At 66.0% G+C, this 55,395-nt stretch carries 57 protein-coding genes and 1 tRNA gene (2 of these 58 cut by a window edge); 25 read left to right on the top strand and 33 right to left on the bottom strand.

From position 1 onward, the window contains the following. From ACYQ0R_RS15425 to ACYQ0R_RS15415, 3 genes are all read left to right on the top strand, one after another. On the top strand, positions 1-1,422 hold the 3' portion of the coding sequence (locus ACYQ0R_RS15425; RefSeq protein ID WP_459825528.1) for a single-stranded DNA binding protein. Its footprint begins 69 nt before the window's first position; the window shows 1,422 of its 1,491 coding nt (coding positions 70-1,491); its start codon lies off the left edge, out of view; the stop codon is at positions 1,420-1,422. A gap of 225 nt (positions 1,423-1,647) precedes the next feature. Further along, entirely contained in the window at positions 1,648-2,079 is a 432-nt protein-coding gene (locus tag ACYQ0R_RS15420) for a histone (RefSeq protein WP_459825526.1), read from the top strand. Beyond that, positions 2,080-3,084, top strand: coding sequence for a histone deacetylase family protein (locus tag ACYQ0R_RS15415; protein WP_459825524.1), 1,005 nt, complete (start codon positions 2,080-2,082; stop codon positions 3,082-3,084). It begins immediately after the preceding gene. A 33-nt stretch (positions 3,085-3,117) separates the two neighbouring features. Here the strand turns inward: ACYQ0R_RS15415 and ACYQ0R_RS15410 are convergent, their stop codons facing one another. Then, positions 3,118-3,603, bottom strand: coding sequence for a dihydrofolate reductase (locus tag ACYQ0R_RS15410; protein ID WP_459825523.1), 486 nt, complete (start codon positions 3,601-3,603; stop codon positions 3,118-3,120). A 104-nt stretch (positions 3,604-3,707) separates the two neighbouring features. Between ACYQ0R_RS15410 and ACYQ0R_RS15405 the strand changes: the two genes are divergently transcribed. Continuing rightward, positions 3,708-3,968 (top strand): hypothetical protein, encoded by a 261-nt coding sequence (locus ACYQ0R_RS15405; RefSeq protein ID WP_459825521.1) that lies wholly within the window; start codon positions 3,708-3,710, stop codon positions 3,966-3,968. Positions 3,969-4,023: 55 nt separating this feature from the next. Here ACYQ0R_RS15405 and ACYQ0R_RS15400 read toward each other — a convergent pair whose 3' ends face one another. The 8 genes from ACYQ0R_RS15400 to ACYQ0R_RS15365 all read right to left on the bottom strand — a co-directional run bounded on the left by ACYQ0R_RS15400 (position 4,024) and on the right by ACYQ0R_RS15365 (position 12,477). Beyond that, positions 4,024-5,046 carry an ornithine cyclodeaminase family protein gene (locus tag ACYQ0R_RS15400; RefSeq protein WP_459825519.1) on the bottom strand — a complete coding sequence of 341 codons (1,023 nt, stop codon included), beginning with the start codon at positions 5,044-5,046 and terminating at the stop codon, positions 4,024-4,026. 156 nt (positions 5,047-5,202) lie between these two features. Next, complete coding sequence (thsB, locus tag ACYQ0R_RS15395) at positions 5,203-6,858, bottom strand: thermosome subunit beta (RefSeq protein WP_459825801.1); 1,656 nt, start codon at positions 6,856-6,858, stop codon at positions 5,203-5,205. A gap of 256 nt (positions 6,859-7,114) precedes the next feature. Next, positions 7,115-8,188 carry a methionine synthase gene (locus ACYQ0R_RS15390; protein WP_459825517.1) on the bottom strand — a complete coding sequence of 358 codons (1,074 nt, stop codon included), beginning with the start codon at positions 8,186-8,188 and terminating at the stop codon, positions 7,115-7,117. After that, positions 8,188-9,189, bottom strand: coding sequence for a 5-methyltetrahydropteroyltriglutamate--homocysteine methyltransferase (locus ACYQ0R_RS15385; RefSeq protein ID WP_459825515.1), 1,002 nt, complete (start codon positions 9,187-9,189; stop codon positions 8,188-8,190). Before ACYQ0R_RS15385 ends, ACYQ0R_RS15390 begins: the two co-directional genes overlap by 1 nt. Before the next feature lie 130 nt (positions 9,190-9,319). Beyond that, positions 9,320-9,673 (bottom strand): DsrE family protein, encoded by a 354-nt coding sequence (locus ACYQ0R_RS15380; protein ID WP_459825514.1) that lies wholly within the window; start codon positions 9,671-9,673, stop codon positions 9,320-9,322. Positions 9,674-9,723: 50 nt separating this feature from the next. After that, positions 9,724-10,323 carry a HemK2/MTQ2 family protein methyltransferase gene (locus ACYQ0R_RS15375; protein WP_459825512.1) on the bottom strand — a complete coding sequence of 200 codons (600 nt, stop codon included), beginning with the start codon at positions 10,321-10,323 and terminating at the stop codon, positions 9,724-9,726. Continuing rightward, a complete protein-coding gene (locus ACYQ0R_RS15370; protein ID WP_459825510.1) occupies positions 10,320-11,522 on the bottom strand; it encodes a mechanosensitive ion channel family protein in 1,203 nt (400 codons plus the stop codon). The genes ACYQ0R_RS15375 and ACYQ0R_RS15370 overlap by 4 nt, the downstream gene beginning before the upstream one ends. Before the next feature lies 1 nt (position 11,523). Next, complete coding sequence (locus ACYQ0R_RS15365; RefSeq protein WP_459825508.1) at positions 11,524-12,477, bottom strand: 16S ribosomal RNA methyltransferase A; 954 nt, start codon at positions 12,475-12,477, stop codon at positions 11,524-11,526. A 109-nt stretch (positions 12,478-12,586) separates the two neighbouring features. Between ACYQ0R_RS15365 and mptA the strand changes: the two genes are divergently transcribed. After that, positions 12,587-13,513: a GTP cyclohydrolase MptA gene (mptA, locus tag ACYQ0R_RS15360; RefSeq protein WP_459825506.1), complete on the top strand. Its 927-nt coding sequence runs from the start codon at positions 12,587-12,589 to the stop codon at positions 13,511-13,513. A gap of 179 nt (positions 13,514-13,692) precedes the next feature. On the opposite strand, the gene ACYQ0R_RS15355 is transcribed toward mptA, so the two are convergent. The 5 genes from ACYQ0R_RS15355 to ACYQ0R_RS15335 form a co-directional block, all read right to left on the bottom strand. After that, positions 13,693-13,776, bottom strand: a tRNA-Ser gene (locus tag ACYQ0R_RS15355). Positions 13,777-13,853: 77 nt separating this feature from the next. Beyond that, positions 13,854-14,261 carry a DUF2267 domain-containing protein gene (locus ACYQ0R_RS15350; RefSeq protein WP_459825505.1) on the bottom strand — a complete coding sequence of 136 codons (408 nt, stop codon included), beginning with the start codon at positions 14,259-14,261 and terminating at the stop codon, positions 13,854-13,856. 108 nt (positions 14,262-14,369) lie between these two features. After that, positions 14,370-15,176, bottom strand: a complete 807-nt coding sequence (locus ACYQ0R_RS15345) for a TrmB family transcriptional regulator (protein ID WP_459825503.1) — start codon at positions 15,174-15,176, stop codon at positions 14,370-14,372. 109 nt (positions 15,177-15,285) lie between these two features. Next, positions 15,286-17,004, bottom strand: a complete 1,719-nt coding sequence (locus tag ACYQ0R_RS15340) for a DUF255 domain-containing protein (protein WP_459825501.1) — start codon at positions 17,002-17,004, stop codon at positions 15,286-15,288. 120 nt (positions 17,005-17,124) lie between these two features. Next, the gene (locus tag ACYQ0R_RS15335) at positions 17,125-17,349 is read right to left on the bottom strand and encodes a DUF8028 family protein (protein ID WP_459825499.1); all 225 of its coding nucleotides are present in this window, start codon (positions 17,347-17,349) and stop codon (positions 17,125-17,127) included. Between the two features lie 216 nt (positions 17,350-17,565). Between ACYQ0R_RS15335 and ACYQ0R_RS15330 the strand changes: the two genes are divergently transcribed. The 4 genes from ACYQ0R_RS15330 (at position 17,566) to ACYQ0R_RS15315 (ending at position 22,960) form a co-directional block, all read left to right on the top strand. After that, positions 17,566-18,615: an asparaginase gene (locus ACYQ0R_RS15330; RefSeq protein ID WP_459825497.1), complete on the top strand. Its 1,050-nt coding sequence runs from the start codon at positions 17,566-17,568 to the stop codon at positions 18,613-18,615. 114 nt (positions 18,616-18,729) lie between these two features. Continuing rightward, positions 18,730-19,938, top strand: coding sequence for a hypothetical protein (locus ACYQ0R_RS15325; RefSeq protein WP_459825495.1), 1,209 nt, complete (start codon positions 18,730-18,732; stop codon positions 19,936-19,938). Positions 19,939-20,102: 164 nt separating this feature from the next. Beyond that, on the top strand, positions 20,103-20,534 hold the full coding sequence (locus ACYQ0R_RS15320) for a universal stress protein (protein ID WP_459825493.1): 432 nt from the start codon (positions 20,103-20,105) through the stop codon (positions 20,532-20,534). 650 nt (positions 20,535-21,184) lie between these two features. Next, a complete protein-coding gene (locus ACYQ0R_RS15315; protein ID WP_459825491.1) occupies positions 21,185-22,960 on the top strand; it encodes an L-lactate permease in 1,776 nt (591 codons plus the stop codon). 111 nt (positions 22,961-23,071) lie between these two features. Here the strand turns inward: ACYQ0R_RS15315 and ACYQ0R_RS15310 are convergent, their stop codons facing one another. Then, complete coding sequence (locus tag ACYQ0R_RS15310; RefSeq protein ID WP_459825489.1) at positions 23,072-23,683, bottom strand: ArsR family transcriptional regulator; 612 nt, start codon at positions 23,681-23,683, stop codon at positions 23,072-23,074. A gap of 303 nt (positions 23,684-23,986) precedes the next feature. Here ACYQ0R_RS15310 and ACYQ0R_RS15305 point away from each other — a divergent pair, with 303 nt between their 5' ends. Further along, positions 23,987-25,765, top strand: coding sequence for an L-lactate permease (locus tag ACYQ0R_RS15305; RefSeq protein ID WP_459825487.1), 1,779 nt, complete (start codon positions 23,987-23,989; stop codon positions 25,763-25,765). A gap of 73 nt (positions 25,766-25,838) precedes the next feature. Here ACYQ0R_RS15305 and ACYQ0R_RS15300 read toward each other — a convergent pair whose 3' ends face one another. Further along, complete coding sequence (locus ACYQ0R_RS15300) at positions 25,839-27,575, bottom strand: L-lactate permease (protein ID WP_459825485.1); 1,737 nt, start codon at positions 27,573-27,575, stop codon at positions 25,839-25,841. Positions 27,576-27,825: 250 nt separating this feature from the next. Further along, a complete protein-coding gene (npdG, locus tag ACYQ0R_RS15295) occupies positions 27,826-28,494 on the bottom strand; it encodes an NADPH-dependent F420 reductase (RefSeq protein WP_459825483.1) in 669 nt (222 codons plus the stop codon). 120 nt (positions 28,495-28,614) lie between these two features. Here npdG and ACYQ0R_RS15290 point away from each other — a divergent pair, with 120 nt between their 5' ends. The 4 genes from ACYQ0R_RS15290 to ACYQ0R_RS15275 all read left to right on the top strand — a co-directional run bounded on the left by ACYQ0R_RS15290 (position 28,615) and on the right by ACYQ0R_RS15275 (position 29,868). Then, complete coding sequence (locus ACYQ0R_RS15290) at positions 28,615-28,872, top strand: hypothetical protein (protein ID WP_459825481.1); 258 nt, start codon at positions 28,615-28,617, stop codon at positions 28,870-28,872. A 130-nt stretch (positions 28,873-29,002) separates the two neighbouring features. Then, positions 29,003-29,182, top strand: coding sequence for an HVO_0416 family zinc finger protein (locus ACYQ0R_RS15285; protein WP_459825479.1), 180 nt, complete (start codon positions 29,003-29,005; stop codon positions 29,180-29,182). 93 nt (positions 29,183-29,275) lie between these two features. After that, complete coding sequence (locus ACYQ0R_RS15280) at positions 29,276-29,434, top strand: DUF7563 family protein (protein ID WP_459825477.1); 159 nt, start codon at positions 29,276-29,278, stop codon at positions 29,432-29,434. Positions 29,435-29,745: 311 nt separating this feature from the next. Beyond that, positions 29,746-29,868: a hypothetical protein gene (locus tag ACYQ0R_RS15275; RefSeq protein ID WP_459825475.1), complete on the top strand. Its 123-nt coding sequence runs from the start codon at positions 29,746-29,748 to the stop codon at positions 29,866-29,868. A gap of 71 nt (positions 29,869-29,939) precedes the next feature. Here the strand turns inward: ACYQ0R_RS15275 and ACYQ0R_RS15270 are convergent, their stop codons facing one another. Together ACYQ0R_RS15270 and ACYQ0R_RS15265 are read right to left on the bottom strand one after the other, a co-directional pair. Next, entirely contained in the window at positions 29,940-31,052 is a 1,113-nt protein-coding gene (locus tag ACYQ0R_RS15270) for an IS630 family transposase (RefSeq protein WP_459822340.1), read from the bottom strand. Between the two features lie 98 nt (positions 31,053-31,150). After that, positions 31,151-31,312: a hypothetical protein gene (locus ACYQ0R_RS15265; RefSeq protein WP_459825473.1), complete on the bottom strand. Its 162-nt coding sequence runs from the start codon at positions 31,310-31,312 to the stop codon at positions 31,151-31,153. Positions 31,313-31,584: 272 nt separating this feature from the next. On the opposite strand from ACYQ0R_RS15265, the gene ACYQ0R_RS15260 reads away from it, so the two are divergent. Beyond that, positions 31,585-32,034 (top strand): DUF2062 domain-containing protein, encoded by a 450-nt coding sequence (locus tag ACYQ0R_RS15260; RefSeq protein ID WP_459825471.1) that lies wholly within the window; start codon positions 31,585-31,587, stop codon positions 32,032-32,034. Between the two features lie 132 nt (positions 32,035-32,166). On the opposite strand, the gene ACYQ0R_RS15255 is transcribed toward ACYQ0R_RS15260, so the two are convergent. After that, a complete protein-coding gene (locus ACYQ0R_RS15255) occupies positions 32,167-32,970 on the bottom strand; it encodes a bacteriorhodopsin (protein WP_459825469.1) in 804 nt (267 codons plus the stop codon). 369 nt (positions 32,971-33,339) lie between these two features. After that, positions 33,340-34,857, bottom strand: coding sequence for a phytoene desaturase family protein (locus ACYQ0R_RS15250; protein WP_459825467.1), 1,518 nt, complete (start codon positions 34,855-34,857; stop codon positions 33,340-33,342). A gap of 151 nt (positions 34,858-35,008) precedes the next feature. Here ACYQ0R_RS15250 and ACYQ0R_RS15245 point away from each other — a divergent pair, with 151 nt between their 5' ends. Then, entirely contained in the window at positions 35,009-35,761 is a 753-nt protein-coding gene (locus ACYQ0R_RS15245; RefSeq protein WP_459825465.1) for a helix-turn-helix domain-containing protein, read from the top strand. A gap of 108 nt (positions 35,762-35,869) precedes the next feature. On the opposite strand, the gene ACYQ0R_RS15240 is transcribed toward ACYQ0R_RS15245, so the two are convergent. After that, the gene (locus ACYQ0R_RS15240; RefSeq protein WP_459825463.1) at positions 35,870-36,910 is read right to left on the bottom strand and encodes a Brp/Blh family beta-carotene 15,15'-dioxygenase; all 1,041 of its coding nucleotides are present in this window, start codon (positions 36,908-36,910) and stop codon (positions 35,870-35,872) included. Between the two features lie 185 nt (positions 36,911-37,095). Between ACYQ0R_RS15240 and ACYQ0R_RS15235 the strand changes: the two genes are divergently transcribed. After that, positions 37,096-39,084: a bacterio-opsin activator domain-containing protein gene (locus tag ACYQ0R_RS15235; RefSeq protein WP_459825461.1), complete on the top strand. Its 1,989-nt coding sequence runs from the start codon at positions 37,096-37,098 to the stop codon at positions 39,082-39,084. A gap of 731 nt (positions 39,085-39,815) precedes the next feature. On the opposite strand, the gene ACYQ0R_RS15230 is transcribed toward ACYQ0R_RS15235, so the two are convergent. Together ACYQ0R_RS15230 and ACYQ0R_RS15225 are read right to left on the bottom strand one after the other, a co-directional pair. Continuing rightward, positions 39,816-40,961, bottom strand: coding sequence for an ISH3 family transposase (locus ACYQ0R_RS15230; protein WP_459825150.1), 1,146 nt, complete (start codon positions 40,959-40,961; stop codon positions 39,816-39,818). Between the two features lie 108 nt (positions 40,962-41,069). Beyond that, positions 41,070-41,399: a hypothetical protein gene (locus tag ACYQ0R_RS15225; protein WP_459825459.1), complete on the bottom strand. Its 330-nt coding sequence runs from the start codon at positions 41,397-41,399 to the stop codon at positions 41,070-41,072. Positions 41,400-41,476: 77 nt separating this feature from the next. Between ACYQ0R_RS15225 and ACYQ0R_RS15220 the strand changes: the two genes are divergently transcribed. Then, the gene (locus tag ACYQ0R_RS15220; RefSeq protein ID WP_459825457.1) at positions 41,477-41,722 is read left to right on the top strand and encodes a DUF8107 family protein; all 246 of its coding nucleotides are present in this window, start codon (positions 41,477-41,479) and stop codon (positions 41,720-41,722) included. A 60-nt stretch (positions 41,723-41,782) separates the two neighbouring features. Here ACYQ0R_RS15220 and metX read toward each other — a convergent pair whose 3' ends face one another. The 6 genes from metX to ACYQ0R_RS15190 all read right to left on the bottom strand — a co-directional run bounded on the left by metX (position 41,783) and on the right by ACYQ0R_RS15190 (position 46,774). Beyond that, positions 41,783-43,105, bottom strand: coding sequence for a homoserine O-acetyltransferase MetX (gene metX / locus ACYQ0R_RS15215; protein WP_459825455.1), 1,323 nt, complete (start codon positions 43,103-43,105; stop codon positions 41,783-41,785). After that, entirely contained in the window at positions 43,102-44,403 is a 1,302-nt protein-coding gene (locus tag ACYQ0R_RS15210) for an O-acetylhomoserine aminocarboxypropyltransferase/cysteine synthase family protein (RefSeq protein WP_459825453.1), read from the bottom strand. The genes metX and ACYQ0R_RS15210 overlap by 4 nt, the downstream gene beginning before the upstream one ends. 112 nt (positions 44,404-44,515) lie before the next feature. Beyond that, positions 44,516-44,797 carry a hypothetical protein gene (locus ACYQ0R_RS15205; RefSeq protein WP_459825451.1) on the bottom strand — a complete coding sequence of 94 codons (282 nt, stop codon included), beginning with the start codon at positions 44,795-44,797 and terminating at the stop codon, positions 44,516-44,518. Between the two features lie 72 nt (positions 44,798-44,869). Next, on the bottom strand, positions 44,870-45,223 hold the full coding sequence (locus tag ACYQ0R_RS15200) for a fluoride efflux transporter FluC (RefSeq protein WP_459825449.1): 354 nt from the start codon (positions 45,221-45,223) through the stop codon (positions 44,870-44,872). Beyond that, positions 45,220-45,570: a fluoride efflux transporter FluC gene (locus ACYQ0R_RS15195; protein WP_459825447.1), complete on the bottom strand. Its 351-nt coding sequence runs from the start codon at positions 45,568-45,570 to the stop codon at positions 45,220-45,222. The genes ACYQ0R_RS15200 and ACYQ0R_RS15195 overlap by 4 nt, the downstream gene beginning before the upstream one ends. Positions 45,571-45,580: 10 nt before the next feature. Continuing rightward, positions 45,581-46,774, bottom strand: coding sequence for an ATP-binding protein (locus ACYQ0R_RS15190; protein WP_459825445.1), 1,194 nt, complete (start codon positions 46,772-46,774; stop codon positions 45,581-45,583). A gap of 96 nt (positions 46,775-46,870) precedes the next feature. Between ACYQ0R_RS15190 and ACYQ0R_RS15185 the strand changes: the two genes are divergently transcribed. Continuing rightward, positions 46,871-47,368, top strand: a complete 498-nt coding sequence (locus ACYQ0R_RS15185) for a DUF7382 domain-containing protein (RefSeq protein WP_459825443.1) — start codon at positions 46,871-46,873, stop codon at positions 47,366-47,368. A gap of 9 nt (positions 47,369-47,377) precedes the next feature. Here the strand turns inward: ACYQ0R_RS15185 and ACYQ0R_RS15180 are convergent, their stop codons facing one another. Beyond that, positions 47,378-48,184 carry a protein-L-isoaspartate O-methyltransferase family protein gene (locus ACYQ0R_RS15180; RefSeq protein WP_459825441.1) on the bottom strand — a complete coding sequence of 269 codons (807 nt, stop codon included), beginning with the start codon at positions 48,182-48,184 and terminating at the stop codon, positions 47,378-47,380. A 97-nt stretch (positions 48,185-48,281) separates the two neighbouring features. Continuing rightward, positions 48,282-48,914 (bottom strand): protein-L-isoaspartate(D-aspartate) O-methyltransferase, encoded by a 633-nt coding sequence (locus ACYQ0R_RS15175; RefSeq protein ID WP_459825439.1) that lies wholly within the window; start codon positions 48,912-48,914, stop codon positions 48,282-48,284. Between the two features lie 301 nt (positions 48,915-49,215). Between ACYQ0R_RS15175 and ACYQ0R_RS15170 the strand changes: the two genes are divergently transcribed. The 6 genes from ACYQ0R_RS15170 to rpsJ all read left to right on the top strand — a co-directional run bounded on the left by ACYQ0R_RS15170 (position 49,216) and on the right by rpsJ (position 55,159). Beyond that, a complete protein-coding gene (locus ACYQ0R_RS15170; RefSeq protein WP_459825438.1) occupies positions 49,216-51,405 on the top strand; it encodes an elongation factor EF-2 in 2,190 nt (729 codons plus the stop codon). Positions 51,406-51,552: 147 nt separating this feature from the next. Next, the gene (locus tag ACYQ0R_RS15165) at positions 51,553-51,714 is read left to right on the top strand and encodes a hypothetical protein (RefSeq protein ID WP_459825436.1); all 162 of its coding nucleotides are present in this window, start codon (positions 51,553-51,555) and stop codon (positions 51,712-51,714) included. Further along, positions 51,711-52,328, top strand: coding sequence for an amino acid-binding protein (locus ACYQ0R_RS15160; protein WP_459825434.1), 618 nt, complete (start codon positions 51,711-51,713; stop codon positions 52,326-52,328). The genes ACYQ0R_RS15165 and ACYQ0R_RS15160 overlap by 4 nt, the downstream gene beginning before the upstream one ends. Then, positions 52,325-53,293: a homoserine dehydrogenase gene (locus tag ACYQ0R_RS15155; protein ID WP_459825432.1), complete on the top strand. Its 969-nt coding sequence runs from the start codon at positions 52,325-52,327 to the stop codon at positions 53,291-53,293. Before ACYQ0R_RS15160 ends, ACYQ0R_RS15155 begins: the two co-directional genes overlap by 4 nt. 288 nt (positions 53,294-53,581) lie before the next feature. After that, on the top strand, positions 53,582-54,847 hold the full coding sequence (tuf, locus tag ACYQ0R_RS15150) for a translation elongation factor EF-1 subunit alpha (RefSeq protein WP_459825430.1): 1,266 nt from the start codon (positions 53,582-53,584) through the stop codon (positions 54,845-54,847). A gap of 3 nt (positions 54,848-54,850) precedes the next feature. After that, positions 54,851-55,159, top strand: coding sequence for a 30S ribosomal protein S10 (gene rpsJ, locus ACYQ0R_RS15145; RefSeq protein WP_004048854.1), 309 nt, complete (start codon positions 54,851-54,853; stop codon positions 55,157-55,159). A 107-nt stretch (positions 55,160-55,266) separates the two neighbouring features. Here rpsJ and ACYQ0R_RS15140 read toward each other — a convergent pair whose 3' ends face one another. Then, positions 55,267-55,395, bottom strand: partial view of a rhomboid family intramembrane serine protease gene (locus ACYQ0R_RS15140; RefSeq protein WP_459825427.1) — the final stretch only. It continues 432 nt past the right edge of the window; the window shows 129 of its 561 coding nt (coding positions 433-561); the start codon falls outside the window, past its right edge; the stop codon is at positions 55,267-55,269.

Raw genomic sequence — 55,395 nt, 5'->3', positions numbered from 1 at the left:
GTCGAGGATAAAGTCGAGCAGATGGGCGGGCTCGCGGACGAGGAGACGGCCGCGATGCTGATCGCCCACGAGTTGAGAGACGAGGAGGCGGACACGATCGCCGACATCGAGCCCGGGATGAACGAGGTGAAGTTCCTCGGGAAGGTGACGTCGATCGGCGACGTGCGCACGTTCGACCGCGACGGCGAGGACGCCGACGAGGGACGCGTCTGCAACGTCGATGTCGCGGACGCCTCCGGGTCGGTCCGCGTCGCGCTGTGGGACGAGATGGCCGACGCCGCCGAGGAGCAACTGGAGGTTGGACAGGTGCTTCGGGTGATGGGCCGTCCGAAGGAGGGATACAGCGGACTGGAGGTGAGCGCCGACAAGGTCGAACCGGACGAGGACGCCGAAGTCGACGTCCAGGTGCTCGACACGTACCGCGTCGAGGACCTCTCGCTCGGCGCGTCCGACGTCGATCTCGTCGGACAGGTGCTCGATACGGACTCCGTCCGCACGTTCTCTCGCGACGACGGCAGCGAGGGCCGAGTCGCCAACCTCACGGTCGGTGACGAGACGGGACGCGTTCGGATCACCCTTTGGGACGAGCAGGCCGACCTCGCCGAGGAGTTCGACGCCGGCGAGGTCGTCGAGGTCGGCGACGGCTACGTTCGCGAGCGCGACGGTGATCTCGAGCTACACGTCGGCGACCGTGGCACCGTCGAGCGCGTCGACGAGGACGTCAAGTACGTTCCCGAGACCACGGATATCGGAGCGCTCGAGATCGGCGAGACGGTCGACATCGGCGGCGGCGTCATCGAGACGGATCCGAAGCGGACGTTCGACCGCGACGACGGCTCCGAGGGACAAGTTCGGAACGTCCGGATCAAAGACGAGACGGGCGAGATCCGGGTCGCGCTGTGGGGAGAGAAGGCCGACGCGGAGATCGATCTGGCCGACCACGTCGTCTGTACCGACGTCCAGATTCAGGACGGCTGGCAGGACGATCTCGAGGCGTCGGCGAACTGGCGCTCGACCGTCACGGTGCTCGACGGCGACACGGACCGGAGCGTCACCGGTGACTCCGCGGCCGCCGGTCCCGCGTCCGACGGCTCGGCGGCCGACGACGCCACGACCGGCGGGAGCGACGCGACCGGACTGAACGCGTTCGGCTCCGACGACGGGGAGTCGGATGGCGCCGCCACGGGCGGTGCGGTCGGTGGAGCCACGGCCGCGGCGACGGAGCCGTCGACGGAGAGTGGTGGGACGACCGACGATGTCGAGTTCACCGGCACGGTCGTGCAGGTCGGCGAGCCGGTCGTGCTCGACGACGGACGACGAACCAAAAGCGTCGAGACGGATGCGAACCTCAGGCTCGGCGAGGAAGTGACGGTGCGCGGACCGGAGCGCGACGGGACCATTCACGCGGACGACGTGTTCTGACCGTTCGGACGACACGGCCCGACGCAGCGAGAGACGATGTCGGGAGATGCTTTCGAGAGACGATGTCGGGGGAATGCTTTCGAGGGACGATGTCGGGGGAATGCTTTCGAGAGTGGTCATGAGCGTGATCACCGAGGAGGGCGGAGGACCGTCGACGCCGTCGCTCGCCACCGGAGACGCCGCCTAACGGAAAGCGTTATACGCTGGACGGCCGCGAGTGTGTGTATGAGTGTCGAGTTGCCGTTCGCGCCGGTCGACCAGATCATCCGCCGGAACGCGGGGGACCTTCGGGTGAGCGCCGACGCGGCCGAAGAGCTGGCCGAGCGGATCCAGTCACACGGTGCCGAGCTGGCGATCGACGCCGCGGAGCGGGCGACGGCGGACGGGAGAAAGACGCTGATGGCGTCGGATTTCGGCGTCGAACAGGTGATCGATCGCGAGGAGCTGACGCTGCCGGTCGCGCCGGTCGACCGCATCGCGCGGCTCCGGATCGACGACCGATACCGGGTCGGCGTCGACGCGCGCATCGCGTTGGCCGACATCCTCGAGGATTACGCCGACAACGTCGCAAGCGCCGCGGCGACGCTCGCCCGACACGCCGATCGCAGAACCGTACAGGCGGAGGACATCGAGACGTACTTCGCCCTGTTCGAGTAGATGCGCTTCGGCTACAGCGAGGAGTGTCTCGCACACGACACCGGCGAGCGCCATCCGGAGAGCGCCGACCGGCTTCGTGCGATCCGACAGGGACTCACGAAGCGGCACGGCGTCGAATACGTCGATGCGGATCCGGCGAGCCGCGCGGCGGTGACCGCCGTTCACGACGACGGCTACGTCGACGAGTTCGAGGCGTTCTGTGCGGACGGCGGCGGAAGCTGGGACCCCGACACCGTCGCGGTCGAGGAGACCTGGGACGCCGCGCTCGCATCGGCCGGACTCGCGCAGTGGGCGTCGAAAACGGCACTTTCGGGCTCGAACGGCCGGAAGACTCCCTTCGCGCTCGGCCGTCCGCCAGGACATCACGCCGTCACGGACGACGCCATGGGGTTCTGTTTTTTTAACAACGCCGCGGTCGCCGCACAGACCGTTCTCGACGAGGGGGCCGCCGATCGGGTTGCGATCTTCGACTGGGACGTGCATCACGGCAACGGCACGCAGGACGTGTTCTACGACCGATCGGAGGTGTTCTACGCGTCCATCCACGAGGACGGTCTCTATCCGGATACGGGAGCGCTCTCCGAGATCGGGGCGGAGGATGGCGAGGGAACGACGCTAAACGCGCCGATCGACGCGGGAGCCGACGACGCCGACTACCTCCACGTGATAGACGAGGCGCTCGCACCCGCGCTCGACCGGTTCGATCCCGGGCTGCTCATCGTCTCCGCCGGCTTCGACGCTCACCGACACGACCCGATCTCGCGGATGCGGGTCTCCTCGGAGGGGTACGCGCTGATGACCGACCGGATCCGGTCTATCGGCGAGCGGATCGACGCGAGCGTCGCGTACGTCCTCGAGGGTGGATACGGTCTCGATACGCTCGCCGAGGGCGTCGGGATGGTTCACGAGACGTACGACGGTCGGGAGCCGACCGAGCCCGACGAGGAGCCGGACGACGCGACGGAGGCGGTCGTCGAGGAGCTTCGCGGGCTGTTGGCGCTGTAGCCGACCGTTCCGCAACGGAGCCAACGAGTGCGACTACTCTCCGATTCGAACCCACTCCTGAAGCGTGAATCGGTCGTACGACGTCGTCTCGGCGACCGTCCACCGCGATTCGTCGAACGCCGGGTAGCGGGTGTCACCCTCGTAGCTTCCGTCGACGTGACTGAGAATCATCCGGTCCAGATGCGGGAGGAACAGCTCGTATATCGCCCCTCCGCCGAGCACGTAGACGGCTCCGTCGGGCGCGAGGCGTTGCGCTTCCGCGAGCGCGGAGTCGGCATCGGACACGACGACCGCAGTCGGCTCGGGGACGGAGTCGACGCTCCGGCTGACGACGATCTGGCGAGCGCCGGGCAGGTCTCCCCGCATCGCTTCGAACGTTCGCCGGCCGAGTATCACCGGGGCGTCCGTGACCCGCTCACGGTACTGTGCGATGTCCTCCGGGATCGGTGGCCACGGAACGTCGCCGTCGTCGCCGATCACGCGATTCTCCGCGAGCGCCGCCACGCTGACGAGTTGCACGCCACTCAGTCGGGCGGCACGAAACAAATAGCTGTCTCGGCTGGGCGTCCGGGACCGACGCCGATGGGATCGGATTTATGTCCCTTGGCGACGGACATGATACTATGGGAGACAAAACCATCGACACGGTACGGACGACGCTTCGCGGACGAGTGATTCGCGCGTACGGCCGAGCGCGGTACGCGGCGATCGGGGGAGCGATCGGCGGCGGACTCGGCGGACTCGTCAGTCGAAACGCGGCCAGCACCGGTGCGGGTCTCGGTGCACTCGTCGGCGCGATCGTTGGCGAGACGCGAACCGACGTCGACTCGATCGTGACCGATCTGTTGGAACGCGGGGGTGACGAGCCGGAGCCCGAAGAGTAGTCGCCGGCAACAATTCAGCAGCAATCAAGGCGGATACCCGGGGTTTGATCCCGAGTCAGTTGCCCAAGCCGAGCAGGTCGAACGGGGTGCCGTTGTCGTTGTCGTCCGCGTACTGGAACACCACGCGAGCGGCCGCGACGTCCTGTATGGCGAGCCCGGTCGAGTCGAAGACCGTGACGCCGGAGACGCCGTCTGCACCCTCGCGGCCGCCATGGGTCCCACCACGTCCCGGTCGGCTTCCGACGACGATCTCGCCGATCTCCGCGTGGATGTCGTCGTCGGTCAGCGTCCCGGCGGCGTACGGGACGTTGATCTCTCCGGAGTGGGTACACTGTGTGTGATCGTCGATGACGATCGTCGCATCGAGGAGGAGCTCGTCCGCAAGCTCGTGTTTTCCCTCGGCGTCCGCGCCCATCGCGTTGACGTGGGTGTGCCCGGCCACGTCGTCGGGACCGACGACCGGATCCTCGACGGGCGTCACCGTCGAGAGCACGTCGCAGTGACCCGCCTCCGAGATGGAGCTCGCCCGAACGTCGAATCGGTCCTCGAACGCACCGATGAAGCGGGCGACACGCTCCTCGTCGACATCGCTCACGACGACCTCCTCGATCGGGCGGACCGCCGCGATCGCTTCGAGTTGGCTGTACGACTGGACGCCTGCGCCGACGATCCCGAGGGAGTCGGCGTCCGGCACCGCGAGGTGGTCCGTCGCGACGGCGGCGGCCGCTCCGGTTCGTTTCAGCGTCAGCGTCGTTCCGTCCATGATCGCCAGCGGAAACGCCGTCTCCGGATCGGAGTAGATCATCGTTCCCATCACGGTCGGTAGCCCGTGAGCCTCGGGGTTGTCGGCATGAGAGTTAACCCACTTGACTCCTGCCGCCTCCCAGTCGTCGGCGTGCATATAGGCGGGCATCGACCGGAAGTCGCCGTCGTACTGCGGGAGGTCGATGTACGACTTCGCCGGCATCTGCGCGTCGCCACGCTCGTACGCCGCGAACGCGCGCTCGACCGCGACGATGACGCGATCCATCTGCGCGTTCTCGTCGACGTCGTCGCCGTCCAGAAGCAGCGTCTGCATGTCGTAAACTTCGCCGCAGAGGTATTTAAGGCCACATGAGACGCGTCGCTCTCGGTGTGGTCTCGGAAAAACGTCGATACGTGGATTCGGGAGCGGTCGGACGGCGATACGCGCGGTCGGCGGGACGTGATGGATGCGGCTGGGCTGGCGCCGATCTTACATCATGCCGCCCATGCCGCCGCCCATACCGCCCATGCCGCCGGCACCGCCGGGCGCGCCGCCCTCGTCGTCGTCACCGGAGGTCGACAGGTCGCCCGCGGCGATGATGTCGTCGATCTTCAAGACGAGGTTCGCGGCCTCGGCTGCGGAGGCGATCGCCTGCTCTTTGGCGTGGGCCGTTTCGACGACGCCCGTCTCGAACGTGTCCTCGACCTCGCCGGTGAACACGTTGAGTCCGGCGTTCTCGTCGCCCGCCTCGTGTGCCGCGCGGAGATCGACGAGGAGGTCGATCGAGTCGAGACCGGCGTTCTCGGCGAGCACGCGCGGGATCAGCTCCAGCGCGTCGGCGAACGCCTCGACCGCGAGCTGCTCGCGGCCGGAGACGGAGTCGGCGTAGTCGCGGAGCCGCCGGGCGAGCTCGACCTCGATCGCGCCGCCGCCGGGGAGCGTGCGCCCGTCGGAGACGGTCGTTGCGACGACGTCGATCGCGTCGTTGACGCCGCGCTCGAGCTCGTCGACGACGTGGTCCGTGGAGCCGTACAGCAGAAGGGTGACGCCGTGAGCGTCCGGCCCCTCGACGTAGAACAGCTCCTCGTCGTCGTCGCGGGTGACCGACCCGGTCGCGACGTCGGCTTCGGTCAGCGAGTCGAGGTCGGTGACGACGGCCGCATCGAGCACGTTCTTCAGGAACTTGATATCGGACTTCTTCGTCCGGCGCACCGCGAGGATCCCCTCCTTTGCGAGGTAGTGTTGGGCGAGGTCGTCGATCCCTTTCTGACAGAAGACGACGTTAGCACCGCTGTCGGCGATCTGGTCGACCTTCTCGCGCAGCTGCTGTTCCTCCTTGTCGAGGAACTCCTGGAGCTGGTCGGGCGACTCGATGTTGACCGCGGTGTCGACGTCGGCCTCCTCGACCTCGATCGGGTCGTTGAGGAGGAGGACGTTCGCGTCATCGAACTCCGTCGGCATGTCGTCGTGGACGGGGTCCTTGTCGATCACCGCGCCGGAGAGCAGATCGGACTCGCCGGCTGCGCGGCCGGTCCGCGTCTCGATGTTGAGATTCGCCAGGTCGACGACGTGGGAACCGTCGTCGGCTTCCACGGTGACGCCCTGGATCGCGCGGACGACGAGGTCGGCGAGCGCCTCCTTCTCGAGCTCCGCGCCCTTGCCCGTCATCGACGTCTCGGCGACGCTTTTCAGCGTCTCCGTATCCTCGGGATCGACCTCGTGGGCGATCTCGTCGATCTCGTCGCGGGCGTGTTCGCTCGCGAGGTGGAACCCCTTGATAACCGCAGTCGGGTGGATATCCTGCTCGAGGAGGTCCTCGGCGTTTTTGAGGAGTTCGCCCGCGACCGCGACCGCGCTCGTGGTCCCGTCGCCGGCCTCGTCCTCCTGGGTCTCGGCGACTTCCACGATCATCTCGGCGGTCGGGTTGTCGATGTCCATCTCCTGTAGGATGGTGACGCCGTCGTTCGTGATGGTTACGTCGCCCATCGAGTCGACGAGCATCTTGTCCATCCCCTTCGGTCCGAGCGTCGAGCGCACGGCCTCGGCGACGCCGCGCGCCGCTGAAATGTTGTACTCCTGCGCGTCACGGTCCTTGACGCGCTGGGCGTCATCGCCCATGATGATCATCGGCTGACCCTGCTGCATTCGCTGGCTCATACAACGCGTGATTGATTGTGATTCTATATAAACCCTTTGTTGGAAGGCGACCAGTGCACGACGGATATCGTGGGTTGTCGATCGCGAAAAACGCCGGACTGCGTACGATACTCCTCGGAAATGTGGGTATCGTTAGCACACGTCTTCGGGTGGGCGATACGGCGGAATCACTCCCTGTTTATAAGTATTCGTCTTCCCGTCGACGAACCGGCGCCGTCGGGCGTCGGGGGCGACGCCGCCCGCCTCAGTGATCGGCGAGCGGGTCGTCGAGATCGATCTCGCCGGCGTCGATCGCGGCTTCGACCTCGCGGGCGGCCGTCACCATGTTTTCGGTCTTGCCGTAGGCGATCTCGCGGGGCAGAAGCTTCAGCCCGCAGTCGGGCGACACCGTGAGCTTCTCCGGCGGCACGATACGCAGTCCCTGGAGAATGTTTCGTTTGATCGCCTCGACGCTCTCGATTTCGGCGGTGTGTGCGTCGGTGACGCCGAGCGCGAGGTCCGGCTCGAACTCGGGCTCCTCGAACACCGGGACCTGCTCGTAGTCGCCGTTACACAGCTCGACGTCGAACTCGTCGATCGGGTAGTCGTTGATCTCCGGGTAGATACGCGAGTAGTCGCCGTAACAGACGTGTAGCCCGATTCTGACCTCGTCGGGAATGCCGGAGACGATGCGTTCGAGCGCCTCGCCGACGATCGCGTGGTCCTCGGGTGTCGTCGCCAGCGCCGGCTCGTCGATCTGGATGTAGCGTGCACCCGCCTCGACGAGCTTCTCGACCTCCTCGTTCACCAGGTCCGCGAGGTCGTACACGAGCGCCTCGGTGTCGGGGTACGCCTCGTTGAACGCCCAGAAGCCGAGCGTGTACGGTCCGGTGATCGGCACCTTCACCGGCTTCTCCGCGACGTTCGACGTGAACTCGAACTCGTCGACGAGCCATGGCTCGTCGTAGGCGACCTCCTCGACGACGGACGGTTTATCGAAGTAGTTGTGCCCCCACACTTTCACGGGGCCGTTGAACTCGTAGCCGTCGATCCGCTCGGCGAAGAACTCCACCATCTCGTTGCGGCGCATCTCGCCGTCGACGACCGTGTCGAGCCCGGCGCGCTCGTGTTCGTTCGTGATCAGTCGACAGGCGTCGTCGTGCGCCTCCACGAGGTCGCTCTCGTCGAACTTCGAGTCGGGGTCGTCGACGAGCTCGTCGGCGCGGTTCAGCCACTTCGGTTTCGGATACGAGCCGACGACGGTCGTGAGCAGGAACGCGTCGTTCGGGTGGTCGTGCGGGCGGAACTGTTCGCGGTTCGCGTCGGGGTTTCGGACCATTACTCGAGCACCTCGGTGGCCGCGGCGAGCGCGGCAAGTTTCGCTTTGTACTTGTTCTCCGGCAGGTAGAACAGCTCCGTGTTCGAGGTGAGATACGTCGTATCGAACGCCTCGACGGGCACCTGCGACTCGAACCACTCGACGCGCTCGGCGATCGTCTCCGGCTCCTCGACGAGCGTGTTCTGCCCGTCAACGAGCCCGAGCGCAACGGAGTCGGTCGAGCCGTACTCCTGTACGTTGTAGACGGTCGCGTCGCGGTCGCCGGCGACTAGGTCGAACCCGAGCGCGTCGGCACCCGTCTCGTCGACGAGATGCGCGTACAGCTTCTCGCCGATCGCACCCCAGTAGGTGTGGACGACGACGTCGGCCTCCGTCGCCTCGCTCACCGTCCGGATCGCGTCGGTCGCGATCGACTCCTCGCCCTCGACGGGCGGGGCCTCCACGAGCGACGGCTCCAGGAGAAACAGCGTCTCGTGGTCGGGAAACGCCTCGAGTTCGCCGGCGAGAAACTCCGCGACGGCCGCCAGAAACGCCGCCTCGTCGCCGTAGTGGTCGTCGGTCGCGAGGTCGGCAAGCGAGTACGGGCCCGGCAGCGTGGCCTGCAGCGGCGCGTCCCGGGAAAGCACGTCGGCGGCGGCCGCCAGCTCGGTCGCGACGTCGCCGTCGGCGGTCAGCTCGCCGGTCACCTGCGGGTCGCGGTAGAAGTTGTTGTTGTCGTAGTAGCGCACGATCCCGCCGGTGTCGACGTTGTCGTGGACGGCGAGCGGGTGGGCGATCATGTCGTCCCAGCGCCCCTGCCCCTCGACGACGCGGTCGAGGCCGGCGTCCAGCTGGTCGTCGACGTGCTCGGCGCGCACCTCGTCGTACGTCGCCTCGATCTCCCCGCCCTCGTCGCCGCTCAGCAGGTCACCTTTCTGGTGGCCTTTCAGGTCCGAGAGCGTCTCCTTTGCCCAGTCCGGAAGCGGATACAGCCCCGGCGTGGTCGCGACTCGTTCAGTCATCATCTCTCGTTGGATATGCCGTTGTATAATATTTGCGAACCTGTTTGATGCATTGTAGTTATACGTCACGTTCCGGCGGAGCTCCGTCGAACGATATTCCCTCGGACGTCCGGCGAATTTCCGTCTGACGCTACCCGATCGTCAGCACCTGATCCGAGGTCGTGACGACCTCGAGCAGGTCGCTCATCGTCGAGATCGGACAGACCTCGCTCCCCTCGCTTTGCCGCATCTCCAGACAGGTGCCACACGCGAGCAGCTCGCCGCCCTCGGCGTCGAACGCCTCCATTCGGTCCCGAACGTCGAACTGTTCGTCGGTGATCTCCTCGGCCTCGACCCCCTCGCCGAGCAGGAACACGGAGACGTCGATCCCCTCCTCCAGCGCCGTGAGTCCGAGACGGAACGCGTTCCACGCCCGCTCCGGATCGCTGGTTTCGAGCACGATACCGAGCGACTCGACGTCATCCCCCGCGACTGACTCCGACATTATTGTATTATACTCCCAATACCGGTATAACGCTGTCGGTACGACCGAGCTCAGTGCGAGGAGCTTCCGACGGTCTCCCCGCTGCGCCACAGCCGCAGAACGGACAGCGTCTCGAAGGGAAACGACTCCTCGACGGCAACCTCGTGGGTGAACCCGGCCGACGCGACCAGCTCGAGAACCTCGTCGTAGCCGGCAAGCGAGGAGACGAGCAGGAAGACGTCGCCGTCGGGCGCGAGCACCCGCCCCACGTCCGCGAGAAACGGCTCGATCAGCGCGCGTCCGGACTCCCCGCCCGAGAGCGCGTGTTCCATCCAGTCGTCCCACTCGTTGTCCGGGGCGGTCGGGAGATACGGCGGGTTGAAACAGATCGTGTCGAACGCGTCCGCGCGGAACGGATCGAGCAGGTCGGCGACGACGCCTTCCACCCCTCGGTCGGTCGCCTCGCGGACGGCGTGTGGATTGCGGTCGCTGCCGACCACGCGGAGCTCGCGCGTCTCGCGGACCTGCTGGGCGACCCATCCGGACCCCGTACCGACCTCCAGCACCCGGCCGTGTGCGCCCTCGACGGTCGCCTCCGCGAGCAGCCCGGAGTCCTCCGCCGGCTGATACACATCGACGTCGAGCCCGCGCCGCTCGGCGAGATCGGTCATCGTGCGCCTCCGTCGGTCGCGCCGCTGCTTCCCTCGTTCGGCTCACCGGACGCGCTCTCGACGTTCGCTCCGCGGGTGCCCGCTGCCTCCCGGCCGATCGTGGAGTCGAGCTGGACGCCGAACTCCTCTTTCCGCGCCGACAGCGTCTGCTGTGGGAACGGGATCGTGATCCCCTCCTCCTCGAACCGGGATTTGATCGCGCTCATCGCCGCAGTCTGAGTGCGCCACCGTTTTCGCATGCTCGGGTCCGTGATCCAGTAGCGCACGCCAAGCACGACCGCGGAGTCCGCGAACCGCTTCGTTACCACGTTCGGGGCGGGCATGCGGGAGATTTCGTCGACATCGCCGATCGTCTCGGTGATAATCGCTCTCGCGTGGTCCACGTCGGTGTCGTAGTCCACGCCGATGTCGATCTCGATTCGAAGCCGGTTGCGCTGTGACCGGTCTATCACCGCCGTCGAGCGCACCTCGTCGTTCGGGATCGTCACGACCTCGCCGTCGAACGAGCGCATCCGCGTGTTGATGATCGATATCTCCGTCACCGTCCCGTCGTACTCGCCGATCGTCACCCAGTCGCCCACCTCGAACGGACGAGAGAACATCAACACGAACCCCGCCAGCGCCGCGCCGAGCGTCTGTCTCGCGGCCATACCGACGACGATACCGAGGAACCCGGCACCGACGAGGAGGCTCCCCACGTTGTCGGTGAACAGCCCGATCGTGACGAGCACGACGAGCGTGTACACGGTGAGCTGGATCGTGCGGCGTAACATCTCCTCTTGGTGTTCCGACACCGACGCGCTCTCGGCCGCCAGCTCACGAACGACGCCGCCGAGGAAGTCGGTGAGCGCGTACGCGCTCGCTATCAACACGATCGCGAGTACGATGTTCGACAGGTGGTCCGCGATCTCCGCGGCCGCGAGCGCGCCAAGCAGCGCCTCGCCGAGCCCCCACACCGCAAGGACGGTGAGCACGCCGACCGCTGTCGTCGCGGCGACCGTCGAGGAGAGGAGGAGCCGTCGCTTCGAGGAGAGCTCGACGTCACCTTCCTTTATACGGCCGACGAGAAGCCGAACCCCGACGACGACGGCGATCACGCCGACCGTGATCGCGATCCGCTGCACGTTGCCGCTCGCGAGCCGCTCGATGTCGGCGACGAGCTCGGCGATGCCCACGAGCGAGAACGCGACCCCCGTCATCTCACGGCTCCGTGTGCTCCCCGCCGTCCCCCACAGGGGCAGTCGATACGCCGTGCTCGCGTGCCGACTCCGCCAACGCGGCGAACGCTGCCGGCTCCAACGTGCCGGGGCGTCGGCGAAGCAGCTCCTCGTCGGTCGCGTCGACGACCGCCTCGGGAGCGTCGAGCCCCGAGATGTGTGCCGTGTTCCGGATCGCGTTCCGGACGGTCTTGCGTCGCTGGGTGAAAAGCGCCTTCACGAACCGAAGGAAAAACGCCTCGTCGCCGACGACGTAGTCGGGGTCTCTCGGCGTACACCGGACGATCGCACTCTCGACGGCTGGCTGTGGGTCGAACGCCTCCTTCGGCACCGTCTCGACGAGCTCCACGTTCGCGTAGTGACCGGCGGAGACGGAGAGACGTCCGTACTCGCTCGTTCCGGGCTCCGCGACCATGCGCTCGGCAAACTCCTTTTGAAACATCAACACGAGCGGCGTCCGCTCGGGAAGCAGTCGAAAGGCGATCTCCGAGGAGACGCCGTACGGGAGGTTAGCGACGCAGGCGGTGAACTCGGGGAGATCGACCTCGAGCGCATCTCCCTCGATCACCTCGAGCGCCCCCGACTCGATCGCGGCGGCGAACTCCTCGCGGAGGAACGCCGCGAACGTCCGGTCCCGCTCGACCACGCTCACGCGGCCCGATGGCGACTCGGATCCGGCACCAACCGCCGCGAGCAGCCGGTCGGTGAGCGCCCCCGCCCCGCCGCCGATCTCGAGGAGATGCGAGCGGTCGGCGTCGTCGGGGAGATACGTCGGGATCCGGTCGAGCACGCGGTCGTCGACGAGGAAATGCTGGTCGTGGTCCGGCTCAGCTCGAGTTCCGGCCCGACGGGCGAGTCCGTCGGGATCACGGCTCCCGTACGCTCCCGTTCCGTCGCCGCCTCGTGAGTCGGCGTCGTCCGGCGCTCGATCGGTCATTGGTCGCGATACAGGTCGATTCGGGGTAAATGTCCCGTTTCCCCCCGACGCTCCCGGCCGGACCGCCTCTTTCGAAAGCACTAATCTCGCGCTACCCCATGAACTGACAATGAGTCACCAGCTGCCCGACGTGCAGGCGTCGCCGCCCGACGTCTCCGTCGGACTCTCGCAAGTCGGGGTCACCGGCGTGGAGAAGCTCGTCAAGCTTGCGCGCGGAACGAAGCGACCGATCGTCCTCATGGCCGAGTTCGAGGTGTTCGTGGATCTGCCGAGCGGCCGAAAGGGGATCGACATGTCAAGAAACCTCGCGACGATAGACGAGATCCTGGAGGAGATCACCCGCGAGGAGGCGTACCGCGTCGAGGACGTCTGCGGGGACGCCGCCGAGCGACTGCTGGAGAAACACGACTACACGACCACCGCGGAGGTGTCGATGACGGCGGAGCTCGTCACTCGGGAGAAGACGCCGGCGTCCGGGTTGGAGACGCAGAGCACGGCGGATATCATCGCCAGTGCAACCGCGACGGAGGAGGGAACCCGCGAGGAGATCGGCGCGGAGGTGACCGGAATGACGGTTTGTCCCTGCTCGCAGGGGATGAGCGAATCCCGGGCACGCGATAAACTCCACGAGCTCGGCGTCGACGAGGAGACGACGGAGGCGTTCCTCGACGCCGTCCCGCAGCCGGGCCACTCACAGCGCGGCCACGCCACGCTGACGATCACCACGGACGGCCATCCCGACGTCGACCTCCGCGACCTGATCGACGTCGCCCGCGACTCGATGAGCGCCCGGATCTACAACATGGCGAAACGGCCCGACGAGGACCACATGACCTACGAGGCGCACGCGGATGCGAAGTTCGTCGAGGACTGTGTGCGAGCCCTCGCCGAGGGTGCAGTCGAGGAGTTCGATCACCTCCCCGACACCGCGGTCGTGCGTATGAAACAGTCGAACGACGAGTCGATCCACCAACACAACGCTCACGCCGAACGCGAGGTCACGATGGGTGATCTCCGCGACGAGCTCGACGTGTAGCGACCGAACCCCATGAGCGTCCAGGGACTCTGCAGCATCTGTCAACGCGCGCCCGTCGACCACCAGTGTCCCCGGTGTGGCTCGTCGGTCTGTGCGGATCACTACGAAACACGGGTCGGTGCGTGCGTGAACTGCACTCGCGGCGTCGAGTGATGGTCCGCGTTCACGCGGCCGAGTGACGGTGGGAGTGGGATTCGAACCCACGAGGCCTTTCGGCCACCTGCTTTCCAGGCAGGCACCTTCGTCCGCTCGGTCATCCCACCACGATCGGTTCACCCTCCAGTCTCACATCGGACCGACACGCGCGTCTCGCTGCCGGTTCCGGAAGTTTCTCCACGTTTCAGTCGTCCGCGTCGACCAGTTCGAACAGCTTCCCCCAGCTCTCATCGGTGTCGCTTTCGGGGAGCATATCGCGCAGCTGTTGGAAGTCCGACTCCGGGACCTGCTCGTTGACGAGGTAGACGACGACCCGGGCGTGATGCGCAGCGTCCGCCGGATCGGCACCCTCGATCTCGCTCACCCGCTCGACGAACTCCGGCCAGTCGAACCGCTGTCCGTGTTCGTGGACTGCACCGGTGAGATACCACTTGATCTCGATGGGGAGCGACGCGGCGAGGTCTTCCGCGTTACCCTCCGGGATTCGCTGACCCAGCGTCATGAGCGTCGCACGGATCGCTCGCACCGTCTCTCCGGTCCCGGGCATCTCCAGCCGATGCTGTGCCTGGCCGGTGAACTCATCGAAGTTCATGCGTGAGCGTACGTCATGGAGTCACGTCAATCAACAGGGTAGTTCTCACCGCATGGAAACGGGAGTCCGGACGGACGGGAAAGCGTTTCCGGCGAGTGGGAACGTCGTTCAGCCGAACGTCAGCGGCTCCGCTTCCGCCCACCGGGGCTCGAACCGCTCGGTGACGTCGGCGGCGAACTCCACGTCCTTCAGGTCGATCATCGCGAACGGCTCGTCGCCAGACAGCGGATGGGGCACCTCGATACACACCTCGACGCCGTCGAACACGTTGAACGTCCCGTTGACGTCGGAGACGGTCCGAACCTCGAACCCATCGTGGTCGGCCAGCTCGGCCGAGTATCGCCGTCCCACGCTGCGCGGCAGCGCGTCGACGGCCTCGGGCGACAACAACACCCGGATCTCGACGCCGCGGTCGAGCGCAGTCTCCAGCTCCGCGGTCACCGCCTCGCCCACCGTCCCGAGGTCGAATCCGGTCGCCGGCGCGCCGGCGACGACGATCATTCGTCGCTCCGCGGCCGCGATCCGTTCGAGCAACAGGTCCGTCGTCTCCTCGGGACCGACCGCCGCGGTCCAGAAGCCGCTTTCGACCGGCTCCCCGGCCTCGAGTTCGGTCGAGAGCTCCTCGACGACCGTCTCGTACTGCTCCGCCTGTGCCTCCAGCTCCTGTTTTTTCTCCGCGAGAAGCCGGTCAAGCGCGGCGTCGGGCTCGACTGCGACGTACTTTTTTGGTCGGCTCGCCGCCTGACTGCGGACGAGGCTGTGTTGTTCCAAGCTGTTGAGCACGTCGTAGATCCGTCCCATCGGCACCTCGCTGGCGCGCGAGAGATCCTTGGCAGTCGTCGGCCCGGTCCGCAACAGCGCCCGATATGCGCGCGCCTCGTACTCTGAGAGGCCGAGGTCTCGAAGTGAACTCATACGGGAGGATCGGTCGGTGGGGATATAAACACACCGACAGTTTACACGTGGCGTCCGTGGTCGAATCGCCGCGACGCGGCCCACGGGCTCCGTCCACCGCGTATAACCATCAGGTATCCCCCACGTACTGGATCGTCGACGACACGCGATCCATCAACTCCTCGGGCGTTGTTGCCGGCTCCGACACCGCGTCGGGCTCGGATGCCTTTGTGTCCCCCGTCGACCACGCTGACGCCGACTCTCCGACGACGACTGCGGTCCCCGCCTCGACGTGTCGCGGGGCGGGGGCGTCCTCCCGATGTGCGTTCGGCACGACGACCTTCTCGTGGTCGGCGATCCGCCACGCCGCGCGATGGAGGTCGCTTCCGGGCTCGGTGCCGACGACGACGGTCGTGGGCCCGCGCAGCAGGCGTCCGGCGAGCGAGCCGTAGCTTGCGACCTGGACGCTCAGCCGTTCGGTCGCTCCCGCGAACGCCTCGGCGGTTTCGCGAGCGATCCGCCGGTACCGCTCCTCGCCGGTGAGCGCCGCGAGGTCGACGAGCGCGCTCGCCATCTCGACGTTGCCGTCGAGCGGACGAAACGGGCGGTCGAGCAGCCCCGCTCCGGAGCGCGGTCCGTCGACGAACGAGCCGTCGACGTGAAGCTCGTCGATCGCCCTGTCGGCGACCGTGCGGGCGACCGACGCTCCCTCGCCGAGCACGCCGGCCGCACGAGCGAACGCCGAGACGACCCTGGCGGCGTCGACCAGCAGATCCGTTTCGCCCGTCTCGTCACCGGCGCGGTAGCGGGTGACTGCGCCGGTCTCGGCGTCGATGAGGTCCCGTTCGAGCGTCTCAAGGATCCGGCGTGCGTACTCGCCAGCGCGGTCGTCGTCGGTGTACGCATAGAGCGTCAACAGCGCGTCGGCCGCGAGCGCGTTGCCGCCGGCGTACACGGTGAGATCGCGGCGTGGTGACTCCAGATCCGCACGCTCATCGGCCGGAGCTGCGTAGTACGCTCGTCCGAGCCCGGGACCGACGCTGCCGCCGACGCCGAATCCGGTCCAGAGATCGCCGGTGAGAAAGTTCAACGCCGCCGCCGCAGGCTCGCGATACGCTTCCTCACCGGTGTACAGATACGCGTTCGCGAACGCGCGCGTCACCGCCGCGTTCGTATCGATCGGCTTCTCGTAGGCGATGTCGCTCCAGTCGCGGGTGCCGGCGAACCTGAAAAATCCCCCGTCGACGTCGTCCGTGAGGTGGTCGCGAACCGCGTCGAGCGTTCGAAGCGCGCGGTCGCGGTCGCGTTTCAGCGCGAACTCCACGGTCCGGGGGAGGGGGAACTTCGCGTCCGTACCCCATCCAGCGTGTTCCGCGTCGTATTTCGCCTCGAGCTGTCCGGCGAGATGGCTCTCGATCGCCTCCGTGAGCTCGCCGCTGGGCGGGAGGTCGGCGTCGAGCGCCCGAGGCACTCGGCCGGCCGCCCGTCCCTTCTCGTCCCACATCTCACGGACCGACTCGAGCACTTGTCGCATCCCGTCGACGCCGAGGAACCCCGCCCCGGTGAGTAGCTCGCCGTCCGGCGTCAGGAAGGCGGTCGTCGGGAATCCGCCCATGTTGTACCGCTCCCGCACCCGGGGATGTCGGTCGACGTCGACGCGGACGGGGACGAACCACTCGTTGACGTTAGCGGCGATCCGCGGCTCCGCGTACGTCGTTGCATCCATCTCGTGACATCCCTCACACCACGTCGCCGACAGCGAGAGCAACACCGGTCGGTCCGCCTCGTCGGCTGCAGCGAACGCCTCGTGGCCCCAGTCGCGCCACTCGACGTGCGTCCGGTCGGTCATACTCGCGGTGGGACCGGCGGGAGGGTAAGCGCTTCGAGACCGGTCCGAGCGGAACCGGCTCCCGGTGGAGGAGGGTGGAAGGCGGTGAGACGCGGTGGAGGGCGGTCCGACCGTCCGCGCTCACCGCTTGTAGTCGTGACCGATCGCCAACGCGAGCGCGTTCGCGAACAGCAGGCTCACGAACAGATACCCGTGCACGCCGTCCAGTCCGGCGTATAGGAGGATCGGATACGTGAACGGGATGGCGATGGCTGCCCAGAACGCGGCTGCTCGCACGGTGCCGGTCATCCAGCCGGCGAGATGGCGGCCGGATCCGATTCGTTTGAACGGAGCGGGGGTGGACATGGGACACCCAGTCGTACGAGCGAGACCCACATATACCCCGCCGAGGGTTCGGGGTATTTCATTCAGTTAATTCCTCTCGCGGACGTTTTAAATCGTTCTCAGATGGGTCGAGATCATTTATACTGGCTTCTCATTCTTTTTCACCACGATCGTCGAAGCCGTCACCGACGAGCCGCGAGTTGTACACTTACGTCCGTCGGGACGGATGGGGCACGTATGTCGAACGACAACGGGAAGACGACCGGCTCGACGTCGACGCGAGCATCGAACGACGCGACCGATCCGCACGTCGTCGTCGCCGCCTGTGGTGGGACGATCGCCTCGGAACCCGGCGACGAGGGTGCGGCTCCGGCGAAAACCGGCGACGACCTCGTCGCTGCAGTCCCCGAACTCGAGGAGTATGCGTCCGTCTCGACGCGCGAGATCTGCCGTCAGCCGGGGTTCGACGTCAGATGGCGGGACGTGTTCGCGACCGCAGCCACCCTCCGCGAGGCGGTCGGCGATGGAGCGGACGGCGTCGTCGTCACTCACGGCACCGACACCCTCGCGGACACCGCGTTCGCGCTCGATCTCCTGACGGACCTTCCCGTGCCGGTCGTCGTCACGGGAGCCCAGCGTCGCCTCGACGAGCCATCGAGTGACGTGGCGGCGAACCTGGCGCTCGCCGTTCGGGCCGCTGCCGACGATCGGTTTACCGCCGGCGTCCACGTCGCGTTCGACGACGAGCTCCACGGCGCGCGCGACGCGGTGAAGACGCACTCGAACGCGCTTTCGACGTTCCAGTCGCCGGGAGCGGGACCCGTCGCGACGTTCACCCGGTCGGGAACGCGACTGCTCCGCAACCCCAGTCGCGCCGTCGCGGTCGATCCGCTCGGCGTTCCGGACACCGACGCCGTGCCGGAGGTACCCGTGATCCACTCCGGGACGGGCGTCGGCTCCGAGAGCGTCGAGGCAGCCGTCGACCGCGGCGTCGGTGGCGTCGTGATCGAGGGGACCGGACTCGGCAACACGACGGAGGCGCTCGGCGACGCGATCGCCGAGGTCGTCGCGGACCGCCCGGTCGTCGTCGCCAGTCGCACACACGCCGGTCCCACCGAACCCGTTTACGGGACGCCCGGCGGCGCGGTCACGCTGGACGCTCACGGCGTCGTCTTCGCCGACGAGCTCCCCGCCGCAAAGGCCCGCGTCGCGCTGGCGCTGGGGCTCGCCGCCGGAGCCGACCGTGACGAAGTTCCCGAGCTGGTCAGAGCCCCGGGACGGGTCTGACGCCCAAAGCGGACGATCTGCTCAGCCCATCCGCACGAAGCGGCCAGCCGGATCGGACAAATCCGCGTTTGTCCCTACGGGAACTCCTTATGTACCGCCGTCGTACAGTGGGGTATGAGCAACCTCACGCGGCGGCGAGCCCTCGGCGGGCTCGGATCGGTTGGCGTCCTCGCGCTGGCCGGCTGTGCAGCGCCGACGACCGATACGGACTCCGGAGAGAACGATCGAGACGACGACTCCGGCGACCGGGACGACGACGAGAACGGACCCGACGGGCCGGACGAGGACCCGATCGTCGAGATCCAGCGCGTCGCCGTCGATCGGACGGGGGCCGCGTGGGATTACCGGGAACGACCCGGGTTCTGTGCGTTCGTAACCGATGCGCGGGACGCGGCGTGGCTGTTCGACGAGGAGGACACGGAGGCGACCGCGTTCGTCGAGGACACCGATTTCGAGTCGTCCGTGCTCGTGTACGTCGAGTCGGTCGGCCCGAACACCTGCTACAGAGAACTCGAGGTGACCGACGTAGGAGTCGAGAACGGGACGGTCGTCGCGAGCGCGACCGCGGTCGACGCCAGCGACGACGACACCGACGTCTGTGCGCCGAGCCTGACGTATCCCGGCGCGCTGATCCGGGTGACCGTGGATCCCCTCCCGCACGCCGCCCGGGTCACGGTCACGGACGGATGGGAGAACACCGCCGACGTGACGCCGGACGACGGGATCCTCGACCCCGACTCGCTTCCGGGGTTCGTTCGACCCGAGGGGGAGCCGGCGACGGTGCCCGGTCCGCTCGACTGTGAGGAGGACGCGTTCGAGCGGCACTACGCGGGGTACGGCGACGACGTCTCGTGGGGCGCCGGGACGGGAATCGACGGGCACCCCGGGCTGGAGCTCCGCGTCGTCGACCCGGACGCCGACGGCGACCCGGCCGACGGCGATCCGGCCGACGACGGGCGTACGGAGTCGACGACGTTCGCCCGCGGCGACGAGCTTCGCGTGGAGCTGACGAACGTCGCGACGACGACGCTCGGGATCGGAAACCACGGAAAGTACAACCTCGAGCTGTACACGGAGGCGGGATGGTCCGACGTGCGCGGGTTCGACACGGACGGTCCGCCCGTCGCGTACACCGACGAGCTGCTTCCGATCCACCCCGGGGAGACCGTCTCTTGGACGCTCACGCTGACCGAGGAGGGGATCGTCGAGGGACACCAACACGAGGACCGCCTCCGCGTCTGTCCCGACCTCCAACCCGGGCGCTACCGGTTCGTGTTCTGGGGTAGCGACGACGTCGCGGTCGCGTTCGATCACGATGGGTGATCGTTCGGGTCGCGTTCAACTACGAGACGACGACTATCCGAGTTGCTCGCGACCGTGCGGAGCGCGTCCGTTCGGTGCTGGCACATATCACGCCGTGTCAGGCGCGAAACCGCAGCGCGAGCGTCCCCGGAACGCCTAACCTGTAGGCCCGACAACGACGGTCCATGGCCGACCTCATGGCTCATCCCGTCGTTCCGGTTGCCGGCGAGGAGGACGCAAAACGGACGTACGACGCCATCGAACCCTACCTCAACCCGGGGTCGACGCTCGTGTTGATCAACGTGATCGAGAAAGCTGGCGGCGGCATCGACAAGGCGAGCGTCGCACAGCGAGAGGACGTTGCCGAGGCGGCGTTCGCCGCGTTTCGAGCGCGGGCGGCACAGGACGGCGTCTCCGTCGACACGGAGATCCGGTACGCGACGGACATCGCCGACGCGATCGGAGAAGCCGCCGCGGACCACGACGCCACGGCGATCGCGTTCGTCGCACGCGGCGGCGGTCGGATCGTCGAGTTCCTCTCCGGGAGCGTTCGAACGAAACTGACCGTCGACAACGACCACCCGGCCGTCGTGCTCCCACGGACGACGAGCGAGTAGTTGCTGGACCGAGCGGTGCGGTCGGTACGAGACGGTGACGGCGGTATCTGCTCCGAGGCGTGAGAGTTCGGATTTCCCGTCGGTGAGAGTTCGGATTCCCCGTCGGTGAGACTCCAAATTCTCCGCTGTCCGGACGTCGCGCGCGAACCCTGGCTCGTGTCGCGTGAGCGCCACTCGACCTCTCGGAGCCCGTAATATCCCGGAGCGCGGCGGTCGAACTCCTCTACACACGACTGTATCTACGTATACACACGTGTGCATCACAAATACACACGTGTGAACGCGGGTCACGAACTTCTCACTCCGTCCCGAGTGATCGGTTCACTCCAGAGAGAAACCACTTCAGAGAGCTTCTAATAGTTGTTTATCGGACACACACGAGTGTATAGGATGGAAACGAGATCGGACGAACCCGAACGATGGCTGGTGAGATCGGGACCGTTCCGAGGCGAGGAACAAAGACGTACTCAAAACATCTTATAGAAAATATAAGTGGTTTTGGTGTCCTTAAATCGATCCTGTATTTTTCATCGTCGTTAACTATATATACTCCCTCTTGGATGGCAGATCCATGCCACGAGCGATCAGGCGTGGAATGTGGGGTTCGAGACGTATCGACACGAGTCACGCGGTGACGGAGGAACAAACCGATGGTTAGTACCGTCGAGCTGCTGCTCGCTACGCTGCCGTTGCTGATCGCGGGAGGGTTGCTCGTCGTGGCGCTGTGGCCCGCGACGCGGGCGATGCCGCTCGCGTGGATCGCGGCGCTCGCCGTCGGATTCGCGGTATGGGGCATGCCGGTGGAGTATCTGGCGGCCGCCTCGCTCGTCGGGACGATGACCGCGATACAGATCCTCTGGATCGTGTTCGGCGCACTGCTGCTTTTGTACATGCTGATGGAGGCGGGGGCGTTCGACCGGATCAATCAGGGGTTCGCCGCGGTCAGCGGGGATCGCAGAATTCAGATCGTGTTGTTGGGCTTTTTCCTCGCGACGTTCATCGAGGGCGCGGCCGGGTTCGGGACGCCGGCGGCGGTCGTCGCGCCGCTGCTTTTGGCGCTCGGGTTTCCCGCGCTCGCAGCCGTCGTCGCCGCGCTCATCGGCCATATCATCGCCGTGACGTACGGCGCGGTCGGGACGCCGATAATCATCGGGATCGAGGACCCGCTCGCCTCGGTCGATTCGACGCGGGAAGCGATCGAGGCCGGGGGGTTCACGATCCAGGAGTACTCGGTAGAGGTCGCAGTGTGGGCCGCGACGTACCATCTTCTTGCCGGATTCTTAATGCCGCTTTTCGCGGTCGGGATGATCGTCTACTTCTTCGGTGACCCGGATGAACGGTCGCTACAGCCCGCGTGGGAGGTCGCACCGTTCTGCCTGTTCGCCGGATTCGCGTTCGCGATTCCGTACTGGCTCAGTGCACAGATCAGTGCGGAGTTCCCGGCGCTCGTCGGTGCGATGGTCGGCGGCGGGATCGTCGTCGGCACGCTCCGTGCGGGCTACTTCGAGCCGGACGAGGAGTGGGAGTTCCCGGACCGGGACCGCTGGGCCGACCACTGGGTCGGCTCGATCGAGCCCGGATCGACCGAAGCGGCCGAGAAGGCGTCCGCCGACGCGGCGGCACGGATGTCGCTCTCGAAGGCGTGGACGCCGTACGTGCTGCTTGTCGTGCTGCTCGTCCTGACGCGAGTCATCGACCCGCTCGTCGACTTCCTCACCGGAGCTGACGGTCGACTGATCTTCACGGAGTTCGAGACGCCGATCGGCGAATTCACGCTCGGCCCGGCGACCACCGCGTGGAGTGACATTCTCGGAACGGGGCTTGCCGGAGGTATCGACTGGGTGTACGTCCCCGGCTTCTGGCTCGTCCTGACGGCGCTCGTGGCGATCCCGCTGTTCGGACTGTCCGGCGACGAGATCGGAAATGCGCTCAACGAAACCGTCAGTAAACTCGTCTCGCCGCTGATCGCCCTCGTGTTCGTCATCGCGATGGTGCAGGTGATGCTTCAGTCCGGCGCCCATCCGGGTGCTCCCGAGGCGGGAAGCATGATCGAGGCGCTCGCGGTCGCGACGGCCGACGGTGCTGGCGTCATGTATCCGTTCATCTCGGCGCTCATCGGTGCGCTCGGGGCGGCGATGGCCGGCTCGAACACCGTCTCGAACATCACGTTCGGCGGGTTCCAGTTCGAGGCCGCCAGAGCGCTTGGACTCCCGACCCAGGTGATCGTCGGTGCCCAAGCGGTCGGCGGAGCGATCGGAAACCTCGTGGCGATCCACAACGTGGTCGCGGCGCTGGCGACCGTCGGACTCGTCGGCGAGGAGGGTCGCGTGATGCGGCTCAATCTCATCCCGCTCGCGTACTACGCCATCACCGTCGGGCTGTTGGCGATGCTGTTCAGCTACGTCCTGTTCCCGGGACTGTTCTGATCGGCGTCACCGTTTTTTCCAAGACCAGCAACGGGTTCGACGACGGGCTCGACGGGGATGGGTTCGACGACGACGGGCTCGACGGGAACCGTCCCACCGACGGACGTCGACTCAGCCCAGCGTCGGTTTGAACCGATCGCGACCGAGGAACCGCCAGAGATGGCCGCGCTCTTCCGGCGGGTCGACGCCGGGTAGCTGTTTTAGCGCCGGCTGGATCGCGTTCCACCATCCGTCGGCGGTCTCGAAGCCGGCCGGATGATCGGGGTACACGTTGTCGAGGAAATCCGACCGGGACGCGCTCGGATTCTCGGTCAGATACTCGTACGCCGCCAGAAGCGCCTCGCGTCGCGCTTCGAGCGTCGCTCCCGAACCCGGAAGCTCAGCGTCGTTGACTGCGGCCTGCACGTCCTCGACGAGCCCGGGGTCCTCGTCCGCTCGTATCGCGGCGGCGACGGGGTGGTCCGCCTCCGACGCCGGGATCGGAACCCACCAGACCCGTCCACGAGACCCGATCTTTCGCGTTTCGAGGTACCCGTCGTCGACGAGCGCGTTGAGTTTGTTGTGTGCGGTCCGACGCGAGCAGTCGAGCGTGTCCATCACGTCCGCCGCGGTGAGCGGTCGTCCGAGATCATCCCGCTGCTCGAACGCCTCCAGTGCGGCTTCCGGCGGTATCCGGTCCGCGTACTGGCCATTTCCGTCACGTGCTCGGTCCGACTCGCCCATACCGTGCCCGAACGGTCGGACTCCCTTAGAGGTTTGTACGGGCGATCGAGGCGACTGCCCCCGAGCTTGACTCGGGGTAAGTTCACGGTTCGTGGGGTCGTGGCTCGGAGGATCGGTTGGATCCGGCGGATGCGGAGCCGACGAGATGGATACATTCAAACCACATACGACCATTGTGATCGATAGTGATATGGTTTCAGTGACCACACCCCGGGGGCGGAGTCAGCACGGCGGGGTGACGCCCGTTCCGCAGTCGTCGGTCCCCTCGGGCGGGCAGGACGCTCTCGATCCTCGCGGGACACCATGAGCGTACTCCAGATTCTGACCGCGACGCTCCCGCTTTTGGTCGTCGCGGTGCTGCTCGTTGCGGCGCTGTGGCCCGCGACGCGGGCGATGCCCGTGGCGTGGGCATCGGCCGTCGTCGTCGCTTACCTCGTCTGGGAGATGCCGGTCCGATGGATCCTCGCGGCGTCGATCGAGGGGCTACTCGTGTCGGTGCAGATCCTCTGGATCGTGTTCGCCGCGCTCGTGTTGCTGTACACGATGATGCGGTCGGGCGCGTTCGACGTGCTGAATCGTAATTTCGCCAGCATCAGCGACGATCCTCGCGTGCAGGTCGTGCTGGTCGGATTCTTTCTCGCGACGTTTCTCGAGGGCGTCGCCGGGTTCGGGACGCCGGCGGCAGTCGTCGCGCCGCTGCTTTTCGCGCTCGGGTTCCCCGCGCTCGCGGCCGTCGTCGTAGCGCTCATCGGGCACGTCGTCGCCGTAACGTACGGCGCGGTGGGGACGCCGATCGTCATCGGGATCGCCGAACCGATGGAGAGCGTCTCCGCGATACGAACGACGATCGAAGCACAGGGAATGACGACCGCGGAGTTCGCGATCGCCGTCGCTCGATGGGCCGCGACGTATCACGCGCTCGTCGGCGTGTTGATGCCGCTCACCGCGGTCGCCGTGCTGGTATACTTTTTCGGTCCCACGGACGAGCGCTCCGTTCGCCCGGCGCTCGCGGTGTGGCCGCTGTGTCTGTTCGCCGGGGTCGCGTTCGTCGTGCCGTACTGGCTGTCGGCGTGGCTGCTCAGCGCCGAGGTGCCGGCGTTGATCGGATCGACGGTCGGCGCGGTTGCCGTCGTCTCGACGCTGCGGCTGGGGTATCTCCTCCCCGACGACGAGTGGGAGTTTCGTTCGGCGACCGAGTGGCCGGACCACTGGGTCGGTTCGATCCGGCAGGACGACGCGCGTGAGGTGCTCGCCGGCGGGTACGAGATGTCGCCGGCACGCGCGTGGACCCCGTACGTGTTGCTTATCGGCTTCCTCGTCGTTACGCGGTCCGTCGACTCGTTTGCGGCGCTGTTGCAGGGCGAGTCCGTCACCGTCGCCGGCTTCGAGCTCTCCTTGGCGCTCGCGACGGTCACGACCAGTCTCGGCGAGTTCGCCCTCGGGATCGGTTGGTTCGAGTGGGGGTCGATCCTCGGAACGAGCCTCGCGAACGGCGTCGAGTTCGCGTATCTCCCCGGAACGTGGCTGCTTCTTGCCGCCGTCGTCTCGATACCGCTTTTCGGCATGTCCGGAACGCAGGTCGCGGACGCGTGGGGCGAGGCCGTCAGTAGCCTCCACGCGCCGCTCGTCGCGCTCGCGTTCGTCCTCGCGATGGCACACGTGATGTTACACTCGGGAGCCCACGCCGCGGGCGTCGACAGCATGATCGTCGTGCTGGCGACGTCGACCGCAACCCTGTTCGGTGCCGCGTATCCCTTTTTCGCCGCCTTCATCGGAGCTCTCGGGGCCGCACTCGTCGGGTCGAACACCGTCTCGAATCTCACCTTCGGTCCGTTTCAGTTCGTCGCAGCCGGGAATCTCGGGATCTCCCGACAGCTGACCGTCGCGTCGCAGGCGGTCGGGGGGGCGATCGGGAACCTCGTGGCGATTCACAACGTGGTCGCGGCGCTGGCGACCGTCGAACTCGTCGGCGAGGAGGGGCGGGTGGTCCGACTCACGCTGCTTCCACTGCTCGGATATCTCGTGCTCGTCGGTCTCTGGTCGCTGCTTTTCGTGTACGTGTTTCTTCCGGAGCTGTTCTGACCGCCGTTTCGTTCTCCCGTCGACGTGTCGAGACACGTCCACGGACGACCGCGCCGTGCGCTCGGAAGCGAACTCAGAACACGGCTGGGAACAGGACGTACACGCCGAGCGTCGTCAGCACGCCGCCGACGACGAGATAGTACAGGATCGGCAGCAGGTTCAAGCGGATCACGCGCCCGGTCGCTCCGACGAGACCCACGGTCGCCAGCGCCGCGACCACGTTGTGGATCGCGATCAGGTTTCCGACGGCCGCCCCGATCGTCTGGCCGGCGATGAGCACCATCGTCGGCATGCCGAGGGTCGTCCCGACCTCGAACTGGAAGGCGACGAACGTGATGTTGCTCACGGTGATCGAGCCGGCGACGAACGAGCCGATGAGTCCGACGGCGGGCGCGAATATCGGATACGCGGCGCCGGTGAGCGCCGCGGTCCCGTCGGCGAGCACGACGATCATGCTCCCGTCGACCGGGGCGGTGCCGTGTGCGTCGGTCCCGAGCATGATCTCGACCATCGCGATGACGAACACTAACACGACGGTCGGCGAGAGCACCTTCTGGAGCGCCTCCCGCCACGCGCCGGTCACCTCGGTCGCGTTCATGCCGAAGATCGGGATCGCGAGGAGCGCGCTCGCGAGCAGCCACGTGCCCGGAACGTACGCCCACGCGATCCCGCCCTCGAGCCCGGTGCCGAACACGTCCCACTCGATCGCGAGCAGCGGAGCCTCCTGCAGGAACTCGGCGATATCCGGCACGACTCGGGTCACGACGAGCAGGCCGACGAGCGCGAGGTACGGCGACCACGCGCGAAGCAGGCTCATCGACGGTGCGTCGGGGGACGTCGCCTCCTCCGGTGGGTCGGGAGCAACCGCCTCCTCCGGTGGGTCGGCGGCGTTCTCGCCGCCCGGTTCGATCGAGCCGACCCAGTGGTCGGGCCACGTCTCGCGGTCCGGGAACTCCCAGTGGGAGTCGGGTTCGAGGTAGCCAGTCCGGAGCAGAGCGACGACGACTGCACCGCCGATCATCGCGGCGAAAAGCGACGGGAGTTCCGGGCCGACCAGATACGCCGACGCGACGTACGGCACCGCAAAGGCGACACCCGACACGAGCGCCAGCGGTGCGACCTCGAGTGCGGGCCGCACCGACCGCTCCTCGCCGAAGAAGTAGACGACCACGGCGACGGCGGCGAACGGCATGAGTATCCCAAGCACTCCGTTAAACAGCGCCGCGTAGATGGCGGCTTCCGCGGAGAACTCCGCGACCGTGAGGCCGGTGCCGTCGGCGATCGGCTCCTCGACGGCCGCCAGCGGCGTCTGGAACCCGACGATGATCGGCGTTCCCACCGCGCCGAACACGGTCGCGACGGCGTGTCCGATGAGCGCGGCGACGACGGCCGCGAGCGCGGGGAACCCGAGCGCCAAAAGCAGCGGCGCGACGACTGCCGCCGGCGTGCCGAACCCGGCGACGCCCTCGATGAACGTCGCGAGGAAAAAGCCTAGCAGGATGATCTGTACGCGACGGTCGTCGCTGATGCTGGCGAACCCCTGGTTGATCCGGTCGACGGCGCCAGAGCGCATGAGCGTGTACAACAACACGAGCGCGCCGAACACGATCCAGATGATCTCGATGGCGGCCATCACGCCGGCGATGCTCGCCGCCGCGACGTATCGCACCGGCATCTCCCAGACGACGAAGCCGATCCCTGCGGCAGCCGCCCACGCGATCGGCATCACCCTGACGGCGGGCCAGAGGAAGCCGACGAGCAGCACGCCGACGATAAGCAACGGAACGAGCGCGAGAAGCGTCTCCGTCATCGGTCGGTCCTCCCGGGCGTCGATGGACCTCCCCCGATCATGATCCGTTCGGAACGACGGTAGACGTTCGGCCGACGGTGCGAGCGCGTGAGATTCCCATCGAAAGATCGGTCACTGTCGTCCCGGATATTCCTCGAGCCGTGTCTAATATGTACCGATGAGATTGTGTAAATAATCGTGATCAATACGTCCGGGGCGGGAGCAATCCCTCAGTTAGGATGCATCGGGCGAGTGGCGCTGATCGTGCGTCTCAGCTGAACCTGACGCCGAGGTCGTGGAGCCCCTCGTTGTGCTGGGCGACGTTTATGAGAAGCGGCGTGAGCGCCTCGATCTCGGGTGCGTTTGCGATCCCGCCGGCGTCGAGTGCACGGAGCCCCTCGATCCCTTCCGCGAGGTCCGTGACGGTTCGTTTGGCGTCCTCGTCGTCGGCGATCACGAGCGTGTCGATCCCCAGATCGGCGTCGAGGTTCGAGAGTCGCGCGGCCGCGAGGTTGTGGAACGCGCCGACGACGGCGACGTCCTCCGGCGCCGCGTCGGCGACGATCCGCGTGACCGAGCCGGCACCCGGCTTGTGGTAGTGGAACCCGTCGTCGTCGCGTTTCATCCCGGTCGCCGGAGAGACGAGCACGTCGCCGTCGTCGAGCACGTCCGCGATCTCCTCGACGGTGTCGCCGACGTGATACGGGGGGATCGCGAGGACGACGACGCTCGCCGCCGCTGCCGCGTCCCGGTTGTCGTGGCCGGTGATGTCGGCGTCGACGCCGCGACTCTCCAGTTCGGTGCGGTACTCCTCGGTTTTCGTCTCCGCTTTCCCGGCGTCGCGGGAGCCGACGATCACGTCGTGGTTCGTATCGTACGCCCATCGCAGGGCGAGTCCGCCGCCGATGTCGCCGGTCCCGCCGAGCAACGCGATTCGCATGTCCGTACTGCGGGAGGCGTGGTCTTAGGCGTTGCGCGACCGGCGGTCCTCGCCACCGTCGGAAGGATCGCAGTTGGCTTCGCCCGATGATACTTACCGGCGCGTCGAGAAGCGTCGACCATGCACGAGCAGGACCAAGTTGCGACGTTTCTCGACCGACACGAGATGGAGACCACGCTCGCGTATCACGTGCTCGACCTGCAAAGCGAGGTGGGAGAGGTCGCCAAGGAGGTGACGACGTCGACCTCGCAGACGCGCTCGACGCAGCGATCGCGAAGTACGAGTCGCGGATCGCGGCCGAAGGCGACGCCGGCTCCGGGGAGCAGAGGGTTGCCGGCGGTTCCGGAGAGTAGACGAACTCCCCGTGGCCCCGTGTGACCCGGAGTCCGGTTCGATCTTCGATCGGATCCGGGCTCCTCGTCCACGCATCGATCGAGCGTGGGGGTTTCGGAGAGCGACGCACACCGTGAAAAGATACTTATAGTACCATGGCATACAGTGACATGCAATGTCTAGCGCACCCAGTACGAGCGAGGACGTGTTCGACGAGTTCCTGTCCGACCGTGGTCACGAGACCGAGATCGTACGCTGGGAGCGATCGTATAATAAGCTTCAGTGTCCCGAATGTGGTGCGCTGCATCCCGAGGGAACCGCCCGGTGTGGCGTCTGCGACTGGCGGCCGAACTGATCGTACTCGGCCGTTCCGACCTCCGCTTGCATCGTTTCTTTCAGCGTAGTACTCGCCGGTAGTATTATTTATCATCATCAGTTACTGACGAGTATGCCCACGTGCCAGAACTGCGATTCGTTCGTAACGAGGGATTACGTCCGGGTGTTTACGCCGAACGACGTTGACCGACCTCGTGTCTGTCCGGAGTGTGAAGATCTCGTTCGCGACGGTGCCGACGTTCGCGAGGCACGCGCGACGAGAAGTAACTGAGCCCCCATCTCTCCTTTCGATGCGTTTTTGCGACGAGCACGCACCGATTGCCTGTGGATGGGTGATTTATACGTGAATCGCCTCGGGGTCAAGCCCTGGGGCATTCTCCTCGCATTCTGTAAACACGGACGCTCCGCGCCACCGTGCGCGGGGTACTTCACTCCACTCGACCATCGCAACAGCGCTCCGTACTCGATGTATCCGATCTCACTCGAACACCGATACGTATAAACAGTATGTAACGAAAAACCAGCATAAGATATCGCAGACTCAACATATTTATCCGAACAGAGTTACAAGCGTATATCGTAATGACAAAAAAGGAAACGAACCTCAGATCCGAATCCATACGGCTGAAGGACAATCCGCGACCGGAAGACCTCGAGGCAGCGACCAGCCCGGCCGAGCGCCTACTGGCGTGGCTGCGCTCCTGAATTCGGCCGTTTCGTCTCCGCGATGGTCCGATCTACAGAGAAGCAAGGCGGGTGCCTCGGGGCTTTAGTAGTTAGCGAATCTTATTGAGGAATCCACTGAGGTGGTTGTCGATCCACGATGCAGCGAAACTCAGTTTCTCGGTCAGTTGATCGAACAGGTGGTCAAGGCGTTTCCGGTACTCGTCTTCGCCGTTGACGATCAGCGGCGAAGACTCCCACTTGAGACTCTTCCAGACAGGTTCGATTGGGTTGAGATCCGGGGAGCCAACCGGCAAGAACACCAGATCAATCCCAAGTTCGTGAGCACGCTTGCGCGTGTACTTACAGACGTGTGAGGAGAAGTTGTCCAAGACGAGCAGAATCCGCTTGCCGGGATTCTGCTCGCGGATCTCCTCGAAACAGCCGCAGATCTGTTCTTTCTTCTGGTTCGGTGGGAACGACAGCACGCTCTCTCCGTTGAGCGCATAGAACCCGGCCGCTGGTGTATCGATTTTCACCAGCGGCCGGGTGATATGTGGATCATCGACCGTGTACAGTCGCTGAGAATTGTCCCAGGGTTGTGGATGCGAGATATCGAAAAACCCCACCACAGTCCCGCCATCAGTGCAGATATCTTCATCGGAGCTCCACTCCTCTTCATCGTCATCATCGTCACTCTCGCGCTTGTTGTGTGGTTGGTCATGAGCATCCTCGTCGAACGCGTACTCAACGCGTTCGTCGAGGATTTCTTCGGCGTTATCGGGTCGATCAGGCCGTTTTGTCCGAGGAATGGCGTAGGAAAGGCCGAGATTGTCTAGAAATTCCGGAAGGTAGTGTGGGTGATATTCGACATCGAACTCATCGTCGAGAAGGTGCTGGATCTCCTGTTTTTTCCACGGTTGACCTTCACGCAGGAGGTCAATGAGTTCGTCTTGTTGGTCTTCGTCGAGCTTCGGGGGCCGACCGCCCCCGAAGTTCGGAGTAAGTTTACCGAGGCCTCCTTCGTTCCAGCGAGTGACCCAGTTCGTGGCGGTGCCCTCAGATCTCCCGACGTCATCAGCGGCTTCCTTCAGCGTGGCACCTTTGTACAGCCGTTTGAGAAAGACGAGGCGTTCGAATTCCTTCTGATCGTCCGCCTCACCGAGGAGCCGATCCAGATCCTCTTCACTCAGGTGCCGCACGATTTTCTTCTCTCGTCCAGTCACTACACGAAAGAGATTCTTCTCCTCAATAACTTTGCCGAATCACTATGACCCCGAGGCGATTCACGAGTGATTCCTCCATGCTCACGCCGCGGCGGAGATCAATCGGATAATCTGGACAGTTCCGGATCGTACTCGTCCGGAATATCATCGACGCCGTATGCCTGGAGCACCTGTCGAATATGAAAATGCTTCTCTTCGGTTTCGTCCGTCTGCAGCGCTCGTTCGAGATGTTCTCTACCTCCCTCAGTGAGCCGTGGCATGTGCATCCTTCTCAACTCGAGGAAATTTAAATCTAATTAGATGGAGGATAGGAGTACCGGGGGCTTGGCACTCCCAGCAGTCCCACCCGCCACAGTCCGTGAACCTCACACGGAGTCTCACCGTACTGAGGTTCGGTGGAACTGCAAACCTGAAATCTCCAACGCTCAGGATTCCTCCGCGTTTACGCGGAGGAGGATGTCAAGTCAGCCGGAGTCAGCTACCCCGATATCGAGTCCAGTGTCTTTATGCTTCCCTACGAAAACGTAAGGTGATGGCCCGAGAGCGGGTGACCGGCTATCGAGATGCGGTCCGAGCGCGGCTCCGCGCCACGTTCATGCAGGATCACCCGCCGCATCTTATCGGCGTGAGCTTTGCGATCGGCGTGTTCGTGACGACGCTGCCGACGCTCGGAACCGGGGTGCTCGCGCTCGCGGGCCTCGCGTACTGGTACTCATGGGCGAATCGGCTGGCTCTCTTCGCCGCCGTCGTCATCCTGAATCCGGTTGTTAAAGGTGGAGTGCACGCGATGAGCATCGCCCTCGGGACGCTTCTGCTCGGTCCGGTCCCGGAGCTCGCCGATCCCGAACTCTCCGTAGCTATCGGGCGCGAGCTGCTCACCCGTCTTCTCGTCGGAAACGTCATTCTCGCCAGCGCCTTCGCTCTGGCTGGATACGTTCTCGCGTTTTACGGTGCCAGCACCGTCAGTTGGTACCGAACGTGAACTCGAGCCGTTCGTTCCGATCCGAAGGTCGATATCCTCGCAGCGTGCATACGCCACTGGTTCACGCGAGTCGCGTCGCTAGCGACGCGGACCGCAAAAAACGAGCTGCGACGAAGGGTGGTTACAGCGCGTTCAGTCGTCAGCGGGCGCCGCACCGCCGCTGGTGCCGGCAGCGCCGAACCCGTCCGCCATCTGGGCGACCGTGCTCTCGTTGCTGACGACCCAGTTCAACAGCAGGAACGCGAAGATGTACTTCGCGACGATGTCGAGGCCACTGTAGGCCCACGACGTGACGGCGACGTCGAGCACCGCGATCCCCTCGGCGCCGAGCGCCCAGAAGATCGGGTACCCGAGCCACATGACGACCGTCAGGATCTTCAGCAGGTTGAAGATCTCGGCCGTACCCGCCACCTCGGCGTCCTGGGGCCACTCGACGAGCAGCACGTACAGGACGACGAGGAAGAACATGCAGCTGATGAAGTACCAGAACCAGCGCAGACCGTGCGAGGAGACGGTCAGCGCGGCTGCGAGGCCGGTGACACACATCCCGATGTCGGCGACGATCGCCGTGAAGATCTTGGTCAGGTTAGACCCTGCGAGCAACCCGAGTGCAAGCAGGATCATCGGCGTCGACAGCGCCCACGTGAGGTAGCGACCCCACATGGTGAGAACCTCTTCACCGGCTAACGCGTGCCCTGCTGGCATCTCGAGGAAGCTTATCGTGAGCCCCGAGGCAAGCCCCGTGTAACTCGAGATGGACACGAGCGGGACCATCAGCGTCGACACGAAAATTAACTGCGCGCGGGGATCCTCCACGTTCCGGCCCATGTACACGAACAGGAGGATCGACAGCCCCGCCAGCGCGATGTTGGCCCAGAACGAGGCGTTCAACAGGGTGTTGTCCTGAACCGCCTGATACACTTCCGCTTGCGTCATTTCGAGCGGCACGGCGCTTTGGGATAGCACCGCCAAGTCGGCTGCTGCTGTTTCTATCATGCGACGGTAGTACGTAATGGCCACTTCGAGTAAACGACACAACCTAACGAGTATGGAAACGCTCGACGGTGGCCGCTGTTAGCCTCGAGCGCACCACTCCTTCACGGCGAGCTACGTCCACAGCCGTGGTCATGCGATCGAACGGCATCCGGAACCGAGACCGTACACGGCTCCGAGACCGTGCGCGGCTCCGAGATCGTGCGGGGCTCCGCAACCATGGCCGGATCCCTGCGGTCGCGTTCGGGAAAAACGATCAACGGAGAAGAGTGGCAATCAACGGAGCAGCCGATCAGCTCCCGGACGACACGTTCACACCACGCCTCCCGCGACGTCCTCGCGAATCGCGTCGGTGGCGTGCTCGCCGCTCAGCAGACACATCGGCATCCCGATCCCGGGGTTCGCGCCGCCGCCGACGTAGTAGAGCCGGTCGGAGAGCGGCGAGCGCGGGCCGGGACGCAGCGGTCCGGTCTGGAACAGCGTGTGCGCGAGCCCGAGCGCGGTCCCTTGCGGACGGTTGAACCGGTTCGCGAACTCGGAGATGCAGACGGACTCCTCCACGCGGATCCGTCCTCGGAGGTCGACGTCGGCGTGCTCGTCGAGCGCGTCCAGCACCTGCTCTCTGGCCGTCTCGCGTCGTTCGGGACCGTCGTCGAGCCCGGGGGCGATAGGCACCAAGACGACGACCGTCTCGCATCCGTCCGGCGCGACGGTCGGATCCGTGCGGGAGGGGACGTTGACGTAGAAGGCGGGGTCGTCGGGCCAGCGGGGGTCGTCGAAGATCGACGCGAAATGCGGATCCCAGTCGGTCGGTAGCACGAGCGAGTGGTGTTCGAGCGCGTCGAGCGAGCCTTCAACGCCGAGATACAGCAGGTACGCACCGGGTCCGTACGTGCGACGGTCCCAGTAATCGCCGGGTCGCGAGAGCCGCGCCCGCAACCCCGTTCCGTCGCCGTTCACGAGCGTCCGCTCGACGTACGCCGGCGGTACGTCACAGACGACCCGGTCGTGGGTGTAGCTGTCGACGCCGAGATCGACGCCGATCGCTTCGTCTCCAACGTCGAGGCCACTTACCGCCACGCCCGTGTGGATCTCCGCGCCCTGCTCGACCGCCACCGACTCGAGCGCCTCGACGACTTCGTACATGCCGCCGATCGGATAGTACACGCCGAGTCCGAAGTCGACGTGGCTCATCAGCTTGTACAGCGCGGGCGTGTTGTACGGCGATCCGCCGAGAAACACCAGCGTGTACTCGAGAAGCTGTCGAAGCTTCGGATGCTCGACGTACGACTGAACGTGGTCGTCGAGCGTTCCCAACAGCCCAAGCCCGCGTCCCGACTTGGCGACGTCCATGGAGACGTAATCGCGGAATCGTGACCGGCCGGGCACGACGAACCGGTTCATTCCGATCTCGTACGCCTCCTCGGCGTCCACGAGATATCGCTCGAACGCCTCGCCGGCTCCCTGCTCGTACGACTCGAACAGCTCCGCGGCCGCGGTCCGGTCCGCAGGGACGTCGGCGCGGTCGCCGTCGTCCCAGAACACGCGGTAGTGTGGGTCGAGCCGCTCCAGTTCGTAGAACTCCTCTGGCGCGTGGCCGAACGACTCGAAAAATCGCTCGAACACCTCCGGCATCAGATACCACGACGGACCCGTGTCGAATCGAAACCCGTCGCGCTCTAACCGTCCAGCGACGCCGCCGACACGGTCCGCCTTCTCGTACAGCGTCACGTCGGCTCCGGCGTCGGCGAGATACGCGGCCGCCGAGAGCCCGCCGAACCCCCCGCCGACGATGCCGACTGACTCGCCGTCCAGCAGTTGGCCGGTCATACTGACGGTAGGTGCCCCCGCGGGGTTAGTCGTGTCCGTCATTCGGCGGTGTTTTAAGTGCTCTCGTCTTGGCCCCTCGAAACGAGCCGTCGACCACGGGACATACTCGTTCGGCTCCGAGGTTTTATCCGTGGGTCCGGTACGTCGATCCATGTCAACGCCGGAGTCGCCCGGGACACCCGGACGGTCGTCGAGCGCGTCGGACGTCGAGGAACGTCGGCCGAGCGCGTCGGACGTGGGAGGAAGCCGACTACACACCGGCCAGCCCGGGGCGAACGCCACCGGCGTCCGGGCGCGGCTCGCGGTCCGTGACCCGCCGAACTGTCCGGTTGCCGACGGACTCCCGAGCGACGCGGTCGCGACGGACGTCGACAGGATCCGTGCCGGAGACCGTATCGTCGAGCAGTTCCGCGTCGCAGAGCCGCTTCCGGCCGACGCGGACGCGGAGCTCGTGTTCGCGGCCGACGAGGAGTTCGTGTACCGGCGCGAACTGGATGCCGAGGCGTGCCCCTGTCGACTGATCGAATCGCTCGGCCATCCCGTCACCGACGTCACCGTCCGGACGAACCCGACACAGCTCGTGGTGACTCTCTCGCTCCCCTCCGTCGAGCCGCTCGGAGAGATCGTCGAGGCGATAGAAGCCGAGGGAGCGTCGGTGACGCTCGACAGGCTCACACACTCGAGCGGCGTCGACGACTCCGACCCCGTGGTCGTCGACCGGTCTCGACTAACCGACCGACAGCGGGAGGTGTTGCGCGCGGCTCGCCGGCTCGGTTACTTCGAGTATCCGAGAGAGGCGAACGCCGCGGAAGTCGCGGAGTCGCTCGGGATCGCGCGGTCCACGTTCGCGGAACATCTCGCTGCGGCACAAAAGCAAGTGGTCGGCGAACTCACCGAGCCCTGACCGCATCGGACACGATCTTCTCCGACCGTTCGTTTTCGGTCGTCGTCTCACGGCGCGTTCGTCTCCGGCTGCCGGCCTCGTCGAAGCGCGTTTCTCGGACTCCGATCCTCAGGGGACGTACCAGATCCCGCGGTCGACGTCGAGCCACTCGCCGACGACGACGTGGGGTAACGCGATCACACAGACGAAGATGGTGTAGAACGCGACGAGTCCGGGAAGGAGCCCCGCGCTGGCGAGCGGATTCGGTGCGACCGTCCACAGCCCGGCGGCGACGAGCGCCGTCGCCAGCGCGCCGATCACGAGGACGCCCCACGCGACGACGACGGAGAGCCCGTCGTTACGGGCGGGCGTCTGTCGCTCGACGACGATGCTCCGTGCGGACTGCCGCAGCGAGTACCACAGCGGGAAGTACAGACCGATCGCGATGACGATCGGGACGAACACGAAGAAGGCGACGAGCAGCAGCGTCTCGAGGACGTCCCGGATCCACGACGCACACACGCCGGCCGCCGCGACGCCCCAGCCGAGGTGTGCGACGAGCGCGACACCGTAGACGGCACCGAGAACGGTCGCGACGGTGTCTGGAGCGGTCGCAGCCGGTCCGATGAGCTGTCCCTCGAAGACGGTGAGCATGTACCCCGTGAACGCGTAGAACGTGTCCGTCCACGCGACGAGCGGGACGATCATCACCGCTCCGCCGCGGACGAACGCGGCAAGCGCGCGCTGCGGCCGGGAGACGAGGTGGTCGCTTCCGACGAGCGCGTCCATCACGCGCACGTCCCCGTGGCCTCCCTTCGCGACTGCCGTTCCGAACGCGATCACGAGCGCGGGCAGCGGCGCGACGACGAACAGCGCGATGAACGCGAGGACGAAGCTCACGTACATCGCGACGTAGCGCGTCCCGAACGGGACGCCACGCCGTCGAAGGTTAGTGAAGTGCTCGTACCCACCGTGCGGGAGGTTCAACGCGATCATCCCGACGAGGTAGATGAGCATCTGCGTCCGGAGCGCCGGCTCGGTTCCGGTCGCGTACAGCGCCGCGAAGCCGACGGTCAACGCGGCGAGCACGCCCCGCGAGACGTCGATCGCGACCATCTCGGGCTCCGAGAGGAGCCGATCGTGTGCGACGCGAACGGTCGAGGTGGACATACGAACGTGTACGTCCCGTATCCGGATGTTCGCTAACCGCCATTATTCGGGCTTTCAAAAGGCGCGATGCGTCCGTGGGGGGTTGCGGACTCCGCGCAGTCAGGATATCACATTTCTTCACGTCCGATTTCGCGGAGCTCGCTTTTGGCACCAAGCGTTAAATCGTCGGGCCCGTATAATCGATCATGGCCGATGCTCGGACCCTGCTCGTCCATCCGGAAGACGGGGTCGACCGGATCGCGACGGCGCTCGAGGCGGCTGACTGCACCGTGACCACGGTCCACAGCGCGACGGCGGCCGTCGGGAAGATCACGACCGGGCAGTTCGACTGCGTCGTCAGCGAGTACGACCTCCCGGGCGACGATGGACTCACGCTCGTCGAGACCGTCCGCGAGTCGGACGTGTCGCTGCCGATCGTGTTGTTCACCGACTCCGAGGCGAACGTCTCCGAGGCCGCGTTCGAGTCCGGCGTCGATCGGGTGCTCAGAAAGAACGGGTCGGCGTCGATCGACCGCCTCGTCACCGACGTCACCACGATCGGGGCTGCCGAAACGCAGCCGACTACGAGACAGGACGTTTCCGGACACAAACCGTCGGCGGAGGAGGTCGCTCGGGCCGTCGACGAGGCACCGATCGGGCTCAGCTTGAGCGACCCCGACCTCCCGGACCATCCGCTCGTGTACATCAACGACGCGTGGACGGAGTGGACCGGCTACGAGGAGACGGACGTGCTCGGGCGGAACCCGCGATTCCTCCAGGGGCCCGAGACCGACCCGGACACCGTCGAGCGTCTCGGCAAGGCGATCGCGAACGAGGAGCAGATCACCGTCGAGATCCGCAACTACCGCAAGGACGGGACGCCGTTCTGGAACGAGCTCACCGTCGCGCCGATCTACGACGAGGACGGGGATCTGGCCCACTACGTGGGCTTTCAAAACGACGTGACCGACCGGAAGCGTGCAGAGCGGCTCGCCGAGGAGCGCGCCGAGAAGCTGACGGCCGAGCGACAGACGCTCGACCGCGTGTTGGGTCGGGTGAACGGGCTGCTCAGCGAGATCACGCGGATCCTCGTCGAGGGGACGGACGCGGAGTCGATCTCCAGGGAAGTCTGTGCGGAGATCGCGGAGGAACCGGGGTATCTCGGCGGCTGGATAGCCGACGTCGGCCCCGGAACCGGGAGCCTCGATATCACGGCCGCCAGCGGACTGTCACTCGAGACGCCGACGTCTATCCCGCTCGAGGAAACGCCGGAGGCGATCGCCAACGCGTTCGAGACGGATGACGTACAGGGGTGTCCGGCGGGAACGACCCCTAACAAGCGGCTGAGCCCCGAACATTTCGGTGCTCCACGACTCGTCGTGGTGCCGCTCGTCTACGGCCAGCGTCGGTACGGGCTCCTCGGCATGTACAGCAACGACGGCAACGCGCTGGACCGCCGAGAGCGGCAGATGTGTGAGTCGGTCGGCAAGATGATCGCCAACGGGCTCCACTCCGTCGAGACGACCCGCATTCTCACGACCGACCAGGTCGTCGAACTCTGCGTGATCGTCGACGACGAGACGTTCCACCTCTCCCGGATCGCGGACGCGCTCGGCTCCGAGGTCGAACATCTCGGGACCGCGCGGCTGGACGACGACGGCTGCGAGCTGTACCTCGAAACGATGGCCGACGAGGAGGCGCTGTCGGAGGTGTCGTCGCTCCCGTTCGTCTCCGAAGTTCGGACCGTCTCGGCGAGTGCTCCGGAGCTGACGTTCGCGGTAGCGGCAACGGAGTCTCCACCGTTCGCGCGTCTCGCGGAGCATGGTGGCGTCGTCGCGGCGGCGACCGCGGAGCCGACGCAGGCACATCTCACGATCGAAGCACCGCCCGAAACGGACGTGCGGTCGCTTCTCGACGTGTTGCGTGCGGAGTACGCCGGGATCGAACTTCGGTCGCGGGTCGAACGCGAGAACCGCGACCGGAGCCTGACCGAGTTCGCCGCGTCCGTCGACGACCGGCTGACCGACAGACAGCGGTCCGCGCTGAAAACCGCCGAGCTGAACGGCTACTTCGAGTGGCCCCGACCGGTCGACGGGTCGGAGATCGCCGAGACGATGGGGATCACCCGACAGACGTTCCACCAGCACCTGCGGGCGGCCGAACGGAAGCTCGTCGAGGCGTACGTCGATCCGTGAATCGGCTCGGGGTCAAACCCCGGGTATTTTCCTTGCACTTGTTTGACATCCTCCTCCGCGTAAACGCGGAGGAATCCTGAGCGTTGGAGATTTCAGGTTTGCAGTTCCACCGAACCTCAGTACGGTGAGACTCCGTGTGAGGTTCACGGACTGTGGCGGGTGGGACTGCTGGGAGTGCCAAGCCCCCGGTACTCCTATCCTCCATCGTATATGGACTCCCGAAGTTGTTTTTGCCTTGGGGAGTCCGGCAGATCTCGACGGACTTGGAGTTACTTTCTGTGGTGCCTACAGCAGTCGGGCACTGCATCGGTTCATTATAGGAACCGACCGTTCACCTGACTGGTTCCGATTACTGTCTTATTGCTTGGGGCGGACAGGCCGCCATCGTAGGACTGGCGGGAATCGCTCCGTTCCCAGCCTGATTCCTACCGATACGTAGGATTGCCTGTCAGTTCAAGCTACGGATTGCCAAATCTCAGTGTGGCTATTGCAGCGTGGATTGCTTCCGAGTTGTCGGATTCATCCTCAGTCGATCACATCAGAAGGCCCACGACTCCGTCCAGTAGCCGCTAAATCGTTGTCCTCGGCCCCTCGATAGTCTTCGGAAGGATGGAGCGGCTGAATTCTGGCGTTGCTCGGCTGTCGAGGCGTTAGTCAGTCGCTGTCGGCGGCAGATCGCCGCCGACGCGACAGCGTCGCCACTCACGACCGCTGTCCGGATTGGTGGACAGCTACCGGAAGAACCGGTCGTCGAGTGGTTGATTCGCTGGGACAGCCCTGCGGACACCTAGAGCTGTCCAAGCGGCCCGCAGTACCATTTCACAGAACTCCGTGAACGACCAGTCCCAGAGGCGTCGCCCCCCTCGGCGGGGCGACGCCACGTACTTCCAGTGGAGATACCGCCAACTGTTCTGGAACAGCAGGCTCACCACAAACATCACCAGCCGCAGGCCAGCGTCTTGAGAACTGGTGAACGCGAGGCTCTGTTTGGCTAACCGATAGCTCGATTCGATGCCGAAACGCTTGCTGTAGTGTTCTCGGGCATCGCGTGGCGTGTCGATGAACGGCGCGTCAGCGGCGTAGCCGTGACGCGCCACTCCGTGTTCATCGTACCGCCCCTGCTGGTACACACAATCGATGAACACGGGAAACGTTACCTTGCCGGCGAGATCGTGTTCGATCTCGCGGCTCCAACCTCTGCTGAGTTCGTCTTGAATCGTCTCGCCCCACTTGACGATCGGCATAACGTAGGCGTAGTTGTGCGCGTACAGCAGCCCGAGACAGGTGCTGTTGTAGAAGCCGCGATCAAGGTAGACGGCCTTGACGCCGAGGTCAAGGCCGTCGAGCAGTTCGAGAAACTCAGCGAGGACATCGCTGGTGGTATCGCCAGCGACCAGCTGGCGAACCGCCAGCGTGTAGCGCTTGTTACGTACCCGCGCGTACAGTGTCGCATAGGCGTGAAACGCAGTTGTTCCTCGTTTCGCTTGCGAGAAGTACAGCGCCTCTGTCTCGTCCTCGTCACCGTAGTAGGGATCAAGGTGGAGGTCTACGCAGACCTCCACCGGTCGATCCGGCAGTGTCGCAAGCGCATCTCGTTGTAGGAGCGTGTCTCCAACCGCCTCAACCGAGTCAAGCTCAAACTGCTCAGTGAGATGTCCCCGGACGGTGTTGGCGTGTGGCGAGCCGTCGGTCGTTTCGCAGACGTGGTTGATCGAGGTCCCGCCGGCGCTGGCGCCGGCGAGGACCTCGTACAGTTTCTCTGTCGTGACCTCGACGTCCTCACCGAGATCTATCGCAAGCTCTTCGTCAAGGCTGTTGACGACAAAATTAAGCAGGTGCTCTTCTTCTATCTCGTTGTCTGCTTGTGTTGGTTGCACACCTTCTCTAAGCAGACACTTTCACTCAAACCCGATGTGATCAACTGAGACTAAATTCTGTAACAGTTACGTTACCCCGACACCGCGTATAAAACGAGTGGGAAACCGTCACCACACCAGCGGAACCGTCAGCGCAACGAGCACGATGCCGAACCCCAGTGCAGCGTACAGCAGCCGCTCGAAGCGTGGCCCGGGCGGCAGCGGCCCGGCGTCGACTGGCGGAGCCGATCGAACCAGCTGTGCGTACGCAACCGCGACGAGTAGACAGAAAGCGGCCGCTGACGCCGCGAGCGACCACCCGAGCGACAGACCGTACGAGAGCCCGTATATCGGACCGAGCGAGAACGCCAGCATGAACGCAAGGCCGGTGGTCACGAGAAACGGAACGGGGTCTATCGGGTCGCCGTGTCGGTTGCTCGGACGTCGTCGCCGCTCCATGAAGCGTGTGTACGTTCCACACGGATAAGAGCTAAGTGGCGGAGTGACACCCGTGGGAACATGAGCCGAGATCGGGGATGGACGTGCGGGACGCCGCGGAGGCGCCGAGCATGAGCGAAAAGAAGGGAGTCCGCGAGGGAGTCGAAGAGTCCGCCGGCGACCCGCGGCTCGTGCTTCTTTTAAATGCCGTCCTGTCGACGTGGTTCGCGTGGACCGTGGTCTGGGGGGCCGATCTGCTAAACCTGCTCGAGTACTCGCTGACGAACGTCGCTACGCTCGCACTCATACTCTTCGCACTGACGTACGTCGTCGTGTTGCGGTGATCGGAGTCGGCGTGACCGCGTGTCACCGAGCGACGTTATCTGAATCGTGTAACAGGGACGCTACCCCCGAAACAGACTCGAGTGGACGGGTGCGTGCTCGGCGTCGTCGCGCCGCGAGGACGATCCCTTGCCGCTGCCGTCGGTGACCGCACGTCCCGCAACGCCGTCGGCGATGAAATCGCGGAGGGGCGGGCCGACCCGCTCGGGTTCGACGAGGAACGCGTCGTGGCCGTGGTCGGAGTCGATCACGTGGTGTGCGACCGGGATGTCGCAGTCACGGAACGCTCCGGCGAGCGACGCCGACTGCTCGACGGTGAAATGCCAGTCGCCGGTGAAGCTCACGAGCAGCGTCTCCCCCTCGAAGGCGGCGACGGCGGCGGCGTCCGAGCTGTACCCCGCCGCGAGGTCGTACTCGTCCATCGCACGCGAGAGGTAGAGGTAGCTGTTGGGGTCGAATCGGTCCGCGAAGCCGTCCGCCTGATAGTCGAGATACGACTCCACTTCCCGGTACGGGAAGAACGTGCCCGCGGGATCGGTCTCCAGTCCGAGACCGCCCTCCTCGCGCGACAGCGAGTCGCGGCCCGCCGAACGACGACCGAACTTTCGTTCCATCGACGCTTTCGAGAGGTACATCACGTGGCCGATCTGGCGGGCGATCCCGAGCCCCGTTTCGGGGGCCGGCCGGTCCGCACCGTAGTAGTCGCCGCCGTTCCAGTTCGGATCCGCCCGGATCGCACGACGAGCGATCGAGTCGAGCGCGAGACACTGCGCGTCGAGCCGCGCCGCGGCCGCGATCACCACGAGCCGGTCCACGTCGTCCGGGTAGCGTTTCCCCCACTCGAGGGCGTTCATCCCGCCGACGCTCCCGCCGACGACCGCGCGCAGCCGCCCGACGCCGAGCCGGTCGAGCAGCCGCCGCTGTGCGCGCGTCCAGTCTTCCACCTGCACCGGCGGAAACGCGGTGCCCCAGCGGTCGTGGTCCGGCTCGTCCGGCAGGTCGAGACCCTCGGGACGCTCGCTGGCGGGCCCGGAGGTGCCGTAACAGGAGCCGGGGACGTTCGCGCAGACGACGTAGTACTCCGTGGTGTCGATCGCCTTCCCGGGGCCGACGACGTCGTCCCACCACGCACGGGCCTGTCCCGCCTGTCCCTGGTCCGCGTCCGACCCCGTCGATCCGTCCGAAGCGTCCTCGCCGGTGGCGGGCTCGGGAGTCCGGGAGACGTTCTGACTGCCCGTGAGCGCGTGACAGATCAGGACGGTGTTGTCGCCGTCGAACTCCCCGTACGTCTCGTAGGCGACCTGCAGCTCGGGGATCGACTGACCGCACTCGAACGTGAACTCGCCGAGGGAGGCGACGCCGCGGTCGGTTGGTGTGCCGCTCATGTCGTCTCACCTCCGACCGCGGCTCGCGAGCCGGCGGCGAGTCCCGAGTCGAGGTCGGCGATCACGTCGTCGGGGTCCTCGATCCCGACCGACAAGCGGAGCATCCCCGGGAGAACGCCGGCCGCGCGCTGCTGGAGCTCGTTCATCTGTGCGTGTGTCGTGGAGGCCGGATGGATGACGAGCGTTCTGGCGTCGCCGACGTTCGCGAGAAAGCTCGTTAGCTCGACCGACTCACACAGCGTCTTCGCGGCCTCGTAGCCGCCGTCGACGCCGAAGGTAACCATGCCGCCGTAGTCGTCGAGATACTCGGTCGCGGTCTCGTGGGTCGGGTGCTCCTCGAAGCCGGGGTACGTCACCCAGTCGACGCGGTCATCGTCGCGGAGGAACGCCGCGACCGCGCGGGCGTTCTCGCAGTGACGATCCATCCGGAGCGGGAGGGTGTTGAGCCCCTGAATCGTCTGCCACGCGTCGAACGGAGACTGCTGTCCGCCGGTCGGCCGGACGCCGCGCTGTCGGACGACGTTCGCGAACGCGGCGTCGCCGAACCGCTCGATGAAGTCGATCGGGAACGCGGGCGATTGGCCCGACAGCTCGTCGTAATCGGCGTCGGGATGATCCCACGGAAACTGCCCCCCGTCGACGACGACGCCACCCACGGTGGTGCCGTTGCCGGAGATCCACTTCGTCGTCGACTCCCAGATCACGTCCGCCCCGTGCTCGAAGGGGCGACAGAGCGCCGGAGTTGCGAACGTGTTGTCGACGACGAGGGGCACCGCGTGGTCGTGGGCGATCTCCGCGAGCCGCTCGAACTCCGGCGTCACGAGCGAGGGGTTCGCGAGCGTCTCCACGTGGACGAACGCGGTGTCGTCGTCGACCGCCGTCTCGTACGCCTCGTAATCGAGGGTGTCGACGAGTCGCGCCTCGATCCCCCGGCGGTTCGCGATGGAGGTGAGATACGACGCCGTCCCGCCGTACATCTCGGAGCTGGCGACGATGTTGTCGCCCGCGCGAGCGAGCACGGTCGTGATCGCGTCGAGGGCCGCCATCCCCGATCCGGTCGCGACCGCGTCCGACCCGCCTTCGAGATCGGCGATCCGGGATTCGAGCGCGCTGACGGTCGGGTTAGAGATTCGAGAGTAGACGTTCCCGTCCGCCCGAAGCGCGTACAGCTCCGCCGCCGTGTCGGCGTCGTCGAAGACGAACGACGTCGTCTGATGGATCGGCGTCGCTCGCGCCCCGGTCGCCGGATCCGGTTCGGTTCCGGCGTGGAGACTCCGGGTTTCGAACCCACGTGTCATGTGTACTGTGCATATATCTCCACACATCTATAACCGACAGTTACGGCAAGCCCTGCCGGACTCACGGACCCGAACGCCGGAACGCCGTATTACGGTGAGCCTAGCTGAACCGTCAGAACAGCCGTTTCAAGGCGTAGTACGCGAGTATCGACAGCACACCGACCCCGACGGCGAGCGCGGAGAGAAACGCCGCGACGCGGGGAAACGCCATCCAGAACGCGATGTAAAACGAGAACGCGAACGCGAACAGCGCGACGATGACCACGCCACGCGCGGGGTTTTGCACCGCCGCGACGAACACCCGCTGTGGAAGCGAGAGATCGCCGAATTCGACGCCGTCTCCCCTCTCGACAGTGCCGTCCTGCTCTAATCGGGTGTCGCCGTCGCGGGTCACGATCACCGATACGTGCCAGAACGCCCTGTAGCTGTCGCTCGCGGGACGGCTGAGAGCGGTACACCCCCGGTATCACGTCACGACCGAACCGATCCCGGTACCGACGAGCAGTGCGAGGACGGCGGCGATAAGGGTACCGATGGCGAACGTCGCCGCGACGCCGGGCTCGTTTCGCTCCGCGGTCGTCACGGTCTCGACCGCGAACGACGAAAACGTCGTGAACGCGCCACAGAAACCGACCGCGACGACGAGTAGCGCCGCGGAGCCAACGGGAACGGCGAGCAGCAGACCGAACACGAAGCTCCCGACGGCGTTGACGACGACCACGGATTCGCGCCCGTCGATCGCCAGTCCGACCGCGTGTCGCGCCGCCGCACCCGCCGCGCCGCCGATGCCGACGAGTAGTGCGCCGAGAAGCGGGCTCATTGGAGTCGCCTCCCGACGATGAGACCGGCGAGTGCGGCCGCGAGTCCGGCGGCGTAGCTCGCAGCGACGTATCGACCGCCGGCGACGGTTCCCAGCGCGACCGCGTCGCCAGCGAACGTGCTGTAGGTGGTGAACGACGAGAGCGCCCCCGTTCCGACGAACAGCTGCGTCCGACGGCTCGCCGCGCGAGTTACGAGGACGCCCAGCGCGAACGAGCCGAGGACGTTCACGACGAACGTCCCGGTCCCCGTCGCGTCACCGACAGCGAGGTCGACGGCGTGTCGCGAGACCGCCCCGAGAAACCCGCCGAGGGCGACCAGCAGGAATCCGGCAGGCGTCCGCTCCATACCGAGTGGTTCACGGCGGCGTATTTGGGCGTTCGGATCGGCGCTGGGTCGGAGCGCTCGACCCCCGTTCATCGGCAGTCCGTGCCGCAGCCGTCTCGCTCGCGCTCGGATCGCCGCCACCGTGGGGAGTCCGACGCTCCCGAACGCGAACGGTGTGTGCCTCCTCCGTCGCGTCGTCGACGACGAGCGCCTCGCCGGTCCCGGTCGGGAGCCGCGAGGCGAGGCCGCCAGCGAGGTACGTCGCCTCCGCGTCCGCCAGCCGCTCGACGTCGCGCTCGGCGGTGAGTCGATGCGCGACGAGTATATCCGACTGGGAGATCGCGACCGGCGGCAACACCCCCGGGCGCTGAGTGGCACAGACGATCGAGACTCCCGGCGCGCGCCCGCGGGTCAGAAGCGTCCGAAGCGCCGGATCCGCGACGCCGTCGAAGAACGCGTGTGCCTCGTCGATCAGAAGCCACGGGAGGCGGCCGACGTCGTCCGCGATCCGCGCGTCGTACAGCCCCCGCGCGACCGATCGAACGACCGCGGCCGCCGCCCGCTCCGAAGTCCCGGCGAGATCGACCACCACGGGGGCACCGTCGTCGAGAAGCGCGGTCACCGGCGGCGCGGTCGCGTCGAACACCCCCCACGACGCCGCGAGCGCGAGGTGATTGGTCGCCGTACGGCGAGCGGCGGCCGACGCGTCGGCCGCGACGACGGCGTCCCGGAACGTGTCGATAGATGGCTCGTCGAGGGTTCCGGAGTGTGTCCCATCGACCGCCTCACCACCGGATGCGGCGGAGTCGGTGACGTCCGCAACGACGCGCCAGAGCAGGCTTCCGGCACTGCTGGCCGGATCGAGGCCAACGAGCGCCGGCCACACGGAGGGTGGGATCGACGTCGGACGAACGACCGGATCGACGACGCGTCCGCCGGCCGCCTCGAGTCCGCCGAACACGCCCATCGGATCGACGACGACTGGAGCGACCCCCGGTATCTCGGCGAGCCCCTCCGCGATCACGCCGAGCGTGTACGATTTCCCGGTGCCGCGTTTCCCGACGACGACGCCCGCGTGTGGACCGTCGGCGTCGAGTCCGACGGTCGCGCCGGTGCTCCCGTCGCGCGCGAGAAACGACCCGAGCCGGACGGCCCCGTCCTCGGAAGCTCGCTCGTCACCCTCGATATCGGCGACAGAGCTCGCCTCGCGACCAAGCAGGTACATAGGTCGACTGGCTGCGGCATGCGTGAAAAAGAGTCGGACCGAGCGCCCCTCGGTTCGTCCGACGTTTTATAACCCATACCGCGGCCACCAGCGTCCATGACGGACTCGAACGCGGCGGCCGTCGACCGGAGAGGTGACCGGGATGGACGACCACGGGACTCGTTTCGAGAGGATCGACGAGCGATCGAGGGGCTTCCGGTCAGGCTCGTGATCGCGCTCGTCGTCGGCGTCGCGAGTCTCAGCGTGATGATGGGGATGGTGGGAAGCATCGACGGGCTCGCCGCTACGGAGCTCGACGCACAGCCACAGCCGGAGGTGACGACGCCGGGCGACCAGTCGATCGAGGTTGCAGTCGTCGATCCGGACGGTAGCCGCGTCGCCGACGCGACCGTGATCCTCCGTGGTGGCTCGGCTCGAATTGACGGCGTCGCCACCGCGACGACGGACGAAAACGGCATCGCCTCGGTCGACGTCGCACCCGAACTCGGCCCGAATCAGCCGGACGGGACGCTCACGATCGATATCAAACCACCCGCCGGCAGCGACTACGTCGACGAGCGAGCGAACACGGAGGTGTTGATCGTCTCCGAGTGACCCCGGCCGCTACAGCCGATCGTCCCAGTCGATCCACTCCTGTTCCCAGCCGTGCTTCGCGACGTATCCCTGCTTTGCGAACTCCGCGTCCTCACGGCGGGTCCGGTTGCGCTCGACATCTGACTGCTCGCCGTCGACGAGCATGGGTTTGAGGCGCGCGGGACCGGCCGTCTCGACCGCCCGAAAGTCAGGAGGTGCGTCCGGAAGCTCAGGGTCGAAGGCGTCCGAGGCGTCGCGAGCGGAGAGTTCCGGGGCGTCGTGATCGCGTTCGATCGCGACGATCGTCTGGACCGCGGTGCCTTTCGGGTACACTACTCGCCCGCCGGCAGTCAGCTGCTCGCGGAGCGCCCGCGGCGGATCTATCACGGCCGCTTCGAGGAGGATCCGGTCGTACGGCGCGTACTCCGGGAGGCCGTGTGCGCCGTCCCGACGGTCGACGAGCACGGCGTCGTACCCCGCCTCGGCGAGGTTCGATCGAGCGACGTGGACGGCACGACGGTCGATGTCGATCGCGTGGACGCAGCGTGCGCCGACGATCTCCGCAAGCGTCGCTGCGGTGTAGCCGATCCCCGCGCCGACGATCAGCGTCTCGTCTCCCGCCGCTGCGTCGAGGGCCGTGAGCATGCGAGCGACAGTGACCGGGGCGAGCGCTCGCGTTCCGGCCTCGTCGCTGGCGCGGTTGGCGTATGGGGTGTCGTCGACGAACGTCTCGCGAGGCACCCGTTGGAGCGCATCCAGCACGGACGCGCCGAGCGGCTCGCCGATCTGGTGTTCGAGCCCCTCGATCATGTCCGCGCGCAGCGCCGCTTCGTCCATGGTCGCTCTCGGGACTCGGCCGATTAAAAGCGTTCGCTCGGATCGGCACATGCGGCTCGACGTATCGTTGCAGGGTGGGTCGCTGCGACGGGAGGAGTCACTGCAACGGGACGAACCGAACGCCGCCGTGGTCCTCTCGCTCGTGGTCGCCGTCCTCGCCCACGATCAGCCGAACGAGCCGCTGTGATCGGCCGCCTCCGACGGGTGCGACGACTCGACCGCCGGGCCGTGTCCCGTCGACGAGTGGGTCCGGGATCCCGTTCGCAGCCGCGCACGTAAGATACGTGGCGTCGTACGGGGCCTCCTCGGGGAGTCCCTCGCGCCCGTCACCGACGCGGACCTCTACGTCGTATCCGAGTTTCGAGAGTCGCTCTCGAGCCTGCTCGGCGAGATCGGACACGTACTCGACGCTGTACACGTTACCGGGGCCGACCAGTTCGGCGACGACGGCCGCGTGGTAGCCACAGCCGGTGCCGATCTCGAGCACCCGGTCGCCGTGGTCGACGTCGATCAGATCGGCCATGATCGCGACCATGTGGGGTGCACTTATCGTCTGGTCGTGGCCGATCGGAAGCGGTCTATCGTCGTACGCCGCGGACCGTCGACCCTCGGGAACGAACTCGTGACGCGGTACCGACTCGATGGCGGACAGCGTACGGTCGCTGACATCGGTCCGCCGCCGGAGTCGCTCGAGTAACCGCCGGCGTTCCACCTCGTGGTCGTTTTCCATGCGAGAGGGTAGCACGCGTCTGTACCTGAAACCATCGGCCCGAGGATCCGACACCACCGATCCGAGACGGGGCGCATTCGCGGGGGATCGGACGGAGTCGTGGCCTCGCGGTCCCCCGCGCCGTCGACCCCGGGGAGGTCGCGGGACTGCAGGGTGAAGCGCTGCGATCGGCGTCGTGGACCACACCCGCAAAGCGTGTCACCGTTACGCACGAAACCGCCCGGACAGCCGGTGAATACCGACGTCACGGCCGAGGAGAAACACTACCCTTTTGACCCTCCTGTCGGTAACAAGCGGTATAATGGGCCGACGCAAGAAGATCGTCCAAGAGTGTGAGCGGCTGATGGACAACCCGGAGCATATCCGGAACATCGCCATCGCCGCCCACGTCGACCACGGCAAGACGACGCTCTCCGACAACCTCCTCGCGGGTGCGGGGATGATCTCGCAGGACACCGCCGGCGAGCAGCTCGCGATGGACACGAAGGAGGACGAACAGGAGCGGGGTATCACCATCGACGCGGCGAACGTCTCGATGACACACGAGTACGAGGACACCAACCACCTCATCAACCTCATCGACACGCCCGGCCACGTCGACTTCGGCGGTGATGTCACCCGCGCGATGCGGGCGGTTGACGGCGCGCTCGTGGTCGTCGACGCCGTCGAGGGGGCGATGCCGCAGACTGAGACGGTGCTTCGGCAGGCGCTCCGCGAGGGCGTGAAGCCGACGCTGTTCATCAACAAGGTCGACCGCCTCATCTCCGAGCTCCAGGAGGGTCCACAGGAGATGCAGGAGCGACTGATGGCCGTCATCGCGGACGTCAACGAACTGATCCGCGGCATGGCCGAGAACATGGACGACATCCCGACCGACTGGACCGTCTCCGTCGAGGACGGCACGGTCGGATTCGGCTCCGCGCTGTACAAGTGGGGCGTTTCGATGCCGTCGATGCAGCGAACCGGGATGGACTTCGGCGACATCATCGAACTCGAGCAGGCCGACAAACGCGAGGAGCTGCACGAGCGAACGCCGCTGTCGGACGTCGTGCTCGACATGGTGTGTGAGCACTTCCCGAACCCGGTCGACGCGCAGCCCCGCCGGGTCCCGCGCATCTGGCGCGGTGATCCGGAGTCGGAGCTGGCCGAGGGGATGCAGCTCGTCGACGAGGACGGCGAGGTCGTGTTCATGGTGACGGACATCTCGATGGACCCGCACGCGGGCGAGATCGCGACCGGCCGCGTCTTCTCCGGGACTCTCGAGAAGGGCCAAGAGCTGTACGTCTCCGGCACCGCCGGGAAAAACCGGATCCAGAGCGTCGGTCTGTTCATGGGGAGCGAACGCGAGGAGGTGGACCGCGTCCCCGCCGGCAACATCGCGTCGGTCACCGGACTGCGCGACGCGATCGCCGGATCGACAGTGTCATCCATCGAGATGACGCCGTTCGAGTCGATCGAGCACATCTCCGAGCCGGTGATCACGAAGTCCGTCGAGGCCCAGAACATGGACGACCTGCCGAAGCTCATCGAGACGCTTCAGCAGGTCGCCAAGGAGGACCCGACGATCCAGATCGAGATCAACGAGGACACGGGCGAGCACCTCATCAGCGGCCAGGGAGAGCTCCACCTCGAAGTGATCACACAGCGGATCCGCGACAACCAGGGCATTCCGGTCATCACCGGCGAGCCGATCGTCGTCTACCGCGAGCAGCCACAGGAGTCGTCCCGCGAGGTCGAGGGACAGTCACCGAACCGCCACAACAAGTTCTACATCACCGTCGAGCCGCTGTCGGACGATATCGTCGAGGCGATCCAGCTCGGCGAGGTGTCGATGGATATGCCCGAGCTGGAGCGTCGAGAGGCGCTGCAGGAGGCCGGTATGGACAAAGACACCTCCCAGAACGTCGAGGATATCCACCGCACCAACATCCTCATCGACGACACGAAGGGTATCCAGCACCTCAACGAGACGATGGAGCTCGTCCTGGAGGGGTTACAAGAAGCGCTCGACGACGGGCCGCTCGCCGCAGAGCCCGTCCAGGGCGCGCTGTTCCGGCTGCACGACGCGAAGCTTCACGAGGACACGATCCACCGGGGTCCGGCACAGGTCATCCCCGCGGTCCGCGACGCGGTTCACCGCGCGCTGATCGACGGTGAAGTCCGTCTGCTGGAGCCGATTCAGGACGTTCGGATCGACGTTCCGTCGGAGCACATGGGCGCCGCCTCCGGCGAGATTCAGGGTCGTCGCGGCCGCGTCGACGACATGTACCAGGAGGGCGACCTCATGGTCGTCGAGGGGATCGCCCCCGTCGAGGAGATGATCGGATTCTCCTCCGACATCCGCTCGGCCACGGAGGGTCGCGCGTCGTGGAACACCGAGAACGCCGGCTTCCGCGTGCTCGTCGACAACCTCCAGCGTGAGAAGATCATGGAGATCCGCGAGCGCAAGGGGATGAAGCTCGAGCTGCCGTCGTCGATCGACTACATATAAACGGAATCGGCCTCACGTTTCCGTTGTGGAACGTCGTCCGTGATTTCCGTTGTGGAACGTCGTCCGTGATCGTATCACATTCGATCGGGAGAGGCAACGACTGCCAACGCCGAAGGCTTATACACCCTGCCACGATTTGCTTCGAGTATGCAGACGGGCACGAACCCCGATCGGTGCAGCGGCATGGAGCAGGAAAGCGACGGCTCCGCGCCGACAACAGGGACGTGCCGGACGAACGGACGCGGACGGGCGTTGGAGGGTCACGACCGCCGGTCGGACGCGCCGACGCTCGGCGTGGTGGTAGCATGAGCGGGGACCGGAGCGAGCGAGCGGCGTCCACGGACGACGCCGGACGCGACGTCGACGGTCGGCCGGAGGGCGCGTCGCCGGACGGCGGCCACGCGTCGGCGACGCCGTCGACGCACACGGTGCGGCTGGAGCTCGTCGACGAGCCGGGGCAGCTGCTCGCGGCGTTGAAACCGATCGCCGACAACGGCGGTAACCTCCTGTCGATCTACCACGAGCGGGGGAACAAGACGCCGCGCGGCCGTATCCCGGTCGAGGTCGACTTCGAGGCGACCGAAGGTCGGTTCGACGACATCGTGGATGCGCTTCGATCCGAGGGGATCAACGTGATGCAGGCGGGGACGGAGGAGTACGGCGAGGAGCTAACGATCCTGCTTTTCGGCCACCTCATCGACACGGATCTGTCGGACACACTCACCCGGGTCGAGTCGTGTGCGGCGGCGTCCGTCGCGGACGTGTCGCTCGCAGCGCCACAAGGGACCGAGGAGTCGTCGAGCGCACGAGTTCGTCTGGAGGCCAGAGCCGGCGAAACCGCGGCGGCGCTTGAGGCCGTGCGGTCCATCGCCGACGAGAAGGGTATTCGGATGGTTGAGCCGCTCGTGGGGGTGGACGCATGAAGCTCGCCGTGATCGGCGCGGGAGCCGTCGGCCGGTCGGTCGTCGATCTCGCTGGCGAGTACGGCCACGAGGTCGTCGCCGTCGCGGACTCCTCGAGCGGCATCGTCGATCCGGGTGGCGTGGACGCCGAGAGCGTGCTCACCCGAAAGGCGGAGCTCGGCGTCGTCGGCGACGACGACCTGGAGGACGCGCTCGCTGCCGACTACGACGTGCTCGTCGAGGCGACGCCGACGACGCTCGGCGACGCCGAGCCCGGCTTCTCCCACGTGGAGACCGCGCTGGAGCGCGACCGACACGCCGTGTTGGCGAACAAAGGGCCGGTCGCCGAACGGTTCGGCGAGATACGGTCGCTGGCGACCGACAGTGCGGGTGACGTGCGGTTCGAGGCGACCGTCGGCGGGGCGATTCCGGCCGTGTCGACCGTCGAGGACCTCGAGCCGGGTCACGTCACGGCGGTCCGAGGCGTGCTCAACGGCACCGCGAACTTCATTCTCACGCGGATGGCCGCCGAGGGACTCGACTACGAGCACGTGCTCGCGGAGGCACAGGATCTGGGCGTCGCGGAAGCGGACCCCTCTTTCGACGTCGAGGGGACCGACGCGGCGCTGAAATGCGTGATTCTCTCGAACGTACTCTCGTTCGGTGCGGCCGACGATCCGTCCGAGGCACGGGAGTTCACGCTTTCCGACGCCGACGTCGAGGGCATTCGTAACGTTCCCGGGTCGACGCTTCGACTCGCTGCCGAGGACGGCCGGACGGTCCGACTGATCGGCGAAGCGACCGGCGACACGGTGCGTGTGGCGCCGCGGCTCATCCCGGAAAACGGCACGCTCGCGGTGTCGGGGACACAGAACATCGTCCAGATCGAGACGTCCCACGCCGGCCGGCTGAACATCTCCGGGCGGGGAGCCGGCGGTCCCGAGACGGCAAGCGCCGTGCTCGGGGACGTCGGACGGCTCAGATAGATCCGACGGGAGCCATCGCCGACCAGCGTTTGTCAGTTCACGTAGCGTTGTCCATGATCCGATAGTGTCGCGAAAAGGCCCGACAGCGTGGTGATGGGACTTCGTGGTGTGGGGTTCGCTCGGTCGTCGCGCGGGCGTCGACATCGACCGCCGTGTGTCCGATTCGCGTGCGTCCGTATGCCAAGAATCGCCGGACGGCGAAAGGATGCTCTGTAAGCCGTATCGAAACCGTTTTAGTGGAATCAACCGAAAACGTTCTCACAGAGCGCCTTAGCGCGTGATTACCCCATGAGTGACAAACCGCACCAGAATCTGGCCATTATTGGCCACGTCGACCACGGCAAGAGTACGCTCGTGGGTCGCCTCCTCTTCGAGACGGGGAGCGTCCCCGAGCACGTAATCGAGCAGCACCGCGAGGAAGCCGAAGAGAAGGGCAAAGGCGGCTTCGAGTTCGCCTACGTGATGGACAACCTCGCCGAGGAGCGCGAGCGTGGCGTCACGATCGACATCGCCCACCAGGAGTTCGACACGGACAACTACTACTTCACCATCGTCGACTGTCCGGGCCACCGTGACTTCGTGAAAAACATGATCACGGGGGCCTCGCAGGCCGACAACGCGGTGCTCGTCGTCGCGGCCGACGACGGCGTCGCGCCCCAGACCCGAGAGCACGTGTTCTTGGCCCGCACGCTGGGCATCAACGAGCTCATTATCGGCGTCAACAAGATGGATCTCGTCGACTACGAGGAGGCCACGTACGACGAAGTCGTCGAGGAGGTCAAGAACCTGCTCAACCAGGTCCGGTTCAACACGGACGACACGACGTTCGTCCCGATCTCGGCGTTCGAGGGCGACAACATCGCCGACGAGTCTGACAACACCTCTTGGTACGACGGCCCCACACTGCTGGAGTCGCTCAACGACCTGCCGGAGTCCGAGCCGCCGACGGACGCACCGCTCCGACTCCCCATCCAGGACGTGTACACCATCTCCGGCATCGGAACCGTCCCCGTCGGACGGATCGAGACCGGGATCCTCAACACGGGCGACAACGTCTCCTTCCAGCCGTCCGACGTCGGCGGCGAGGTGAAGACGGTCGAGATGCACCACGAGGAGGTGCCGAAGGCCGAGCCCGGCGACAACGTCGGATTCAACGTCCGCGGCATCGGCAAAGACGACATTCGTCGCGGCGACGTGTGTGGTCCCGCCGACGACCCGCCGAGCGTCGCCGAGACGTTCAAAGCGCAGGTCGTCGTCATGCAGCACCCCAGCGTGATCACGGCCGGCTACACGCCCGTCTTCCACGCTCACACGGCACAGGTCGCCTGTACGATCGAGGAGATCAACCAGAAGATCGACCCCTCGTCGGGTGAGGTCGCCGAGGAGAACCCGGACTTCATCAAGTCCGGCGACGCCGCGGTCGTCACCGTCCGCCCGCAGAAGCCGCTCAGCATCGAGCCGTCGGGCGAGATTCCGGAACTCGGCAGCTTCGCCATCCGCGACATGGGTCAGACCATCGCGGCCGGCAAGGTGCTCGAAGTGAACGAGCGATAATCGATGCAGCAGGCACGCGTCCGCCTCGCCGGCACCAGCCCCGAGGACCTCGACGACATCTGCGACGACGTCCGCGAGATCGCGGACTCGACGGGGGTCGCCCTGTCGGGCCCGATCCCGCTGCCGACGAAGACACTGGAGATCCCGTCGCGTAAGTCCCCGGACGGTGAGGGGACGGCGACGTGGGAGCACTGGGAGATGCGCGTCCACAAGCGGCTGATCGACATCGACGCCGACGAACGCGCGCTCCGCCAGCTCATGCGCGTCCAAGTGCCAAACGACGTCAGCATCGAGATCGTTCTCGAAGACTAAGCGCTAGGGCGCACCCGCGCCACGCTCCGCTCTCGTCATATTTTCACCCGCTGAGCGGCGGCGCTAAGAACGGCCGCCGCCACACGCGGGCCACTCCACCGTCCCGGTCAGGTGTCGTCGAGCAGTCGCGCACGCCCGGCGACGAGACCGCAGAACGCGCCCGTGGCGTGCGCGATCAGCGCGACGCCGGGTGCGGCGGTCGCGACCGTGAGACCGACGGCAACGAGTCCGAACAG

It is taken from the genome of Halorubrum luteum (assembly GCF_054652935.1).
This window is presented reverse-complemented; position numbering and strand designations above follow the sequence as displayed.

Coding starts and splice junctions, on each gene's coding strand:
- ACYQ0R_RS15420 (WP_459825526.1), top strand. CDS start 1,648: ATGAGTGTCGAGTTGCCGTTCGCGCCGGTCGACCAGATCATCCGCCGG.
- ACYQ0R_RS15415 (WP_459825524.1), top strand. CDS start 2,080: ATGCGCTTCGGCTACAGCGAGGAGTGTCTCGCACACGACACCGGCGAG.
- ACYQ0R_RS15405 (WP_459825521.1), top strand. CDS start 3,708: ATGGGAGACAAAACCATCGACACGGTACGGACGACGCTTCGCGGACGA.
- ACYQ0R_RS15400 (WP_459825519.1), bottom strand. CDS start 5,046: ATGCAGACGCTGCTTCTGGACGGCGACGACGTCGACGAGAACGCGCAG.
- thsB (WP_459825801.1), bottom strand. CDS start 6,858: ATGCAGCAGGGTCAGCCGATGATCATCATGGGCGATGACGCCCAGCGC.
- ACYQ0R_RS15390 (WP_459825517.1), bottom strand. CDS start 8,188: ATGGTCCGAAACCCCGACGCGAACCGCGAACAGTTCCGCCCGCACGAC.
- ACYQ0R_RS15385 (WP_459825515.1), bottom strand. CDS start 9,189: ATGACTGAACGAGTCGCGACCACGCCGGGGCTGTATCCGCTTCCGGAC.
- ACYQ0R_RS15380 (WP_459825514.1), bottom strand. CDS start 9,673: ATGTCGGAGTCAGTCGCGGGGGATGACGTCGAGTCGCTCGGTATCGTG.
- ACYQ0R_RS15375 (WP_459825512.1), bottom strand. CDS start 10,323: ATGACCGATCTCGCCGAGCGGCGCGGGCTCGACGTCGATGTGTATCAG.
- ACYQ0R_RS15370 (WP_459825510.1), bottom strand. CDS start 11,522: ATGACGGGGGTCGCGTTCTCGCTCGTGGGCATCGCCGAGCTCGTCGCC.
- ACYQ0R_RS15365 (WP_459825508.1), bottom strand. CDS start 12,477: ATGACCGATCGAGCGCCGGACGACGCCGACTCACGAGGCGGCGACGGA.
- mptA (WP_459825506.1), top strand. CDS start 12,587: ATGAGTCACCAGCTGCCCGACGTGCAGGCGTCGCCGCCCGACGTCTCC.
- ACYQ0R_RS15350 (WP_459825505.1), bottom strand. CDS start 14,261: ATGAACTTCGATGAGTTCACCGGCCAGGCACAGCATCGGCTGGAGATG.
- ACYQ0R_RS15345 (WP_459825503.1), bottom strand. CDS start 15,176: ATGAGTTCACTTCGAGACCTCGGCCTCTCAGAGTACGAGGCGCGCGCA.
- ACYQ0R_RS15340 (WP_459825501.1), bottom strand. CDS start 17,004: ATGACCGACCGGACGCACGTCGAGTGGCGCGACTGGGGCCACGAGGCG.
- ACYQ0R_RS15335 (WP_459825499.1), bottom strand. CDS start 17,349: ATGTCCACCCCCGCTCCGTTCAAACGAATCGGATCCGGCCGCCATCTC.
- ACYQ0R_RS15330 (WP_459825497.1), top strand. CDS start 17,566: ATGTCGAACGACAACGGGAAGACGACCGGCTCGACGTCGACGCGAGCA.
- ACYQ0R_RS15325 (WP_459825495.1), top strand. CDS start 18,730: ATGAGCAACCTCACGCGGCGGCGAGCCCTCGGCGGGCTCGGATCGGTT.
- ACYQ0R_RS15320 (WP_459825493.1), top strand. CDS start 20,103: ATGGCCGACCTCATGGCTCATCCCGTCGTTCCGGTTGCCGGCGAGGAG.
- ACYQ0R_RS15315 (WP_459825491.1), top strand. CDS start 21,185: ATGGTTAGTACCGTCGAGCTGCTGCTCGCTACGCTGCCGTTGCTGATC.
- ACYQ0R_RS15310 (WP_459825489.1), bottom strand. CDS start 23,683: ATGGGCGAGTCGGACCGAGCACGTGACGGAAATGGCCAGTACGCGGAC.
- ACYQ0R_RS15305 (WP_459825487.1), top strand. CDS start 23,987: ATGAGCGTACTCCAGATTCTGACCGCGACGCTCCCGCTTTTGGTCGTC.
- ACYQ0R_RS15300 (WP_459825485.1), bottom strand. CDS start 27,575: ATGACGGAGACGCTTCTCGCGCTCGTTCCGTTGCTTATCGTCGGCGTG.
- npdG (WP_459825483.1), bottom strand. CDS start 28,494: ATGCGAATCGCGTTGCTCGGCGGGACCGGCGACATCGGCGGCGGACTC.
- ACYQ0R_RS15290 (WP_459825481.1), top strand. CDS start 28,615: ATGCACGAGCAGGACCAAGTTGCGACGTTTCTCGACCGACACGAGATG.
- ACYQ0R_RS15285 (WP_459825479.1), top strand. CDS start 29,003: ATGTCTAGCGCACCCAGTACGAGCGAGGACGTGTTCGACGAGTTCCTG.
- ACYQ0R_RS15280 (WP_459825477.1), top strand. CDS start 29,276: ATGCCCACGTGCCAGAACTGCGATTCGTTCGTAACGAGGGATTACGTC.
- ACYQ0R_RS15275 (WP_459825475.1), top strand. CDS start 29,746: ATGACAAAAAAGGAAACGAACCTCAGATCCGAATCCATACGGCTGAAG.
- ACYQ0R_RS15265 (WP_459825473.1), bottom strand. CDS start 31,312: ATGCCACGGCTCACTGAGGGAGGTAGAGAACATCTCGAACGAGCGCTG.
- ACYQ0R_RS15260 (WP_459825471.1), top strand. CDS start 31,585: ATGGCCCGAGAGCGGGTGACCGGCTATCGAGATGCGGTCCGAGCGCGG.
- ACYQ0R_RS15255 (WP_459825469.1), bottom strand. CDS start 32,970: ATGACGCAAGCGGAAGTGTATCAGGCGGTTCAGGACAACACCCTGTTG.
- ACYQ0R_RS15250 (WP_459825467.1), bottom strand. CDS start 34,857: ATGACCGGCCAACTGCTGGACGGCGAGTCAGTCGGCATCGTCGGCGGG.
- ACYQ0R_RS15245 (WP_459825465.1), top strand. CDS start 35,009: ATGTCAACGCCGGAGTCGCCCGGGACACCCGGACGGTCGTCGAGCGCG.
- ACYQ0R_RS15240 (WP_459825463.1), bottom strand. CDS start 36,910: ATGTCCACCTCGACCGTTCGCGTCGCACACGATCGGCTCCTCTCGGAG.
- ACYQ0R_RS15235 (WP_459825461.1), top strand. CDS start 37,096: ATGGCCGATGCTCGGACCCTGCTCGTCCATCCGGAAGACGGGGTCGAC.
- ACYQ0R_RS15225 (WP_459825459.1), bottom strand. CDS start 41,399: ATGGAGCGGCGACGACGTCCGAGCAACCGACACGGCGACCCGATAGAC.
- ACYQ0R_RS15220 (WP_459825457.1), top strand. CDS start 41,477: ATGGACGTGCGGGACGCCGCGGAGGCGCCGAGCATGAGCGAAAAGAAG.
- metX (WP_459825455.1), bottom strand. CDS start 43,105: ATGAGCGGCACACCAACCGACCGCGGCGTCGCCTCCCTCGGCGAGTTC.
- ACYQ0R_RS15210 (WP_459825453.1), bottom strand. CDS start 44,403: ATGACACGTGGGTTCGAAACCCGGAGTCTCCACGCCGGAACCGAACCG.
- ACYQ0R_RS15200 (WP_459825449.1), bottom strand. CDS start 45,223: ATGAGCCCGCTTCTCGGCGCACTACTCGTCGGCATCGGCGGCGCGGCG.
- ACYQ0R_RS15195 (WP_459825447.1), bottom strand. CDS start 45,570: ATGGAGCGGACGCCTGCCGGATTCCTGCTGGTCGCCCTCGGCGGGTTT.
- ACYQ0R_RS15190 (WP_459825445.1), bottom strand. CDS start 46,774: ATGTACCTGCTTGGTCGCGAGGCGAGCTCTGTCGCCGATATCGAGGGT.
- ACYQ0R_RS15185 (WP_459825443.1), top strand. CDS start 46,871: ATGACGGACTCGAACGCGGCGGCCGTCGACCGGAGAGGTGACCGGGAT.
- ACYQ0R_RS15180 (WP_459825441.1), bottom strand. CDS start 48,184: ATGGACGAAGCGGCGCTGCGCGCGGACATGATCGAGGGGCTCGAACAC.
- ACYQ0R_RS15175 (WP_459825439.1), bottom strand. CDS start 48,914: ATGGAAAACGACCACGAGGTGGAACGCCGGCGGTTACTCGAGCGACTC.
- ACYQ0R_RS15170 (WP_459825438.1), top strand. CDS start 49,216: ATGGGCCGACGCAAGAAGATCGTCCAAGAGTGTGAGCGGCTGATGGAC.
- ACYQ0R_RS15165 (WP_459825436.1), top strand. CDS start 51,553: ATGCAGACGGGCACGAACCCCGATCGGTGCAGCGGCATGGAGCAGGAA.
- ACYQ0R_RS15160 (WP_459825434.1), top strand. CDS start 51,711: ATGAGCGGGGACCGGAGCGAGCGAGCGGCGTCCACGGACGACGCCGGA.
- ACYQ0R_RS15155 (WP_459825432.1), top strand. CDS start 52,325: ATGAAGCTCGCCGTGATCGGCGCGGGAGCCGTCGGCCGGTCGGTCGTC.
- tuf (WP_459825430.1), top strand. CDS start 53,582: ATGAGTGACAAACCGCACCAGAATCTGGCCATTATTGGCCACGTCGAC.
- rpsJ (WP_004048854.1), top strand. CDS start 54,851: ATGCAGCAGGCACGCGTCCGCCTCGCCGGCACCAGCCCCGAGGACCTC.